The organism is Paraburkholderia sp. SIMBA_054 (genome assembly GCF_046534875.1).
Lineage (GTDB): Bacteria > Pseudomonadota > Gammaproteobacteria > Burkholderiales > Burkholderiaceae > Paraburkholderia > Paraburkholderia hospita.
This window is the reverse complement of the sequence record NZ_JAWRXV010000063.1, coordinates 1-56,981: the sequence shown is the minus strand read 5'-3', so window position 1 is coordinate 56,981 and position 56,981 is coordinate 1. Positions and strand designations below refer to the sequence as shown.

The 56,981-nt window shown below is 60.1% G+C and carries 56 protein-coding genes and 7 pseudogenes; 47 read left to right on the top strand and 16 right to left on the bottom strand.

Annotation, left to right across the window (positions count from 1 at the left end; translation table 11 throughout):
• Positions 1–447: 447 nt before the first annotated feature.
• Positions 448–1,071, top strand: a complete 624-nt coding sequence (locus SB822_RS44665) for a TetR/AcrR family transcriptional regulator (protein WP_410857651.1) — start codon at positions 448–450, stop codon at positions 1,069–1,071.
• Positions 1,072–1,474: 403 nt separating this feature from the next.
• Here SB822_RS44665 and SB822_RS44660 read toward each other — a convergent pair whose 3' ends face one another.
• Positions 1,475–4,195, bottom strand: a complete 2,721-nt coding sequence (locus tag SB822_RS44660; RefSeq protein WP_410857650.1) for a winged helix-turn-helix domain-containing protein — start codon at positions 4,193–4,195, stop codon at positions 1,475–1,477.
• Between the two features lie 817 nt (positions 4,196–5,012).
• On the opposite strand from SB822_RS44660, the pseudogene SB822_RS44655 reads away from it, so the two are divergent.
• The 19 genes and pseudogenes from SB822_RS44655 to SB822_RS44565 form a co-directional block, all read left to right on the top strand.
• Positions 5,013–5,195: pseudogene (locus SB822_RS44655) on the top strand (alginate export family protein); the annotation flags it as partial.
• Positions 5,196–5,221: 26 nt separating this feature from the next.
• Positions 5,222–5,632: a BON domain-containing protein gene (locus SB822_RS44650; protein ID WP_410857649.1), complete on the top strand. Its 411-nt coding sequence runs from the start codon at positions 5,222–5,224 to the stop codon at positions 5,630–5,632.
• A 720-nt stretch (positions 5,633–6,352) separates the two neighbouring features.
• On the top strand, positions 6,353–6,853 hold the full coding sequence (locus tag SB822_RS44645; RefSeq protein WP_410857648.1) for a cupin domain-containing protein: 501 nt from the start codon (positions 6,353–6,355) through the stop codon (positions 6,851–6,853).
• 8 nt (positions 6,854–6,861) lie between these two features.
• Positions 6,862–7,145 (top strand): annotated as a pseudogene (locus SB822_RS44640) (DUF1427 family protein).
• A 940-nt stretch (positions 7,146–8,085) separates the two neighbouring features.
• On the top strand, positions 8,086–8,727 hold the full coding sequence (locus SB822_RS44635) for an HD domain-containing protein (RefSeq protein WP_410857647.1): 642 nt from the start codon (positions 8,086–8,088) through the stop codon (positions 8,725–8,727).
• 69 nt (positions 8,728–8,796) lie between these two features.
• Entirely contained in the window at positions 8,797–9,450 is a 654-nt protein-coding gene (locus tag SB822_RS44630; protein ID WP_410857646.1) for a hydrolase, read from the top strand.
• A 144-nt stretch (positions 9,451–9,594) separates the two neighbouring features.
• Positions 9,595–10,458, top strand: coding sequence for an alpha/beta fold hydrolase (locus SB822_RS44625; RefSeq protein WP_410857645.1), 864 nt, complete (start codon positions 9,595–9,597; stop codon positions 10,456–10,458).
• On the top strand, positions 10,455–10,961 hold the full coding sequence (locus tag SB822_RS44620) for a VOC family protein (protein ID WP_410857644.1): 507 nt from the start codon (positions 10,455–10,457) through the stop codon (positions 10,959–10,961). Before SB822_RS44625 ends, SB822_RS44620 begins: the two co-directional genes overlap by 4 nt.
• A 195-nt stretch (positions 10,962–11,156) precedes the next feature.
• Positions 11,157–12,029: an alpha/beta fold hydrolase gene (locus SB822_RS44615; protein WP_410857643.1), complete on the top strand. Its 873-nt coding sequence runs from the start codon at positions 11,157–11,159 to the stop codon at positions 12,027–12,029.
• A 247-nt stretch (positions 12,030–12,276) separates the two neighbouring features.
• Positions 12,277–12,567 (top strand): XapX domain-containing protein, encoded by a 291-nt coding sequence (locus tag SB822_RS44610; protein WP_410857642.1) that lies wholly within the window; start codon positions 12,277–12,279, stop codon positions 12,565–12,567.
• Complete coding sequence (locus tag SB822_RS44605) at positions 12,564–14,447, top strand: amidohydrolase (RefSeq protein WP_410857641.1); 1,884 nt, start codon at positions 12,564–12,566, stop codon at positions 14,445–14,447. The genes SB822_RS44610 and SB822_RS44605 overlap by 4 nt, the downstream gene beginning before the upstream one ends.
• A gap of 121 nt (positions 14,448–14,568) precedes the next feature.
• Positions 14,569–14,754: pseudogene (locus tag SB822_RS44600) on the top strand (pirin family protein); the annotation flags it as partial.
• Positions 14,755–14,828: 74 nt separating this feature from the next.
• A complete protein-coding gene (locus tag SB822_RS44595) occupies positions 14,829–15,275 on the top strand; it encodes a DoxX family protein (protein WP_410857640.1) in 447 nt (148 codons plus the stop codon).
• Between the two features lie 24 nt (positions 15,276–15,299).
• On the top strand, positions 15,300–16,199 hold the full coding sequence (locus SB822_RS44590) for a glyoxalase (protein ID WP_410857639.1): 900 nt from the start codon (positions 15,300–15,302) through the stop codon (positions 16,197–16,199).
• A 107-nt stretch (positions 16,200–16,306) separates the two neighbouring features.
• The gene (locus SB822_RS44585; protein WP_410857638.1) at positions 16,307–17,044 is read left to right on the top strand and encodes a YoaK family protein; all 738 of its coding nucleotides are present in this window, start codon (positions 16,307–16,309) and stop codon (positions 17,042–17,044) included.
• A 134-nt stretch (positions 17,045–17,178) separates the two neighbouring features.
• A complete protein-coding gene (locus SB822_RS44580; RefSeq protein ID WP_410857637.1) occupies positions 17,179–18,633 on the top strand; it encodes an alginate export family protein in 1,455 nt (484 codons plus the stop codon).
• Between the two features lie 599 nt (positions 18,634–19,232).
• Complete coding sequence (locus tag SB822_RS44575; RefSeq protein ID WP_410857636.1) at positions 19,233–19,676, top strand: DUF3331 domain-containing protein; 444 nt, start codon at positions 19,233–19,235, stop codon at positions 19,674–19,676.
• Positions 19,677–20,042: 366 nt separating this feature from the next.
• Positions 20,043–22,805: a putative bifunctional diguanylate cyclase/phosphodiesterase gene (locus tag SB822_RS44570; protein WP_410857635.1), complete on the top strand. Its 2,763-nt coding sequence runs from the start codon at positions 20,043–20,045 to the stop codon at positions 22,803–22,805.
• A 162-nt stretch (positions 22,806–22,967) separates the two neighbouring features.
• Positions 22,968–23,163, top strand: a pseudogene (locus tag SB822_RS44565) (IS110 family transposase); the annotation flags it as partial.
• Positions 23,164–23,321: 158 nt separating this feature from the next.
• On the opposite strand, the gene SB822_RS44560 reads toward SB822_RS44565, so the two are convergent.
• The 3 genes from SB822_RS44560 to SB822_RS44550 form a co-directional block, all read right to left on the bottom strand.
• Entirely contained in the window at positions 23,322–24,431 is a 1,110-nt protein-coding gene (locus SB822_RS44560) for a porin (protein ID WP_410857634.1), read from the bottom strand.
• A gap of 117 nt (positions 24,432–24,548) precedes the next feature.
• Positions 24,549–24,872, bottom strand: a complete 324-nt coding sequence (locus SB822_RS44555) for a putative quinol monooxygenase (protein ID WP_410857633.1) — start codon at positions 24,870–24,872, stop codon at positions 24,549–24,551.
• A 49-nt stretch (positions 24,873–24,921) separates the two neighbouring features.
• On the bottom strand, positions 24,922–25,548 hold the full coding sequence (locus SB822_RS44550; protein WP_410857632.1) for a flavodoxin family protein: 627 nt from the start codon (positions 25,546–25,548) through the stop codon (positions 24,922–24,924).
• A 222-nt stretch (positions 25,549–25,770) separates the two neighbouring features.
• On the opposite strand from SB822_RS44550, the gene SB822_RS44545 reads away from it, so the two are divergent.
• The 11 genes from SB822_RS44545 to SB822_RS44495 all read left to right on the top strand — a co-directional run bounded on the left by SB822_RS44545 (position 25,771) and on the right by SB822_RS44495 (position 34,967).
• Positions 25,771–25,935 carry a hypothetical protein gene (locus SB822_RS44545; RefSeq protein WP_410857631.1) on the top strand — a complete coding sequence of 55 codons (165 nt, stop codon included), beginning with the start codon at positions 25,771–25,773 and terminating at the stop codon, positions 25,933–25,935.
• 302 nt (positions 25,936–26,237) lie between these two features.
• On the top strand, positions 26,238–27,935 hold the full coding sequence (locus SB822_RS44540) for an extracellular solute-binding protein (protein ID WP_410857630.1): 1,698 nt from the start codon (positions 26,238–26,240) through the stop codon (positions 27,933–27,935).
• 185 nt (positions 27,936–28,120) lie between these two features.
• Positions 28,121–28,906, top strand: a complete 786-nt coding sequence (locus SB822_RS44535; RefSeq protein WP_410857629.1) for an SDR family NAD(P)-dependent oxidoreductase — start codon at positions 28,121–28,123, stop codon at positions 28,904–28,906.
• A gap of 22 nt (positions 28,907–28,928) precedes the next feature.
• Positions 28,929–29,933 (top strand): Gfo/Idh/MocA family protein, encoded by a 1,005-nt coding sequence (locus tag SB822_RS44530; protein WP_410857628.1) that lies wholly within the window; start codon positions 28,929–28,931, stop codon positions 29,931–29,933.
• A gap of 96 nt (positions 29,934–30,029) precedes the next feature.
• Positions 30,030–30,788 carry an SDR family NAD(P)-dependent oxidoreductase gene (locus SB822_RS44525; protein ID WP_410857627.1) on the top strand — a complete coding sequence of 253 codons (759 nt, stop codon included), beginning with the start codon at positions 30,030–30,032 and terminating at the stop codon, positions 30,786–30,788.
• 7 nt (positions 30,789–30,795) lie between these two features.
• Positions 30,796–31,104 (top strand): putative quinol monooxygenase, encoded by a 309-nt coding sequence (locus SB822_RS44520; RefSeq protein WP_410857626.1) that lies wholly within the window; start codon positions 30,796–30,798, stop codon positions 31,102–31,104.
• Between the two features lie 31 nt (positions 31,105–31,135).
• Positions 31,136–31,603 carry a carboxymuconolactone decarboxylase family protein gene (locus SB822_RS44515; protein ID WP_410857625.1) on the top strand — a complete coding sequence of 156 codons (468 nt, stop codon included), beginning with the start codon at positions 31,136–31,138 and terminating at the stop codon, positions 31,601–31,603.
• A gap of 93 nt (positions 31,604–31,696) precedes the next feature.
• Positions 31,697–32,578 (top strand): intradiol ring-cleavage dioxygenase, encoded by an 882-nt coding sequence (locus SB822_RS44510; RefSeq protein WP_410857624.1) that lies wholly within the window; start codon positions 31,697–31,699, stop codon positions 32,576–32,578.
• Positions 32,579–32,602: 24 nt separating this feature from the next.
• A complete protein-coding gene (locus SB822_RS44505) occupies positions 32,603–33,670 on the top strand; it encodes a maleylacetate reductase (RefSeq protein WP_410857623.1) in 1,068 nt (355 codons plus the stop codon).
• A gap of 56 nt (positions 33,671–33,726) precedes the next feature.
• Positions 33,727–34,632 (top strand): NAD(P)-dependent oxidoreductase, encoded by a 906-nt coding sequence (locus SB822_RS44500; protein WP_410857622.1) that lies wholly within the window; start codon positions 33,727–33,729, stop codon positions 34,630–34,632.
• 44 nt (positions 34,633–34,676) lie between these two features.
• Positions 34,677–34,967 (top strand): YciI family protein, encoded by a 291-nt coding sequence (locus tag SB822_RS44495; protein ID WP_410857621.1) that lies wholly within the window; start codon positions 34,677–34,679, stop codon positions 34,965–34,967.
• Between the two features lie 29 nt (positions 34,968–34,996).
• On the opposite strand, the pseudogene SB822_RS44490 reads toward SB822_RS44495, so the two are convergent.
• Positions 34,997–35,267: pseudogene (locus tag SB822_RS44490) on the bottom strand (ISKra4 family transposase); the annotation flags it as partial.
• A 563-nt stretch (positions 35,268–35,830) separates the two neighbouring features.
• On the opposite strand from SB822_RS44490, the gene SB822_RS44485 reads away from it, so the two are divergent.
• The 7 genes from SB822_RS44485 (at position 35,831) to SB822_RS44455 (ending at position 40,500) form a co-directional block, all read left to right on the top strand.
• Positions 35,831–37,369, top strand: coding sequence for an IS3 family transposase (locus SB822_RS44485; RefSeq protein WP_410857620.1), 1,539 nt, complete (start codon positions 35,831–35,833; stop codon positions 37,367–37,369).
• A gap of 36 nt (positions 37,370–37,405) precedes the next feature.
• Positions 37,406–38,140, top strand: coding sequence for a hypothetical protein (locus tag SB822_RS44480; protein WP_410857619.1), 735 nt, complete (start codon positions 37,406–37,408; stop codon positions 38,138–38,140).
• A gap of 182 nt (positions 38,141–38,322) precedes the next feature.
• On the top strand, positions 38,323–38,787 hold the full coding sequence (locus SB822_RS44475; RefSeq protein WP_410857618.1) for a hypothetical protein: 465 nt from the start codon (positions 38,323–38,325) through the stop codon (positions 38,785–38,787).
• Positions 38,784–39,077 (top strand): type II toxin-antitoxin system RelE/ParE family toxin, encoded by a 294-nt coding sequence (locus tag SB822_RS44470; RefSeq protein WP_410857617.1) that lies wholly within the window; start codon positions 38,784–38,786, stop codon positions 39,075–39,077. The genes SB822_RS44475 and SB822_RS44470 overlap by 4 nt, the downstream gene beginning before the upstream one ends.
• Before the next feature lie 510 nt (positions 39,078–39,587).
• Positions 39,588–39,803 carry a hypothetical protein gene (locus tag SB822_RS44465; protein ID WP_410857616.1) on the top strand — a complete coding sequence of 72 codons (216 nt, stop codon included), beginning with the start codon at positions 39,588–39,590 and terminating at the stop codon, positions 39,801–39,803.
• A gap of 55 nt (positions 39,804–39,858) precedes the next feature.
• Entirely contained in the window at positions 39,859–40,104 is a 246-nt protein-coding gene (locus tag SB822_RS44460; protein WP_410857615.1) for a hypothetical protein, read from the top strand.
• A gap of 153 nt (positions 40,105–40,257) precedes the next feature.
• The gene (locus tag SB822_RS44455) at positions 40,258–40,500 is read left to right on the top strand and encodes a hypothetical protein (RefSeq protein ID WP_410857614.1); all 243 of its coding nucleotides are present in this window, start codon (positions 40,258–40,260) and stop codon (positions 40,498–40,500) included.
• Positions 40,501–40,985: 485 nt separating this feature from the next.
• Here the strand turns inward: SB822_RS44455 and SB822_RS44450 are convergent.
• Positions 40,986–41,146: pseudogene (locus SB822_RS44450) on the bottom strand (nucleoside-diphosphate kinase); the annotation flags it as partial.
• A 68-nt stretch (positions 41,147–41,214) separates the two neighbouring features.
• On the opposite strand from SB822_RS44450, the pseudogene SB822_RS44445 reads away from it, so the two are divergent.
• Positions 41,215–41,283 (top strand): annotated as a pseudogene (locus tag SB822_RS44445) (nucleoside diphosphate kinase); the annotation flags it as partial.
• A gap of 95 nt (positions 41,284–41,378) precedes the next feature.
• Here the strand turns inward: SB822_RS44445 and SB822_RS44440 are convergent.
• From SB822_RS44440 to SB822_RS44430, 3 genes are all read right to left on the bottom strand, one after another.
• Positions 41,379–41,690: a high-potential iron-sulfur protein gene (locus SB822_RS44440; RefSeq protein ID WP_410857613.1), complete on the bottom strand. Its 312-nt coding sequence runs from the start codon at positions 41,688–41,690 to the stop codon at positions 41,379–41,381.
• Between the two features lie 375 nt (positions 41,691–42,065).
• The gene (locus SB822_RS44435) at positions 42,066–44,027 is read right to left on the bottom strand and encodes an aconitate hydratase (protein WP_410857612.1); all 1,962 of its coding nucleotides are present in this window, start codon (positions 44,025–44,027) and stop codon (positions 42,066–42,068) included.
• Positions 44,024–44,401: an amino acid permease C-terminal domain-containing protein gene (locus tag SB822_RS44430; RefSeq protein ID WP_410857611.1), complete on the bottom strand. Its 378-nt coding sequence runs from the start codon at positions 44,399–44,401 to the stop codon at positions 44,024–44,026. Before SB822_RS44430 ends, SB822_RS44435 begins: the two co-directional genes overlap by 4 nt.
• A 7-nt stretch (positions 44,402–44,408) precedes the next feature.
• On the opposite strand from SB822_RS44430, the gene SB822_RS44425 reads away from it, so the two are divergent.
• Positions 44,409–44,819, top strand: a complete 411-nt coding sequence (locus tag SB822_RS44425; protein ID WP_410857610.1) for a hypothetical protein — start codon at positions 44,409–44,411, stop codon at positions 44,817–44,819.
• A gap of 838 nt (positions 44,820–45,657) precedes the next feature.
• Here the strand turns inward: SB822_RS44425 and SB822_RS44420 are convergent.
• Positions 45,658–45,906: a hypothetical protein gene (locus SB822_RS44420; protein ID WP_410857609.1), complete on the bottom strand. Its 249-nt coding sequence runs from the start codon at positions 45,904–45,906 to the stop codon at positions 45,658–45,660.
• Positions 45,907–46,009: 103 nt separating this feature from the next.
• Here SB822_RS44420 and SB822_RS44415 point away from each other — a divergent pair, with 103 nt between their 5' ends.
• Positions 46,010–46,297, top strand: coding sequence for a hypothetical protein (locus tag SB822_RS44415; RefSeq protein WP_410857608.1), 288 nt, complete (start codon positions 46,010–46,012; stop codon positions 46,295–46,297).
• 309 nt (positions 46,298–46,606) lie between these two features.
• Here SB822_RS44415 and SB822_RS44410 read toward each other — a convergent pair whose 3' ends face one another.
• Both SB822_RS44410 and SB822_RS44405 read right to left on the bottom strand, forming a co-directional pair.
• Positions 46,607–47,227, bottom strand: coding sequence for a hypothetical protein (locus SB822_RS44410; protein WP_410857607.1), 621 nt, complete (start codon positions 47,225–47,227; stop codon positions 46,607–46,609).
• Positions 47,228–47,374: 147 nt separating this feature from the next.
• A complete protein-coding gene (locus SB822_RS44405; RefSeq protein ID WP_410857606.1) occupies positions 47,375–47,971 on the bottom strand; it encodes a DUF3022 domain-containing protein in 597 nt (198 codons plus the stop codon).
• A gap of 77 nt (positions 47,972–48,048) precedes the next feature.
• Here SB822_RS44405 and SB822_RS44400 point away from each other — a divergent pair, with 77 nt between their 5' ends.
• On the top strand, positions 48,049–48,198 hold the full coding sequence (locus tag SB822_RS44400) for a hypothetical protein (RefSeq protein ID WP_410857605.1): 150 nt from the start codon (positions 48,049–48,051) through the stop codon (positions 48,196–48,198).
• 532 nt (positions 48,199–48,730) lie between these two features.
• Here SB822_RS44400 and SB822_RS44395 read toward each other — a convergent pair.
• On the bottom strand, positions 48,731–48,928 hold the full coding sequence (locus tag SB822_RS44395; protein WP_410857604.1) for a DUF2934 domain-containing protein: 198 nt from the start codon (positions 48,926–48,928) through the stop codon (positions 48,731–48,733).
• A gap of 313 nt (positions 48,929–49,241) precedes the next feature.
• Between SB822_RS44395 and SB822_RS44390 the strand changes: the two genes are divergently transcribed.
• Complete coding sequence (locus SB822_RS44390) at positions 49,242–49,427, top strand: DUF3008 family protein (RefSeq protein WP_410857603.1); 186 nt, start codon at positions 49,242–49,244, stop codon at positions 49,425–49,427.
• A gap of 411 nt (positions 49,428–49,838) precedes the next feature.
• On the opposite strand, the gene SB822_RS44385 is transcribed toward SB822_RS44390, so the two are convergent.
• On the bottom strand, positions 49,839–50,363 hold the full coding sequence (locus SB822_RS44385) for a hypothetical protein (protein ID WP_410857654.1): 525 nt from the start codon (positions 50,361–50,363) through the stop codon (positions 49,839–49,841).
• 248 nt (positions 50,364–50,611) lie between these two features.
• Positions 50,612–51,964, bottom strand: coding sequence for a nicotinate phosphoribosyltransferase (locus SB822_RS44380; protein WP_410857653.1), 1,353 nt, complete (start codon positions 51,962–51,964; stop codon positions 50,612–50,614).
• A gap of 618 nt (positions 51,965–52,582) precedes the next feature.
• Between SB822_RS44380 and SB822_RS44375 the strand changes: the two genes are divergently transcribed.
• The gene (locus SB822_RS44375) at positions 52,583–53,080 is read left to right on the top strand and encodes an Hsp20/alpha crystallin family protein (RefSeq protein ID WP_410857602.1); all 498 of its coding nucleotides are present in this window, start codon (positions 52,583–52,585) and stop codon (positions 53,078–53,080) included.
• Between the two features lie 87 nt (positions 53,081–53,167).
• Positions 53,168–55,183, top strand: a complete 2,016-nt coding sequence (gene ftsH, locus SB822_RS44370; protein ID WP_410857601.1) for an ATP-dependent zinc metalloprotease FtsH — start codon at positions 53,168–53,170, stop codon at positions 55,181–55,183.
• A 237-nt stretch (positions 55,184–55,420) separates the two neighbouring features.
• Here the strand turns inward: ftsH and SB822_RS44365 are convergent, their stop codons facing one another.
• Positions 55,421–55,612, bottom strand: a complete 192-nt coding sequence (locus SB822_RS44365; protein WP_410857600.1) for a hypothetical protein — start codon at positions 55,610–55,612, stop codon at positions 55,421–55,423.
• Between the two features lie 116 nt (positions 55,613–55,728).
• Here SB822_RS44365 and SB822_RS44360 point away from each other — a divergent pair, with 116 nt between their 5' ends.
• Together SB822_RS44360 and SB822_RS44355 are read left to right on the top strand one after the other, a co-directional pair.
• A complete protein-coding gene (locus SB822_RS44360; protein WP_410857599.1) occupies positions 55,729–55,950 on the top strand; it encodes a hypothetical protein in 222 nt (73 codons plus the stop codon).
• 435 nt (positions 55,951–56,385) lie between these two features.
• Positions 56,386–56,981 (top strand): chemotaxis protein CheB (locus tag SB822_RS44355; RefSeq protein WP_410857598.1); only part of this gene is annotated, 596 nt, incomplete at its 3' end.

The following is a 56,981-nucleotide window of genomic DNA, read 5'->3' as shown; positions in this document are numbered from 1 at the left end:
TGGGGACTCGTGACCAGCAGGTCGGAAGGGTGACATTGTAAACGTGCCTTGATAGGCGTCCTGACGCGTAAAAACCATGAATTCGAGCGGGAACGATCGCTGTCCGGGAGGGGGGCGCCTCGACAAACGGTGACGGCAGATTCGTTAGAGCGGGTCGACCGCTAACGCGGAACCGCATGCGTGAGCAGCCGTCGTCGATAGCGGCGCGAGAAGCTTGGCTTAGCGTACGGACAGGTGTCTAAACGACTGCTGATAGTCCCTCTCATGCCCGCGCATCCAACGAGTGCATTTCGGGCAGTCGACGAATGTTTTGGCCTCGTTCGGTCGAGGCCATGTGGAAATTTGAGTACGTCTTTTACGGCGCCGAGAAAGTGTCAGCTCTAACCGGGATGACTAACCTTTTTAGGGACCGATTAGTCCATAAACGTTTGCGCTGAGGGCACGCCTATGGCAACAGAACAAGATTTCGACGAAGACCTGGTACTGGAAAAGGTAATGCTTCTCTTATGGAGCAGGGGCTATGATTCGACGTCGCGCGCTGACATTCAGGATGCAACGGGGATGACATGGTCTAGGCTCAACAGGCTGTTCGGAGGCAAAGAAGAGATGTTTCGCACGGTACTCGATCGCTATATTCAGAAGAATCTTGCTTTTCATGCCGATGCTTTGGCTCAGCCGACTCCACGGCTGATTGTACGAGCCATTATGCTCGGTCTCGTCGACCTGAATGCGGACAGTAACGCACCCTCTGGCTGCCTTATGGCATTATCGGCACTTGCTTGTGTGGGAAGTACGGGCCCATTGAAAGCAAATCTCCTGGAAATCCGTAACGGTTTGGAGCGGAGTCTGCGACAGCGTCTGGAATCCGTGACGGATGCAGGACCGCTTCCCGAAGGCATGACCGCTCATGATGCGGCGGCTTTTCTCTGGACTATGATCCAAGGCATCGCAGTAGAGGCAAAAGGCGGCGCGACGCCGCGTCGTCTGCGTGACATCATAGACGCAGTGCTTGCGACCTGGCCCGATAATTTCCGTGACGCAAAGCAACACGCGGAGGGGGCGGGCTACTAGCTACCTGTTACAGCGCTCGCGACCTGATCCACAGTTTCGACGACGAAAAAGACAGCGGCCAAAACGGATACCCGACGACGAACCATTGGGCACGTGTCGGAACCGTCGTCGGTCCTCTGAAGGAGCGCCAGCCCGTCATTCTGGGCGTAAGGCGCTCGACAAATTTGCGGTCTGACAGACGACATCCTCTCCGTCTTGCAGAAAAGCCCGCGTTGCGACACTATGTCGCGAGACGGGTTGCGGCATGAGAGGTGCTTGCGCCGCCTGCGTTACTGCCCGTAGGAAGGCGGCTGCGACCAACTGCAGGACATGCTGCTGCGCGGCCGACCCGGTTCAAACCACCACGAACCTTTCCTGCAAAAACGCTTGCTGAATCATATGCCGACGGATGCTGAAAAGGTCGTTAGCGAATGCGAAACTGACGTTTGCTGGCGCGCAGGGACGCATTATAACGACGACTTGATCTGCGGTTCAGTCGAGACAATTTGCGACTGCTCATGGAATCAGTTCCGCGCAAGTCAACAGAGCTGTTGTCACGGACTTTCTCAAACTCAATCGTAAGTTTGACCAGTTGCGGGTAGAACCAACGTTCTCCTGTCACGTCACACCGGCGCTGCGCTTCTGCGAGAACCTCCGTCGCCTCGCTCGTCCGACCATAGCCGTTTAGACAACGTGCATATTGCGCAAGGAGCATGGTCAATGGCATCAGATAGCCGGTCTGGCGCAGGGAGTCGATAGCACAACGGAACCCGGGCAATCGCAAGGCGTCCGGGTGCATCGCCGACTCCAGGTATTCCTTGTATGCCTCCGAACATGCGAGCCAAATTACCAAGCCTGAGCGCCTCGCGCAGTCTTCTAGCAATGCAATGCCTCTCTGAGCAACTTCGAAGGAACACGTCAACAGCGCTATCGGGACGAGCCCTTCCGCAAGCACCTCACAGATCAATATGTCATGTTTGCAGTTTAGCGCTTCGTTCAAAGCACGCTGGGCGAGCTGCAGCGCAGTTTCATAATCGCCTTGGGCCCACATTACCCGAGCGAGCGATGCGCGTGCGGCGACGCTATGATCGAAACCCGATTCTGCAATGAGACAAGGTTCGGCGCGGTACTTATACCCATGCAACATCTCCTCGAACTGCTTCCTCGCGGCGTCCGGCTCGCCAATGTCATGTAGTGCAACCGCGACCATACCTCTCCCAACATTGCGAAAGTCTGGATAGTCCACAACCTCCGCGAGCGTGCGGAAGCGCTGTGCATGCCACAGAGCGAGCCGAGCTTCACCCCTGTAGTGGCTAACGATCCAAAGCCCCCAAAGTGCAAACAACTGGAATTCGCGATCTTGTTCCATCAACGCCCGAGAAAGTATAAGGCGCCATGTGTTATACGCCGCTTCGCCCGGGCCAGCGGCAAATACACGCGCCGCCGCGTAAATCGCCTGAATATGCAAGCGCGTTTGCGATGAAACCGCATCGATTTCCGGCTCAAGTATTGCGTCAAGGGCGACGCGAGCTCTTTCGGAGCATTCATCGATTAGCGACATATTGAAAAGGTGTGGCAGGGCAACAGCCGACAAGGTAATACCAAGGGCGCGATCGCCGTCCGGCGAAAATGCCCAGTCGAGCGCGGCGCGCAAATTGCCGAGTTCCAGCTGAAAGTCAACGAGCACTGATCTCAACGATCGCGCGGACGGTGGCAACGACGGTGTGTGACTGAAGAACCACTGAAAATAAAGCGCGTGTGAGAGCGCTGCCACCCTGTGTTCGCCGAAGTCCTCGAGCTGCTGCAGTGCGTATGCGCGCGTTATAGCGAGCAGCCGATAGCGGGGTGATGCTCCGGTACACACCCGGACCACAAGCGATTTCGCCACAAGGCTGCCCAGTGCATCGAGCACTTGAGCCCTCGATAGTGCACTTCCGCTGACGACGTAATGCGCGGCGTCGAAAGAGAAACCATCAGTGAATACGCCGAGCCAACGCAAAAGTTTGCGCTCGGGTTCCATGAGCAGGCGATTGCTCCAATCGAGAGTTGCTTTCAGCGTCTGGTGGCGCGGAAGCGCTGTTCGAAGACCGCCAGTCAGCATTCGGAAGTGATCATCGAGGTGCTCCGTAAGCACCTCCAGACCCAAAACGGCCGCGCGTGCGGCGGCCAATTCGATAGCAAGCGGAATGCCGTCCAGTCGCCGGCATACCGAACCGATCAGCCGAACGCTGCGTTCGTTAAGCGAGAAGCGAGGATCAGCTGCGCAGGCTCGAGCGGTAAATAGCTGGACGGCACTTGCACCGAGTATTTCGTCACGGCTACCCTCTTCATCTGGTACGTCGAGCGGCTGGACGTAATAGACCAGTTCGCCAGGCACTCGTAGTGCCTCTCGGCTTGTCGCTAGCACGCTAAGCGCCGGACTCGCCGCGCTCGCGGCGCTCGCCATTTCTGCCGCTACTTCGATCACATGCTCGCAGTTATCCAAGACCAACAGGATCCTCCGTCCAGTCAGGCCTGCCGCGATATCAGCGACAGAAGTGCGTCCGGCACATGCGGGCATGCCGAGGCAGTTCGCGAGTGCATTCATGGCGAAACGCGGGTCGGAAGCCGAGTCGAGCGCCACAAAGATGACGCCATCCGGAAAGCGCGCTCCGACGCGCGACGCAACGTCGGAAGCAATACAGGTCTTGCCGATGCCGCCGGCGCCGACGAGCGTAACCGTTTTCGCCGCGCCTAGTGCACCGATGACTTCAGCGATTGACTCTTCGCGCCCAAAGATCTTTTCCAAGCGCGCGGGCGCCGAAGACTTTGACCGCAATGTCAAGTCGGCCGCGCCACCCTTTGCCGTTGCTGAACCGCATCCGCTGATGAGACGGTAGCCGCGTCCCGGCACCGTCCGGATCAGGTCCCGGTCGCCCGCCAACACCCTACGTAACGCGGCGACATGGACATGGAGGTTGTTTTCCTCGACCACGGAGTTCGGCCATACACGCCGCATGATTTCAGCTTTTGACACCGTGGCGCCGTTTGCCTCGATCAGCACCTGCAGTATGTCAAATGCCCGGCTGCCGATACGCAGCGATTTGCCGTTCGAGCGGATCTCGCGATCGTCGATAGAGACCAGGAGCTGACCAACATAAAGCATCTCATACCTCTCTACCCTGGAGCGCGGGCAGGGTTGGATCGAATAGTGGAGCAATCAGTCCACAACCGACATGCTAACACGGTCGATCCACGTATGCAGAATAGATAGCCCTCCGATCTGCGTCAAGTCGAGGATAGTTCCAAGACTTCTGCGAGGTGGCTCGGTTTGGCTCATGCCGCTCGTCGACTGAGCGGGTGCCGTGGTAGGACCTTTCGCTGAGGCCTGGCATCTGGGGCATGAAAAGAGCGTTATCCGACTGAAGTATCGAGCTTTCACGGCATCCTATTTGCCAGCGATTGCCGTCGCCGGGCCAAAGCACAAATACGAACTGCACGAACATGTTCAATGCGTGACGCTGCATCGCGCCAGCCGGCGCATACCGACGAATGCTACCTAATGACTTCCCGCCTTGGGGACGACCTGTGTACAGCAGACCCAATGCTGGTTTAAGGCGGGCTTGCTTCGAGAACATCGTCTGCGACCTGAGGCCGATCAACCCGCGTGCGGGTTATGGGGGCTGCAAGCGCAAACCTGTCAGCAAGATCCAGATCGCAGTGGACACGTCGGGTCAGTTGCAGGCCCTGCACTCACACCTGTCTATGAACAGCGGCGTGGGCATGTGGCAGAGCTTGCGCGTCAAGTACAGGAAAATCACAGGGCAAACCGTTAAGGTGGCGTATGCGGATCGGTATACACAGGCGAGGACACTGCGCAAGCCGCACGCATTGAAGGCATTGACCTGCAGGCTATCAAACTGCGGGAGAAAAAAAGGGGTTTCGCCTTGCTGCCCCGCCGGTTGGTGGTCGAGCGCAGCTTTGGGCATCGCGGACATGGCCGCCGGTGGACGGGCATGTATGTACAAGTGCGCGCCGATTGGACCATGGCGTCAAATCTGGTCGGCTCTGTCGAAACAGTGTAGTGCTAGGTCGGTGATTCAATTCGCAATGCGGGCGGCAGAAATGCGGACTATGTGGGCGTCGAACTGAACAATGGATGGTAAGCACATCGGAAGCGGCGCGGCATGACATGATGTCACGTGTCGCCAGTTATCTCTGGATGGAGAATAACGATGAACGCAAAGATCGCAATGACAGAGGCTTGGGCAGTCGCCGTGCTGACGCTATCGGCGAGCATCTTGGCGCAGACCGCGGGCGCGCTGAATGGCGCAAGCGCAGCGGCACCTGCCGACAGCACGCAAACCGCTACAGCACGAAAGCAGATGATCGCCGGCTGGAAAAGGACGTTCATCATGCCCTCGGCACGACGAAGCATCTGACCAGCATCGGTATCCGAGTTCACGCTGATGCCGGTGTTGTCACGCTGACGGGAACGGTACCCAACCGCGTCGCGGTGGACAGAGCGGCGAGCGCCGCAAAAGGTGTTCCGGGCGTCACGCAGGTCAGAAACAATCTGATGATCCAGAACAAGGGTCGATAGGCGCCTGATGAATGCCAGATAGCGAAACGCTTCGTAGCAGAGGAATATGATAGGCACGCCCGCGGAAGAAGGCATTGGGCGACCGCGGTGCTGGACTCTGTCACCCGTTTCACATGCACCGGATTCCGCAACGCACACAGCGTGCCGGAAGGAGCAACGGTTTCGTCTGTCGTTTGCGAGAAGAAGGCGCAGCTGGGGTCGATGCGGAGCCTCGGCCGATGCGCATTTCGGATGTCGAGCGGCTGCCATCGGAAATGTGAGCGTATGCTGGAGCGACGCCACTACCTCCAGTATAAATGTGCGTTGCATTCGCTCCGGCGAAGGAAACGTTCGATCTGGCTTGTGAAGAAGTCGGTAAGAGACGCGAGTGACGCCTTTGCGCGCAATGTCCTAGAATTGCACGAGAATATGAACCTGGCACATATTTTCTCGTGGGAGGACGCGATGAGCGTGCTTATCCACGAGCGCACGGTGGCAAACGGTGTAGTCCTTCACAATGTATGGCTTCAGAACCATCGGGAGTTCCTGCCAGTGATGGGAGCAGTGGCGCGGAAAATATCGGAACCTCAGACCGTGCACGCCGGCGTACGTGACGGCGTCGCCCTCGTATATGTGCGCAACGGTGTGACTCTGGCGTTTCTTCAACATCCGCCGCGTCGGGCTGACGGGTCCACGGTCAGTTGGAAAAATTCGATAAATGTTTAGACAGGAGACGACATCGTGACTCGAAAAAAGTTTGTGATCTCGCTCGTCGCGGCAATCCTCAGCTCTGCGGGATGGGCGCAATCAACGCCATCGGAACAGCAACTGCCCGACTACGCCAAGACACCGAAAGAACTGGCCGCTATAGCTCCGACGGGCGGTGCGGGCGGATCGGGAAACCCCAAGGTGCGAGTCGTCAACATCCTGGGAGACCCATCCAAGCCAGGGATTTATAGCCAACTCTTGCGAGTCGGCCCTCACGCTCAGATAGCCGCGCATCATCACGCAGGCGACCGGATTGGCACCGTGCTCAAGGGTACCTGGCATCTGGGCTACGGGTCCAAGTTCGATAGGATCAAGCTTCATACGCTGCCACCCGGTTCTGTGTACACCGAACCGACGGGTGGACCGCACTTCGCCATGACCGAAGATGAGGAAGTCATTGTGCTGATTACCGGTACGGGTCCGACGGACACGGTTTACGAGAACCCGGCCGACGATCCGACTGCAAATAAGTAAGCGCGCTAATCCAGCTGTATCTGATATCGCTCGGAGCCGGCATCCTCGCAGGGATCACTTATTCGATGCTTGGTGTGCGCTCGCCTGCGCCGCTGGCGGTCGCGCTGATAGGCTTGCTCGGCATTGTTGGTCGGTGAGCAGGTGCATCCCCGCTCAAACGCGCCATCTCAGGCGAACCGGTGACGGCCCCGAGTTCTGTTCCGAGCGTGTGACGAAGATCACCGGCAATGCACCGAAGGTTGTCCACGGGCGCCAGGAAGGCAATGACGGGTCCGTCGAGCAACAGAGGTGACTGCCGGGGCAGCCGCTTGCAAAAGGCAGAAAGCGACAGGACACCAGACGAGTACAGAAAAACCCATTAGTCTATTGGAGACTGAGCGGTCCATACTAACTCGAAGCAATGGGTGCGTGCGGTGAGATGTCGTGAAGGCATCTCACCGTTGCGGTCATCGACCTCACAGGAAAATGGCGCACTGTCGAATTGCGTTCATTCCTAAAGCGTGTGGATAGTCGTTGTTTGTCCACGACGAAGTGATGGGTGAGCGCTGTTTCATAGGCACTGTCAACGTGAGATGTGGACGGTAGCGTAGCGGAACAAATTGGATTGCTGCCAGAGGGCTCGTGAACCGGGCGCCTCGGCGTGCGAAGGCGTTTTCGGTCTGGCAAGAAAAGCGTCCTGGGCATTTTTTTTGCCGAGCCACAAAGCGCACCCTAGACATCCGCTTCCGCCTTGAGTCACGCTGCGCGACCTTCATATAGCCGCTTGCGGACCACTGATGTCGTGCTTCGCTTAAGTTCCGAGCGATCAGATTCGCGAGCGCGAATTGTCAATCTTTTTTGACTGTGCACTACATCCATCGCTTGTCGGGAGGGCGAGGGGCCAATTCTGATTCATTGCTCCTGGCGCCGTAACTGTCGCGGAAACACACACGTTCAGAACGTTTCAGATGCTTTCACGCCCTTTAAGAGGCGAGCCTAGTATTGTTGATGTCGATGGGCGAGCGCGTAAGTTTCGACCTACGGAAATGGGCGACAAGGTATCGATGAAACTAGAAGTGGATTTGACATCGCTCATTGGGGAAAAAGGTTATCTCGTTTTTTAACGGAAGAAACCAACATGAACGAAAACCGCACGTTCGCTCTTGCTTTCCCCGGCTCAGTGTTTTGACTTTCCAATGCGGGAAGATGAAAGCCGGACAGTTACTGCGGTCCAAGCCCTGGAGGGATCACCGATGAGCGGAAGCGTCGCAGGTATCCGGATCCCGGACAGCGAGATGTCGCGGGCCGCGGCAATGTTTGCGGTCGCTGCCGAGCCTGAGATTCTTTATCGCCACTCGGTGCGCGTTTTTCTCTTCGCCGCCCTTATTGGACAGCGTCGACGACTCTCGTACGATCCTGACTTGCTGTATGTAACCGCTCTGTTTCACGATATTGGATTGACGAGATCATATCGAAACTCGCAGCGACGTTTCGAAGTGGACGGCGCGGACGCTGTCCATTCGTTTCTCTCCGAATACGGCACGCACGGAAGCGATATTGCCGAGGCATGGCGCGCGATAGCGCTGCATACAACATTCGGTATTCAAGCCGCAATGCCGGCCCTCACGGCGCTCGTTACAGCAGGTGTCGAAACCGATCTCCTCGGCTTGCATTTCGACGAGGTCGACCGCACGGAGCGCGATTCAGTACTGCGGGCGTTTCCACGCGGTGCAAGTTTCAAGGAGCTGATTATCGAGGTGTTCGCGCAAGGAATGAAGCACCGCCCGGCGACAACCTTCGGAACAGTAAATGCCGACGTGCTCGACCGTTGCGATCCGGACTATCGACGAAAGAACTTCTGCGGCCTGATTCTAGGATCCGCTTGGGATGATTGACGGAAGGCCGACATGATTTCGGCAAATCAGGGAAATTCCATTTTAACCGGCACCCCACAGGAGGCCATCATGCCAACAGCCAAGGCTCAGCCCAGCAAACTGCTGCTCGATCCCAGCAACCACACGGTGATCATGATCGATCACCAGTCGCAAATGGCGTTCGCGACGAAATCGATTGACGCGGTATCGTTGCGCAACAATGCCGCGCTCGTCGCGAAAGCCGCGAAGGAGTTCAAGGTTTCGACGATTCTGACCACCGTCGCCGAAAAATCCTTTTCGGGTCCGATTTTCGACGAAATCAGCTCGGTCTTCCCCGACGAGCAGGTGATCGACCGGACGACAATGAACACCTGGGAAGACCCTCGCATCGCGGAGCGCGTCAATGCGATCGGAAAGGGACGGCTTGCACTGGCGGGACTGTGGACGTCTGTGTGCATTGTCGGCCCGGCATTATCCGCAATCGATCAGGGGTTCGAAGTCTATGTGATATCGGACGCCTGTGGCGACGTGTCCATCGAAGCTCACGAACGTGCCATGGAGCGGATGATCCAGGCAGGGGCGCGACCCATGACGTCGCTGCAATATCTGCTGGAGCTGCAACGCGACTGGGCGCGCGCGGACACGTACGACCAAACGGTCGCAACATCGATTTCTCACGGGGGCGCATACGGTCTCGGCCTGATCTACGCGAAGACGATGTTTGGCGCGAGCGAAGGGCACTGATTTTTGCAAATATCTGCTGAATCGAAGCACTGATTCGACGCTACTCGTGTCGACGCCCGCCGTTTGATCACAGCGGGCGCGGCTATCACCGATGGACCTCTTCGCGAGGGACCCCGGCACCATTTGATCAAGGAGCGAGTGACCATGGAAAAAATCACAAGCAGGCGTGCCAAAGCAAATGGCCTGATGCTGCACTATGTGACGGCAGGTAATGCCGAACGTCCTGCTGTACTGTGCCTTCACGGCTGGCCGCAGAACCATAGGGAGTTCCTTCCGATCGTCAACGCCCTGGACAATGAGTACCGTTTTATCGTGCCGGACCTTCGGGGATACGCCGACAGCGACAAGCCGTTCTCCGGTTACGAGCCGATGACGATCGCCCAGGACATGCTCGACCTTCTGAAGTTGGAAGGTGTCGACCGGTTTCATATCCTCAGCCACGATCTCGGAGGCCCGCCGTCGGTGGCGCTTGCGTATATGGCCGGAAAGCGCCCAATTTCGCTTGCTACTATCGAGACACCATTTTTTGGTCTGGACTTCCCTGGGTATGTCGACCCCCGGGTGCCGTACTGGCATCTGAGCATGCATATGAACATGGATATCACTCAGTTTCTGATCCAGGGCAGGGAAGGAGAATACCTACGCCATTTTTTCCGGGATTTTGCATATAACCCTCAGGCTATTCCGGAAGAGGAAGTAGCGCAATACGTGCAGCAGATGAGGCAGCCCGGCAATCTGCGTGCAAGCCTGAATCACTACGGCTACATCCCTCAAATGGCGGAGCAGACAGCGGAACTGGTCAAAAAGAAGCTGCAGGTTCCGATGCTGGCGTACGGCGGAGTCCGTTCGTTCGGCTCGCACTGCTTCAACTGCGCGAATGCCATTTCGGTCAACGCGAGCGGTGGCGTGATCGAAGCATGCGGGCACTGGGTATTCGAGGAGAAGACAGAATTTATCTGCGATGAACTGAGAACATTCTGGGGCCGCACGCAACGGGAGGCGGCATGAACTCAGCCTCGGCAACAGCTGCAGCCCACCCGGGACTGTTCTCGATCAGGAGCGTGGACCATACCGGAATAACCGTTTCATCGCTACAGGAGTCGCTCGATTTCTGGACAAATGTTCTCGGATTCGAGCATCTATATACGTGGCAGTTCGAGAACAGTCCATTTGTCGAAAACCTCGTCGGTGTGGCAGGTGCCTCCCTCGATCTGGCGATGGTGAAGGGGTACGGCCATCAGATCGAATTGCTGGAGTATCACTCCCCAGCCGATCGCAGGATCCTGAAACCGCGATCCTGCGATGTGGGTTCCGTTCATGTCGCGATGTATGTCGATGATCTCGACGCAGTAGTCAAACGGCTCGACGAAGCGAACTGGACGGCCGTCGGACCGGCACAGCAAATCGAAGGCGGAGCGCGGGACGGCTGGAAGCTCGTCTATGTCCGCGACCCGGACGGCGTTACGCTCGAGTTTCTCCAGCCCGCGACGCATTCGGTGACGAGCGACTAACCAGTCGTTGGGAATTCGGGCGCACTCCCGTCCATTGAGGGCAAAGCCCTAAACGCAGTAGGGACCCGAGCCATTAATGGCCCTCGGATCCCCCCAGAAAAACACCGTTTGGCAAGCCATTGCTGACCGAACATCCACCGTCCGTCAACTTGAAGCAAAAGTGCTCTGCGTCCGCTATTTCATAGGAAAAAAACCATGGCCACGCTGACAGGAATGCAGTTGTTCCCGTCCGATTTTACGACTCAAGAGATTCTGACTAACGGAACGACATTGTCTGTCCGCGTAGGAGGAAAAGGTCCCGCTGCGATGCTGTTGCACGGCTATGCGGAGACGGGCGACATGTGGGTGCCGCTGGCGGCCGATCTTGCACCGGACCATCGGGTGATTGTGCCCGACTTGCGTGGACTAGGTCTGTCTGCGAAACCTGCTGTCGGCTACGACAAAAAGACTCAGGCGGCGGATATGGCGGGCGTACTTGACTCCCTCGGGGTCGAACAGATTGATCTCGTTGCACACGATATCGGCAACATGGTCGCCTTCCAGTTTGCCACCCAGTATCCGGAGCGGGTCAGGCGGCTGATGTTGATCGATGCGCCGATTCCGGGAATCGGCCCATGGGACGATATTTTGAGGAGCCCAATGCTATGGCACTTCCGTTTCGGCGGGCCTGACATGGAGCGGCTTGTAGCAGGTCGCGAGCGCATCTATCTGGACCGCTTCTGGAATGAGTTCTCGGCCGACCCAGGCAGGTTCGATGAGAGCGCAAGGGCGCACTACTCAGCACTCTACGCGTTACCTGGCGCAATGCGCGCTGGCTTCGCACAATTCGCGGCCTTCGATCAGGATGCAGCCGACAACCGGGCGTGGCTCGCGAGTGGCGCGCGGTTGCGGATGCCGGTGCTGGCGGCCGGAGGCGAGAAGTCCTTTGGCACGACAATGGCCGCCGTGATGCGGTCGGCCGCCGATGACGTGCGAGAGAGCGTTATACCGGACTCCGGCCACTGGGTGATGGAAGAGAATCCAGGGGCTACCAGGGCGTTGGTCCGTGGATTTCTTTCGGGTGACTGACGCGGAGTTGGCGAGGCACTCTTTCGACCTTCCCCGGTGGTCTGCCCGAGGGTGAGCCGGAGTCAGATTTACGCGTCGGGTTGCGGTGGGACTTCGAAGTGATTTTTTGTATCGGCGAGGCAACGCAGGAGGGCGCAATCAGTTCCATTCACCCGCCAAAAAGAGTGGCGACCTCTTGTCGCCGTTTCACATGACCCCGCGTTTGCGATTCGTTCGCATGGCGCGTGAACTACAGGAATAAGATGCGATGAAACTCTATCTTTTCTCCTTGCTTGCTGGCGTGCTGGTTGGCGTGATCTACAGCGTCATCAACGTACGTTCACCAGCTCCGCCACTTGTCGCCCTCGTCGGCCTGCTCGGCATTCTCGGCGGCGAACAGATCATTCCTGTCGCGAAACAGATGCTCTCCGGCAGCGGCTTTCACACCGCATGGAACGAGTCGAAGTGCACGCAGCACATGTTCGGGTCGCTGCCTGGACGCCAGACGGGCAGCACGTCGCGCACCGCCGCTGCCAATTCATCGGAGAAACGCTCATGAGCACTCACGTCGGTTCGCCCGATCTGATCCTGCATCACGGGCGCTTTACCACGCTCGACAAGAGCCAGCCCGAAGCGACGGCAGTCGCGATAAGTGAAGGCGTGTTCAGCGCCGTGGGCAGCGACGCCGAAATCCTGTCGCTTGCAGGCGATGCGACGAAGATGATCGACCTACAGGGCCGCCGTGTCTTGCCTGGGTTGATCGACAATCATCTGCACATTATTCGAGGCGGCCTCAACTTCAATATGGAACTGCGGTGGGACGGCGTTCCGTCGCTCGCTGTCGCAATGGGGATGCTCAAGCGCCAGGTGTCCATTACGCCGCCACCGCAGTGGGTGCGCGTGGTCGGCGGCTTCACCGAGCGTCAGTTCGCCGAGAAGCGCCTTCCGACAATTGAAGAACTCAATGCAGTCGCGCCCGATACGCCTGTCTTCATCCTGCATCTGTACGACCGTGCAATGCTCAATGCGGCTGCGTTGCGTGTGGTCGGCTATACGAAGGACACGCCGGAGCCGCCCGGAGGCGAAATCGTGCGAGATCGGGCAGGCAATCCGACAGGCCTGCTGCTCGCGAAGCCCAATGCCGGGATCCTGTATGCGACACTCGCAAAAGGGCCGAAGCTGCCGCTCGAATATCAGATCAATTCGACGCGCCACTTCATGCGCGAACTGAACCGGCTCGGCGTGACGGGCGCGATCGATGCAGGCGGCGGCTTTCAGAACTACCCAGAAGACTATGAAGTCATCCAGAAGCTGTCGGACGAAGGGCAACTGACAATTCGCCTTGCGTACAACCTCTTCACGCAGAAGCCCAAAGGCGAAAAGGAAGACTTTCTCAACTGGACACGCACGTCGAAATACAAGCAGGGCAACGATTACTTCCGGCATAACGGCGCGGGCGAAATGCTCGTGTTCTCGGCGGCGGACTTCGAGGATTTTCGCCAGCCGCGCCCCGATATGGGCCCAGAGATGGAAGGCGACCTCGAAGATGTCGTCCGTGTGCTCGCGGAAAACCGCTGGCCGTGGCGCATGCATGCGACCTATGACGAGACCATCAGCCGCGCGCTCGATGTCTTCGAAAAGGTCAACCGCGATATTCCGCTCGCCGGACTGAACTGGTTCTTCGATCACGCGGAGACGATCAGCGAACGTTCGATCGACCGGATCGCAGCGCTCGGCGGCGGCATTGCCGTGCAGCATCGGATGGCGTATCAGGGCGAGTACTTCGTGGAGCGTTATGGTGCAGCGGCAGCCGAGGCGACGCCACCCATCGCGCGCATGCTCGAGAAAGGAGTGAAGACATCGGCGGGCACCGACGCAACGCGTGTCGCGTCGTACAACCCGTGGGTCGCGCTGTCGTGGCTCGTCACGGGCAAGACACTCGCGGGTCTGCGGATCTATCCGCAACGCAATTGTCTGGACCGTGAGACGGCGCTGCGCATGTGGACCGAGAACGTCACATGGTTCTCGAATGAAGAAGGCAAAAAAGGCCGCATCCAGCAAGGGCAACTGGCCGACCTGATCGTGCCGGACCGCGACTATCTGAGTTGCCCCGAGTCCGATATCGCCGATACGACTGCCGTGCTGACCGTGGTCGGCGGCAGGATCGTTTATGCGGCCGGTCCGTTTGCGGATCACGATGCGCCGATTCCGCCGGCGATGCCAGACTGGTCGCCCGTGCGCGCATACGGTGGCTATGCAGGATGGGGCGCGGCGCAAGGCGGGCCATTGCAGCGCAGCCAGAACGCGCTGGCCTGCGGTTGTGCGAGCGCTTGTGGCGTGCATGGTCACGCGCATGCACGAGCCTGGTCGAAGAGCGTGCCGGCGTCCGACCTCAAGAGCTTCTGGGGCGCGCTGGGCTGCTCGTGCTGGGCCGTTTGAAGGTTGGACATTCTGATATCGGCATGATGGCGCGCTCGCATGGGCGACGCGCGCGCGCCATCGGTATCAAACGATTTCCAGCAAGCCGGGCTTCGACCATGACTACGTTCCCACCTAGAGAATTTTCACACCACGCGAGAGCGATATCGGCAATATTGTCGTGCGGCGAGTGCTGCTGGCGCGAGTCGAGCGTTTCGTCACCTTCCTCGACAGCATGGGGGTTGCCGTATCGCCTGCCGGCGGCGGCAGCGCCGACGTTCGCTCGCATCCGCCGGCGACCGTCACCCAGACGTTCGAAGGCTCGATGTTCGGACAACGCGCCCGCATCCGAACCGCGCTCGTTCTGGGGCGCGCTCGGCTGCGCGTGCGGGGTGGTCTGACATGAGCACGGGCGCACAAGGGAATCCACGCTGGATTGCCTCGATTCTCGCGCAGCCCTGGCTGCTGATGCTGATGCGCTCGGCGCTCGTGTCCGCCTATGTGATCGGCGGTCTGGCCAAGCTCGCGAATTTTCATGACGCGGTGCTCGAAGAGGCACATTTCGGGTTGCATCCAGGATGGCTGTGGGCGGCGCTCGCAATCGTCGTCGAACTGGGAGGCTCGGCGTGCGTTCTCGCGAACCGCTTCGTGTGGCTGGGCGCGGGCGCGCTGGGCGCATTGACGGCCGTGGCGATGTTCGTCGCGAACGACTTCTGGAACCTGACGGGCGACGCGCACTTCTTTGCGTTGAACGCCTTCTTCGAACACCTTGGACTTATCGCTGCGCTTGTCATGGCGACATGCCTCGCGGGCGTCAAACGCGCTTCCGGCCATTGCGGTGTTCAATAAAGACCTTAAAGGACCTTCAACATCATGCGTAACCTCTGTTCTTTGATTGTGACGACGCTTGCTGTCGTCGGTCTTGCTGCATCGTCCGCTGCATCCGCCAAACCGGCGGCGGCTCCGCGGCTTTCCGTCGGGCCGCAATACGACACGACGCACGTCTACGTCGCGCCGGATGACTTCGACAAGTTCACCAGCAGCTTCGTCGCGACCTTCGGCGGTCACAAGTCACAGCAAGGCGTGTTTCAGGTGACACCCACGCCGAGCCAGACGATGTCGCAACTCGTCTTCACACCCGTCGGCACGATCTCCGTGTTCGGCTTCAAGACGCCTGTTCCGTATCCGTTCGGCAACGAGCGCACGGGCTATCTCGTGACGGACATGGACGCTGCCGTGAAGTCGGCGAAAGCACACGGCGCGGACGTCATGGTGGCGACGTTCCCGGACCCGATCGGGCGCGATGCGATCGTCTCGTGGCCTGGCGGCGTCAATATGCAGCTCTACTGGCACACGCAGGCGCCGAACTACGATCCGCTGCAGACGGTGCCGGAGAACCGCGTCTACGTATCGCCGGAGCGCGCCGATGCGTTGATCCGGAATTTCTTGGGCTTTTCGCACGGCAAGGTGGTCTCGGACGATCGCAAGGCACCGGGCGTCGAGATTGGCCGGCCAAACGACACGTATCGTCGCGTGCGGATCGAGTCGGGCTTCGGCCGAATGACGGTGCTGGCGACGGACGGCCACTTGCCGTATCCGTACGGCCACGAGATGACGGGTTATGAAGTGGCGAATCTCGGCGACACGCTACAGAAGGCGAAGGCGGCAGGTGTCACGGTGCTGGTGCCGCCGTTCACATCGGACAAGCGTGAAGCGGCCGTCGTGCAGTTCCCCGGTGGCTACATCGCCGAGATCCATGCAGCGGCGCAATGAGGAATGCGAGCACGCGGCCTGCGATGGGTGATGCGCGCGTGCGCTCCCAGGCGCGCGCGCGCCGATGCCATTTGCTCCGATGTCATCCCTGGGAGTGGAGATGATCGATGAAATCTGAAGACAGCGTGCTCGCCGCCATCGCGGGCTATGTCGATACGCTCAGCTTCGTCGCGCTGTTCGGCCTGTTCACTGCGCACGTCACGGGGAACTTCGTGCTCATCGGCGCGGAGGCGGCAGGCTTCGGGCAGGGCGCGTTCATGAAGCTGATGGCGTTCCCGGCATTCGTTGCGGGCGTGGTCATCAGCAGCCTGCTCGTGAAGCGCCTGGGACCGGCGGCGCCCAACCGTGCCGAGTGTCTTCTTTATGCGGTTCAGGCGACGCTGATGCTGGCCTTTTGCCTTGCGGGTGTCGGCGTATCGCCCGTCGTTCATTCAGGCAGCACACCCGTCATCGTCTGCGGGATGGTCGGCGCGGCGGCGATGGGTGTACAGAACGCGCACGGTCGGCTCGTCGCGCGCCCCGGCGTGCCGAACACCGTAATGACGGGTAACGTCACGCAGGCCGTGCTCGATGCGATCGACGTGCTTTCGCCGCGTGCGCCATCCGATGCACAGGCGGTCGCGCTAACGCGTCTGGGCAAGATGCTGCCCACCATCGTCGCGTTCGCTGCGGGCGCGATCGCGGGTGCGCTCGCGTATCGGCATGTTGGGTTCTGGGCACTGCTGCTGCCGTTCGTCGTGCTCGTGTGGCTCGCGCTCAATGCCCGCGGTGGTCAGAGGGAGATGGCGGCTCCCACAACGGCTTCGCCAACCGGTTCCACAACCGCGACAGACGCAAGGAAATAGTGGAGGCGGGCAGTCGGACTGGGTGATCGCCGCAGTTTGCCTGTTTCGTCGAATTGAAGGCTTCGGACAGATACGGACGAGTGTCGCGGAGGAAGTATTGCACTTGTTTCACGACTCTCTGAGACGGAGGCAATATGACGCGTGTGTGTTCCACGCCGTTCGCAGGCGCGTATGCTGCGGCGGATCTTGCCCTTTTCATCGCCGGCCTGGTGGCGGGCGGCAGTGCGCGAGCGACGGAAGATACGGCATCCGCCGGCACGGCAACCGCCGAGTGCACCGCGAAGCGGCCCGCGGTGCTGTTCAATCGCTGGCAGGAGGACTGGTCGGTGCTCGCGGACAGGTGCGTGCCCCGGCAACCGCTCGATAGCCTCAAATACATTCCGCTGGGTGGCGATCCGCATTCGTATCTGTCGCTGGGAGCGAATCTGCGCGAGCGCCTGGAGGTCAACGATGCGCCGCTCTTCGGCATCGGCACGGGGCATTCCGATACCTACGTGATACAGCGCGCACAGGTCAGTGCCGATGCGCGTATTGGCCCGTACCTCCAGTTCTTTGCACAACTCGAAGATGCGAGACCGTTCGGCAAGGATACGGTGACTCCCGTCGACAAGAATCCGCTCGACCTCGAACAGGCGTTCGTCGCGTGGGTCAGTCCACTGGGGCCCGGCACCGTGAAATTCCGCATCGGCCGCCAGGAGATGGCGTTCGACCTGCAACGGTTCATCTCCGTTCGCGACGGTCCGAACGTGCGACAGGCGTACGACGCGATCTGGGCGGATTACGAGTATCAGAAATGGCGCTTCATCGGCTACCTGACGCAGCCTGTGCAGTACCGCGACGTGACGACGTTCGATGATTTCTCCAACCGGCACCTGACGTTCAGCGGCGTGCGCTTCGAGCGGCAGGGCGTCGGACCCGGCGACCTCTCAGGTTATTACTCAAGGTATAACCGTTCGAATGCGCACTTCCTGGATGCGACGGGCGACGAGCATCGCGACGTCTTCGACCTTCGCTACTCAGGCAAGGTGGGCCGCGCCGACTGGGATGTGGAGTCGATGTACCAGTCGGGGCACGTCGGCACCAAGACGATCAGCGCGTGGGCGGTGGGCTCGCTGGCAGGCTACACGCTGGACTTGCCGTGGACCCCACGCGTGGGCGTGCAGGTCGATGCGGCTTCGGGCGACCGGCATCCCGGAGATGGGCGTGTCGAGACGTTCAATCCGCTGTTTCCGAACGGGTACTACTTCACGCTTGCGGGCTACACGGGCTATGCAAATCTCATCCACGTCAAGCCGTCGATCACGTTGAAGCCGACAAGCAAGCTCGCGCTGCTCGGCGCGCTCGGGTTCCAGTGGCGCGAGACGACAGCGGACGCCGTGTATCAGCAGGGCAGTGCCGTGGTGCCCGGGACGGCCGGACACGGCAGCCGGTGGACGGGCATGTATGTGCAAGTGCGCGCCGACTGGACCATAGCGGCGAACCTGATCGGTTCCGTCGAAGCGGTGCACTTCCAGGTCGGCGATTCAATTCGCAATGCGGGCGGCAGCAATGCGGACTATGTGGGTATCGAACTGAAATACGGGTGGTGAGCACATCGGAAGCGCGGTTGGGAACAGCGCTGCGACGTTACGGCATTTTAAATGCCCGGCGAAGTTGCGTCGTGAAGCCGCGTGTCGCTAGTTTTCGCTAGATCGGATGGGTGAATTCAAAGATCGCAATGACAGGGGCGTGCATGATTTCGGTGCTGAGCTGTCGCCGACCGTCTGGGCGTTGGTTGCGGGCGCTCCGAATCGCGCAAGGCTGCGACACATGGCGACAGCATGCAAACCCTCGCGGTCACGAATGCAGACGACCGCCGTTTGAGACAGGACGTACATCATCCGCTCGGCACGGCGGAGCAACCGACCAGCATCGGCATCGCTTTCACGCTGACCTCGCGTCGTCATGCTTCCGGGTACGCTGGCCCAGCGTCGCGGCGGATAGAGCGGCTACCGTTGCACGAGGCGTCTCCGGCGTCACGGATGTTAGGAATAACTGACAATTCAGGGCATGGGCGACGGGCGCGATAAGAATGCTGCGTCGATGGCAAGCCGACCTCGGCAATGCGAGATGACCAGCTTGAGCTGCAATCCAAGGGCGCCATTTATGACGCTCCACGGATACTGAAAACCCTTCTTGGCAGAGGAATATGATGGACGCTCTTGTAGAAGACGAAATTGGGCGACGCGCCTTGCTCGATATCCTGACATCCGTTGCGCACACGCCGGATTCGAAGACAGGCATAGAGCGCCGGAAGAAAAGACGGTTCTACCTGAAGAAACGTCGCTTGCGAGAAGATAGCGTCAGTGCAGTCGATCCGCAGCCTCGGCCGACGCACATTTCCGTTATCGAACGGTTGTCGTCTGAAACGGTGAGCGTATGCTGGAGCGACGCCCGAATGGGTCATTACTCAGATCAGGTGTGGCGACTGGGCCGCGCACGCGCCGATTCGTTCTGTTTATTGACGGGCAGGCAGATCCGTTATGGCGACAGCATCTTTCGCCCGCGGGCAGAGCGGGGCTATCTGATGACTGATCACAGCCGCATGATTCTCGCTTGGGCCGTCGACGAAGTAGGACTGCGCCGCGGATAAAAACGCTAGCGCATAAGCGCGCCGCGATACCGGTCTGGACTAGTTGGTCCCTCTGGGCGCACGACCATTTATCCAGCAGTCGATCCGAAGCAGTGCTGACCGGCTTGGATCGCGCCCCAGAAATGCTTCGTGCATGTGAGCATCATTTCGTCCGCTACGGCCCTTGGGGAAAATACGGATAAATCGAGCATTTCGAATACCCGTAATAGTGTTGCGGACGCGCGATGCCATAGGCAACATCGTCCTTCGAACTTCTGACGAGGTAGGGCATCGATCCATCGCTGTCAATGCGAAGCGTGCTCGCAATCTTGAGGTTTCCGACCGCGCGCCTCCGACTTTGGGAGCGCGGCCATTTCAGCACTTGCAATGAACGTAGAAACCCCGCATGGACCGGAGGCGAAGATGAGTCGACGGCGCCGTAGATTTGGCGTCGTCGCCGCACTGACGATTCTGTCAATCTGCCTGACCCTTGGCGTAATTTCTAACGCAACTTCGACTCGTGGAGTGGCAGACAATCGCCTGCGCAAAGCTCTCACCGTGACGTCTGAGTTGGAGACGCTACTGGCACTGCACATGGCCGCGAACACTGACTTTCTCCGAGGAGTCGGAGCGGCAGGCTACAACTCGCGGGCTTGGCCGATAGCGCGCGCCGCTGCTGTCGCAGGCGTTTATGACAGGCTGGAAGACGATTTTGCCGCGTCACAAGAAGCGATGAGGAAACTGAAAGAGTTGAGACGCCTCAGTGCCATGTGGCCGCCGGAGTTAGACGCCGCAGCCCGAAGTATCGCTATGGCTGGCAATGGTGTACCGCCCGACCCGTATCTGCTGCAACGAGCGAACGAAACATTGAGTTCCATCATGACGGCGCTGACATCGCTTCGAAGCCAGGAGCGGAACGATATCGCGCAAATGCAGTTCACCGCGCAGTCGCAGCTTGTCAGGCAGAAGATTTCACTGGCCGTTTCGGTCGCATCCGGGGCACTCCTGCTTTTCACCGCTCTCTTCATGAGCCATCGCGCAGCACTCGCCAGATCGGGGGCCAGGATCGTTGCTTATGAATCGGAACGCCGGTTCAAGGACTATTTTGAACATCACCCTGTCGCGATGCTCATTTTCGACGTCAATACCTACGTGATTTTGACGGCAAACGCTGCTGCGCAACGTCAATACGGCACATCATTCGAACAGCTTATCAGTACACGGATGGACCTGCTTCGTCCCGCGGAAGACGCCGAAATCTTCCGGCGAGATTTGCGGGGATACATCGAGTCTGGACTGCGTGGCGGCTCTGGTGGTTTGCGTCGCCATAAGCGTGATGACGGCACTATTATCTACGTTGATGTTGCCTTCCATCTGCTGGACTATGCGGGATGCAAGGCATGCTTTATTTCCGCACGCGATGTAACCGGACACGAGCGTGCTAAGGAAGAATTGCGTGTACGTAGCAGCGCCTTGGAGGCGTCTAGGAACGCGGTACTAATCTCATGCAAACGGGCCGACCAGAACGTCATCATCTATGCCAACGCGGAATTTGAGCGGATTACCGGCTTCGCGGTAGCGGATGTCATCGGGGCCGAGCACTGGTCGGTGCTCGGATGCAATGTGTCCTCCGCCGAGGCCCGGTCGATACAGTCGATGATGCGTTCAGACGGCGAGGGGGCTGTCCTGCTGCAAAGCCACCGGCGCGACGGGACTTCTTACTGGAGCCGGCTGGCAGTTGCACCCGTCCTCAATGAACAGGGGCGGCCGACGCACTGCGTAACGGTTTTCAATGACGTATCGGAAACTATCCGATATCAGGATCAGTTGAGAATGCAGGCGCACGAGGATCCGCTTACTCAGCTTCCCAACAGGCTTGGGCTGACATCCAGAATGGCACACATGTTCGGCCGCGCCGGCGACGATGGAGAGCGGATCGCGCTCATCTTCTTTGATCTTGACAACTTCAAGGAGATCAACGACACGCTCGGCCATTCTGCTGGTGACGTGGTGTTGCGTGAGGTTGCCCGTCGACTGTCGACCTACCTACCGCGCGGCGCATTTGTCGCGAGGTTTGCAGGAGACGAGTTCGTCGCCATCGTGCACGGCCGATGGGACATCGATTGCTTCCTCGCCTTTGCGAAAGAGATGCAAGGCTTGTTAAATGATGACGTCGTCTTCGACGACAAGGTCATCGGACCGCAGGCGTGCGTTGGCATTGCCATGTTTCCCGATCACGCAAGGGATCCGGAAACCCTGTTGAAGTATGCGGATTCGGCAATGTATCGAGCGAAGTCTTTGGGACCCAACAGCATTCAGATCTTCGATGAAGCGATCGAGTTTGAGAGAAGCGAGCGCGCAGCATTGGCGCAGGATCTGCGTCAGGCGCTGACGGCCGGCGCGTTTTCCCTGGTCTACCAGCCACGCCTGTCGTTGCCAATCGGTAAGGTGAATGGGTTTGAAGCTCTCCTCCGATGGAATGACGCCGCACGAGGACCAATTAGTCCTACGGTGTTTGTGCCAATTGCGGAAGAGAACGGCCTCATCGTACAGATCGGCGAGTGGGTGCTCGATCAGGCTTGTCGGCAGACGAAGATATGGGCGCGCCAGCACCCCGACATTGTCGTTTCCGTTAACGTATCCCCCGTCCAGTTCGCGCGTGCAGACTTCCTTTCTGCAGTTGCGGCTATCCTGGAGCGCACCGGCGTTAATCCTCGCAATATCGAACTCGAAATCACGGAAGGTGTGCTGATGACGCCGCGTTCCTTGGCGACGCTTCGCGCGCTTCGTGACAAGCGAGTTTCTATCGCCATCGATGATTTCGGTTCCGGCTATTCCAGCCTCGGTTACGTTCGCAGTTTCATGGCGGACCGGTTGAAGCTCGACATGTCATTCGTGCAAGGCATCGGCAAGTCACGTGCGGACGAGGTCATCGTCAAAGCTGTGCTAGCCATGGGCCGAACTCTTGGCATGCACGTCGTAGCGGAAGGCGTCGAGACACACGAACAACTTCAGTTCTTGATTGATAGCGGCTGCGAGGAAATTCAAGGTTATTGGTTCGCCCGCCCGACGGACCCGACCTCGGCAAGTTTATACCTCGAGCGAGGACATTCATACGGTCGCTCACGACTCTCACCGCGGACGGGGTGACGAAACATCGACTTCCTGTTGCAGTAGAAAAGCGGTGTCCGCGTATTTGGAGGAAGCTGGACGCCAGCTGCGGTGAAGTGGAAAAGGACAGAAGGGGGGTACTTCGTAGTGCTTTCGAGAGCACGTGTCCATCGCTGAAGAAATCAGCCGCGCCCGACCATCGAGGGATTTGTAAAAGCCCGTACGGCACAGGCGAACCAGATCCGCGGACTGTTCAGTGAGTTTGGGCTCGTCGCTCCACAGGGCATCACCCACATCGCCCGTCGCGTGCCAAATTTGGTTGAAGATGCTGCTGACGACCTGACCCGGATCGTTGCGGTTGCTGATTCAATGTTTGACGGAGCTTCTGAAGGAGCTTGGTTGACAGGTCCGCGATCTGGAGGCACAGATCCAATACCAGCTCGGTTATGAAGCTGCCGGCTGCGCGCGCGTGCGGGCAATGACCCGGCGCAGCTCGAGGTTCGCGAGCTGAACGGCTTACCGCCGCTGCGCCTGATCTGCCCAAAGCGAGAACGCTCAGAAGCGGGTCTGGAGGCCTACTCTGACGAGCGCCTGATTCTGGCTCGAGGAGCCGCCATTGGCCTGCAGCAGGCCATTTATCCATGCCTGGGCGTCGTTGTCGCCGCTGGCACGCTGATAGATGGCTTCCGCGTAGGCGGTCGTGCGCTTCGAGAAGTTGTACTGGATCGCAGTCGTGATCTGGTGTGCGTGGTTGTGTTGCAGTTCGGCATTGCCGCGCATGAACTGATAGTCGATACCGTAGGTCCACGGACCGGCCGGCTGCCAGTATCCGCCGACCTTGTAGACATCGACGGCGCCGCCCGATTGCGTGTTGCGCGTGTTCGTGTACAGCAGCATGGCGAGCAGTTGACGAAACTCATAATGCGCGCCGACGCCGTAGTTCCTGATGCTCCCATAGCCACCGTCGAGTTCGGGATAGCGCACGTCGACGTAGGCGGCGCCCATTGCGAAAGGGCCGCGCACGTAGCTGGCGCCGAAGCTCATGGTCGAGTCTTTGGCTAGCGAACCGGGCGCGCCGCCAAATCCATACATTGCGCCCGCCTGCAGACCCGCCAGTCTGGGTGTCTCGTACCGGACTGCATTCGACACCCGCGTCGCACCCGCCATGCGGTCGAAGTCGAACGCACCCGTGGGATTCTCCGGCACACCGAGCGCGGAGAAGGGGCCTTGCCGGAATCCGTACAGGCCGCCGTAAAGGAATGCGCCGTCGAACCGGTTCAACGTCAGCGTGGAGAACATGAAGTCGTACTGCGTCCCGAACGTGACGGTTCCCCAATGGCTGTTTTCGATCCCCACCAGTGCCGTGCGGTTGAATATGTCGCCGGCTTGCGGGATGGTCTGTCCCGTCCCGAGATCGAATTGCGAGGTCAGTTCGAACAGTGCCGAGTTCCCGCCGCCCAGATCCTCGCGCCCTTTGATGGTAAGCAGATTCGGCGCCAGTATGCCGCTGTCGAACAGCACGCTCTTCGCGCCATTCTGATTGCTGATGTAATCGACACCGCCGTCCATATGGCCGGTGATCGACAGTGACGACTGCGCGTGGGCGAAAGGCATCACGGCGCAGAGCGCGAGTCCGGCAAGTCGCCTGGAAACCGGTTTGTTCATGATGAGCAAGGGTTGCAAGAGACCGTGGTTAACGCATGCGGTGGCGTGCCTCGATTCAAGGCCGCCGCCGCTATTCGAGCAGACCGGCGGGCAAAATCCGCCGCCAACCGTCAGGCATCAGTTGGCTTTGCGCTCGTAGCCTTTGATGGGTTCGAGCCACTCGATGTGCCGCTCCGACTTCAGCATGCTCGCGAGCTTGCCTTCGTAGTCGACGCGATAGTCTTTCTTCAGGTGATAGTCGACAAAGTACTCGGCGCTGCATGCCCACGTTTCGTAGAGTACCAGGGTATCGGGATCTTCCGTCGAACGGTGAAGATAAGTGTTCACGAAATCCGGCTCATGCGACATCGCGTCGAGCACCTTCACGAGACTCGAATAGAGTTCGTCGCGTGCTTCAGGCTTGCCGGGCAGACGAACGATGAACGAAATGGTTTCAGACATGACATTGCTCCTGAGTTTGAATGAAGGGGTTTGATCGAAGGAGGGGTGTTCAGGCGGCGGCTTCCGCGGCGTTCAGCACGGCGCGTCCCGCAGCCAGTTGTGCGGCCACTTGCGCCACACGCGCCCCGAGGAATTGGGCGGTGCGCAGATCGGCCTCGGGCGGCGTCACTTCGGCGCTTTCGTCGGCATTCGATTGCGCGGCGGCGCCAAGAAAGAAACCATGACGGTTTAACGTGTCTTCCGTCGACTTCGAATGATTGTGTCCCGGCGGAAGACCGAGATTGACCCAGTGCATCCGGTGTTGTGCGGCAAAAATCGCCATCTGCTGAAGCGTGGCCAGTTTGTCGCCGGAACGCGATGCCGCGTTGGTAAAACCGGCCGCGACCTTGTCGGCCCATTTGCTGCCCTTGGCGAACACGTTGCGAGACGTCGCGTCCATGAACTTCTTGAACTCGGCGGATGCGCTTCCCATATAGGTCGGCGCACCGAAAACGATGCCGTCCACCTGTTCGAGCACGCTCCAGTAGCTGTCGATATCTTCAACGCTGATCAGCAGGCTTTCGACGCCATCGACGCTGTCCGCGCCGCGCACGACGGCTTCCGCGACTTTCCGCGTGTGGCCATAGCCGCTGTGGTAGACGACTGCAATACGCGTTCCCTTGAATCCCTTCGACATGGTCTGCTCCGTGTTGGATGTTACCGCGGTTGACGATGAGATGTATTATGGACCAAAAGGTTTCGAATGTCGTTCGAACGCATTGGCGATGACGTTCGATTGCATCGAACGAGGCCGACATTCTTTTTCACTCACAGACGGAATCGCGCTCGATCTGGGTTTAGAACCGTCTGGCCTAGAACATCCTCATGAACTGTCGGCCGCAATGAGATCGAGCGCTGTTTGCGCGCCGGCTACAAGTCCGTCAAGGATGCCGGGCCGCTGCTGGCAGGCATGACGAGCCGTGACGCAGCCGCATTCCTGTCGGTGTTCATTCATTGGCTGGCCGTGCAGGCGAGAGGGGCGCGACGCGTCGCCAGCTTCGTCAACTGGTCGCTGCTGTGCTGAGGAGCTGACCCGACGAGGCACCCGGCGCGAAGCGCGCGGGTGAGCGTGCGGGGGGCGCGTGACGGGTCACGTGGATGGCCCGCAGGCAACAGAAGCGACGCGCGTCGCGCGAAGGGACTGACCTGTATCCCGCGTGCGTCCCCGACACCTCCCTCGTCGTCATGTAGCGCGCCCCGGCGGGCATCGATGCTACTACAGGAAAACCCGGTTGCGTATTAGACACCGAGCGGTCCATAATATTCCGACGCCGTGAGAGCGAGTTCCGTCTCGCGCAACACACTCATGGCGGCGGGAGTAGTGCTATGGAAGCCAGGGAAATACTCAACATTCTTGATTTCATCCATGGGTCTCGAAGTGCCCTTCAGGACACGGTTCGAAGACTGGAGCCAGATGCCGACTGGGCGATCATCGTGCACCTCATGCGCGCACGCATACTGAACCATTCGGTTTCGATCACGGAGTTGATTCGCAAGAGCGGTCTTCCTTACGGAACGGCGAGCCGACGCATTCAACGGATGATTGAAGATGGCTTGATCGAAAAGCACGTCATCGGTCCCGGCGAGCGGCGCTACGAGCTGTTTCCGAGTTCGCTGCTTTGGGAGCATTGCGGTCAGTTCGTGCAACGGATCAAGGTGCTTTTTGCGCAGACGCTCGGCATGCGCACGGACGCACAACGAGACGAAGAGTATTTTTTTGGCGAGCGGCGCGAAAACATGGCGGGCCTGCTTCCGCCGCGAACGCTTTTCGACGGACTGTCATCCAGACGCGCGCAGCCCGGGCTGCGTTTTCTGTTTCATCAAGATAACTACTTTTCCTCGCTGCGTAACCTGTGGGTGGACATTCGTTCAAGCGCCGGAAGGAATGCTGACTTCGAGCTTGCCGAGCTTTCCGAACTGTACGAGGCGGTGCTGGCCAACGCGGCGCGAGAGGTTTCGGACTTCGATGTCGTCGCGCTGAATTTGCCGTGGGTGCCCGAGTTCGTGAGCAAGGAGCTGGTGCTGCCTGCTGCGCGCTATCGGCCAACGTCGGATGCGCGCCGCTTTCATCCGGCCATCTGGGACTGTTCGTCATGGGCGGGCCAGCAGGCGGGCGTGCCACTTTACATCACAGTCGAAGCGCTCGCAGTAAGAGCAGATCTCTTCGAACAAAATCGTCTTCGTGCGCCGAGGACCCCGGCCGAGGTGCTCGCGAGCGCAAGCGCGCTTCAGAAGGCCGGCGGCATCTCGGGCGTTTCCTGGAATGGAGCACGCGGAAGTCCGATCGCCAGCGCGTTCATGTTCTTTCTCAATGACCACGGTGGCGCAGTGGCCTCCGCCGCGGACAGGGATGAATGCGGATTCGACATTGTCGAAGAGCAGTGCAGGTGGAGTGCGCTGCTCGAATCGGATTCGGCGCGTTCGACACTCGAATTCATGCAGCAGTTGCTCGAAGTATCGGCTCCGGACGTTCTGTCGTTCAACGGCGACCGTACGATGGACGAGTTCATGAGTGGACGCTGCGCGATGGCTTACGTCTGGTCGATGCGCGCCGCGCGCTTCGAGTTCGATCTTCGGTCGACAGTAAAGGGCAAAGTTCGATATCTGGCTCGTCCGAACCGTCATGGAGCGAGACAGACGGTACCGGTCGGCGGCTTCCTTCTTGCGGTCCCGAGCAACCTGCCACGGGAGCGTATGGTCCTGGCCGCGCAGGCGATCGACTGGATGGCCTCATCGGGCGCGCGGACCAGTCTCGCGCAGAACGGCTTGCCGCTGGTGCCAGAGTCGGGCGTCGGCAGCGATTCGGAGTTCGATGCGGCGTCTCCGGTCGTGAGCTTCGTGAAGGAACTCGCGCAAAACCGTCTGCTCGATACATCGATGCGCCCCTGGCTGCCGGTCTATCACGCCATCGAAGACGTGCTGGGAGAAGACATCCACGACGCATTGAGCGGATTAACCTCGCCTTCTCTGGCGTTGTCCCGCGCAAACCGACGCATACAGGCGCTGCTCGACCGCATGATTTAACGCATATCCGCTTTGGATATCCAGTCCCTTGTCCGGATGAGGACAGACTCATAGACTGGTTTCCAATCTGCTCACCGGTCCTGATCCAACCAGCTTCCCGGGCGGCGTCGATTCGCTCGCCGGAAGGACCGTTGTTGCCCGCGGCCATCGAAGTTCGATTCAAAAGAGAGTCAAAGGAGACTTGAATGAAAGCGTTGCAGGATCGCATCGTAGTAGTAACAGGCGGGGCGCAAGGCCTCGGTGAAGGCATCGTTCGCAGGGTTGCGGCGGATGGGGCGAGCGTGGTTATCGCGGATCTCAGGTATGAACAGGCCAATGCGCTGGCGAGTTCCTTGTCGGAAGCGGGCGTTCCTGCAATGGCGGTGAAAGCCGACGTCTCAAAGCGCGAGGACGTGCGGCATCTAGTCGAATCGGTCGTGGCGAAGTTCGGCCGCATCGACGTCATGTTCAACAACGCGGGATTCAACAAGCCGCTGCCTTTTTTTGAGGTCGACGAAGACAACTTCACGTCGATTTATCGCGTGAACGCTCTGGGCGTGATGGTATGCATGCAGGAAGTCGGGAAGCAGATGATCGCGCAGAAGACGGGGGGCAAGATCATCAATACGGCTTCGATCGCGGGTCGCCAAGGGTACGCCGAATTCGCGCCTTACTGCGCCAGCAAGGCGGCCGTGATATCCCTGACGCAGGCCGCGGCGCGCGAGCTGGCCCGCCATAAGGTGACGGTTAACGCGATCGCGCCCGGCGTCGTCGTTACTCCGCTCTGGGAGGGCCTGGAAAAGGACATGATCGACAAGGGCGTGATCAAGGAACGCGGCGAGTTCATCGAATCCTTTTCATCGAACATTCTCCTCGGCCGTCCGGCGCATCCGAAGGATCTCGCCGGCATCGCATCGTTCCTCGCAGGTCCGGACTCGGATTACATCACGGGGCAAGTGATCATGTGCGACGGCGGCATGGTGCTCGTCTGAGATGTGTCGGGAGAGAGATGAAATGGCGCAGGTATTGAAAGTCGCGATGGTGGGACTGGGCTGGTGGGGCCGGAAGATGACCTCATTACTGCAGGAGCGCAGCGAAGCGCTCAGGGTCGTGCGTGCTGTCGAGCCTCGAATCGACGGCGCGAGAACGTTCGCCGCCGACTACGGCATCTCGCTGAGCGAGACGCTGGCCGATGCGCTGAACGATCCTTTGGTCGAAGCGGTGATCCTCGCGACGCCTCATTCGGCGCATGAGAGTCAGATCGAGGCGGCCGTGAAGGCGAAGAAGCATGTGTTCTGTGAGAAGCCGCTTGCGCTGACGCGTGAGGGCGCGCACAGAGCGGTGACATTGTGCCGTGAAGCCGGACTGGTGCTGGGCATGGGACATGAGAGGCGATTCGAGCCGCCCGTATCCGCGATGATCGATGCCTGTGCGTCAGGCGCGCTTGGACGGTTGCTGCAGATCGAGGCCAACTTCAGCCACGACAAGTTCCTCGGTCTCGATCCTGACAACTGGCGCTTGCAGCCGGAACATGCGCCGGCTGCCGGGATGACCGCAACGGGCATCCATCTGACGGATCTGGCGGTAAAACTCATGGGTCCCGCGAAAGAGGTGCTGGTGACATGTGAACAACTCGCGTCTGGCCTTCCTTCAGGTGACACCCTGAGCGCGCTGTGCCGGTTCCGTGACGGCGGAACCGCCTACATCAGCGCAAGTCTTGCGACGCCGTTCGTGTCGCGATTCGCGGTCTTCGGTACGAAAGGATGGATCGATATCCGCGATCGCGCGCACGTCGAGGCGCCCGACGGCTGGATCGTCACGCAAGGTCGCGCGGGAGAAGCGATAACGATCAGCGAGGTGCCGCGCGCCGAACCGGTGCTCACGAACCTCGAAGCATTCGCCCGCGCGGTGCGTGGAGGCGCATACCCCATCACGGGCGAGGAAATGGTCGACAACATTGCCTTGCTCGAAGCGATCATTCGAGGCGCGAAGTCAAGGCGTTTGGAGAACGTGAAGTAGAGAAGGAGCCGAGTCAGCGCAAAGAGGCGTACTGCATAACTATAGGAGTACTAGTTAGCTGGATCGGTACCAATCAAATTACCAACAGGAGAACGTATGACGGGACCTGAGGGACGTCTTTTTGTCGTAACGGGAGGCGCAAAAGGAATCGGTCGCGCGGTGGTCGAGCGCCTCGTCGAAGAGAAGGCGGAGGTGGTGCTTTGCGACGTAGATCCGGCCGGCGAAGCGGTCGCCGCGGAACTGGGCCGGGCGCGCGCGAAGGTGCACTTCCGCCAGGTCGATCTGACCCACGCTCACGCCGCAGAAGATTTGGCGGGCACGGTGCAGCAGCGCTTCGGGCGCGTGAGCGGTCTGGTGAACAACGCCGGTATCGCGCTGCCCCATGATGCGCTCGGTTGCACCGAAGCAATCTGGCAAAGGACGATGGACATCAATCTCAAGGCAGTGTTTCTTCTGTCGCAGCAATTCGGCAAGCAGATGACGCGTGACGGTGGCGGATCGATCGTTAACATCGCTTCGATCGCTGGCCTGGGTGTCGTCCGTCCCGAGCGACATGTCGCGTATGGCATCAGCAAGGCGGCGGTCGGACACATGAGCAGCCTGCTGGGCGTCGAGTGGGCGACGTCGAACGTACGTGTGAATGCAGTGGCGCCGGGCTATACGCAGACCGCCTTGCTTAAGGAAATCGAGTTGAAGGACCCCGCGATGGTCGCTGTCTGGCTCAACGACACGCCGATGAAGCGCCTGATGCAGCCCACCGAAATCGCCGCCGCGGTCGTGTTCCTGCTGTCGGACGACGCGAGTGGCGTGACGGGACAGGTAATTGCCGTCGATGGCGGCTATTCGAAAGGATGAAGACGGCATGTTGACCCTGATTGCCCATTTGCACGCCAGGCCCGCCATGCGGGAGGACTTGCTGAAAGTGCTGCATTCGTTTGTTACGCCCACTCGTGGGGAAGCGGACTGCATTGCCTATCACCTGCACGCCGACGCGGACGATCCGAACCACTTTGTGTTCTACGAGGTATGGACGAGTCGTGAAAGCCTCGAGAAGCACCTCGCCATGCCGTATCTCAGCAGCTTCTGGGAGCGGCGCCTCGACTATCTGGAAACTGATGTGCAGTTGATCTCACTGGAAATGCTCAGTGCTTTTGAGTCCAATGCGCAATAACGATTCACCCGACCAATCAAGGAGACATGTGATGCCCCGACTCGAACAGGCGACGCGCGCCGGAACGCCGTACTACAACATCATGGACCACCGGAAAGATATCTCCCGAAAGTGGATGGAGATGGACGAGTTCCTCCGGTTCGGCGGCAAGCTCGACGCCGACCTGAAGGAAGAGGTTCGCCGCGCGGTCGCGCAGCAAAGCGGATGCAGGTTCTGCGCTTCGCTGGGTGAGCCGCAGTCGCATTACGACGACGTGCGCATCAGCGCTGCCGTGCGATTCGGCAAAAGCGTTGCCGCCAGTCCCACCGGCGTCTCCGATGCGGTGTTCGACGACATGCGTGAGCATTTCAGCGAAGAGGAGATCGTGGAACTGTCGTGCTGGATTTCGTTCATGTACGGCGCGGAGATGTTCGGCGCGCTGATGAACCTCGATCCCGCTTCCGACCAGATCAAGAAGATGTACGCGACCTGGCTCACGCAGGGAAAGCAGAAGCGATAGCGCGGGACGCAACAGGAATGGAAACGGGCGGGCGGCGCCAGACACGCCATGCTCGCCCGGCAGAAACAGCGGGCGGATACAGAGGGACAGAACGTGCGTGATATCAACGAATATTCGATTACCGAGGCGGTCGTGTCGTCGATGACGCGATGTGCGGATGCAAGACTGCAGACGATACTGACCTCGCTCGTGCAACATCTTCACGCGTTCGCGCGCGACGTCCGGTTGACGGAGGATGAGTGGTCCAAGGCCATCGCCTTTCTGACTCAGGTCGGTGACATCACCGACGAAAGGCGACAGGAGTTCATTCTTCTGTCCGACACACTCGGGCTCTCGACGCTGGTCATGTCGCAGAGCACCGGCAAGCCCGCGAGTTGTACGGAGTCGACGGTGTTCGGGCCGTTCTTCGTCGACGGAGCGCCGATCTATCACAACGGCGACGACATCTCGAACGGCGCGCGCGGCGCGCCCTGCTATGTGAAGGGACAGGTCAGGGGTGCCGATGGCGAGGCCGTGGGGAACGCCTGGATCGATGTGTGGCAATCCGATGAGGATGGTTTTTATGACGTTCAACGCCTCGACGACAGCCACGCATCGTCTCATCGTGCCCGCGGCCGGTTGCGAACCGACGCCGAAGGCTTCTTCAACTTCAGGACGATTCTCGCCGAAGCCTATCCCATCCCTCACGATGGTCCCGTGGGTCGGATGCTGGCCGCGACGGGGCGGCACCCATGGCGGCCGGCGCATCTGCACTTCAGGATCGAGGCGCCCGGCTTTGAAACGTTGATCACGCAGGTCTTCCGTGAAGGAGACAGATATCTGGACTCCGACGTGGTCTTCGGCGTCCGATCGACGCTGGTCGCGGATTGGATTCGGCACGACCCGGGCATTGCGCCGGACGGACGCAGGATCGAGGTCCCGTGGTACACGCTCGACTATGACTTCATCCTGAACCGAGCGCAGATTCTCGCCTGATTCACTTGTGTCCGAGGCCCATGCATGAATACTCTTGATTTCACCTATCAGGCCCGTCCGGGACGCATCGTGTTCGGTGCAGGCAGTCTGCGGCATCTCGAACGCGAGCTCATCAACCTGAACGCCGAACGCGCGCTGGTGATCTGCAGCGCGGAGCAGCGCGCGACGGGTGCGGACATCGCCGGTCGGCTCGGCGCACGCGCAGCCGGCCTGTTCGATCGCGCGATGATGCATGTCCCGCTCGAACTCGTGAGGGAGGCCCGTTCGGTTGCGACTGCGTCGAAGGCCGATTGCGTGATCGTGGTAGGCGGCGGATCCGCCATGGGTCTGGGCAAGGCGATCGCGCTCGAATCGACGATGCCCATCCTCGCCGTTCCGACGACCTACGCGGGCAGCGAGATGACGCCCATCTTCGGCATAACGGAGGCGGGCCTGAAACGGACTGGCACCGATCTGCGCGTCCTGCCGAAATGCGTGATCTACGATCCGCTTCTCACGACGACGCTGCCGGTCGGTCTGTCGGTCACGAGCGGCATCAACGCGATTGCACACGCGGCCGAAGGGCTCTACGCGCAGGATGCGAATCCGGTGACGAGTCTGATGGCGGAGGAGGGCATCGCCTCCCTGGCCCGCGCCATTCCGAAGCTCGTTTCCACGCCGGATGACATCGAATTCCGCTCGCTCGCGCTCTATGGCGCCTGGCTGTGTGGTTCGGTTCTGGGAAGCGTGGGCATGTCCCTCCATCACAAGCTCTGTCACACCCTTGGCGGCAGCTTCGACCTTCCGCACGCGCAGACCCACACGATCGTGCTCCCGCACGCGCTCGCCTACAACCGCGTCGCCGCGCCCGAAGCGATGAAGCGCATCGCACGCGCCGTCGATGCGAGCGACGCGGCGCTCGGCGTGTACGAGCTGGCAAGACAAACCGGCGCGCCGATGAGTCTGAAGGAAATCGGCATGCGGGCGCAAGACGTGGATCGCGCTGCGGAGATCACCTGCGCATCTCCGTACTGGAATCCGCGGCCGATCGAGACGAGCGCTATTCGGGCTCTGATCTGGAACGCGTTCGAAGGCGCTCCGCCGTGTGCGTGACGCCGATGCGCGAGCCGCCTCTCTCTGAACAACCTGGCTGAATGAAGGAGAAATGCATGACGATCGAAAACGGGCTACACGGGCACAAGGTGGGCTGGATCGGCCTCGGAAAAATGGGTGTGCCGATGACGCTCAATCTACTGAAGGCCGGAACCGGGTTGCATGTGTTCGACCTGAACCGCGACGCCGTCGCTTCGCTGGAGAAGCAGGGCGCGCATGCCGCAGCGAGCGTGCGGGAGATGGCCGAGCGTTGTGACGTGGTCTTCTCCGTCATACCCGATGACGCGGCGTTCGCGCACATTACCCTGGGCGATGACGGGCTGATCGCCGCCGCACGAAAGGGCATGCTCTACGTCGACATGAGCACGGTCTCTCCCGGGATCTCCACGCGGGTTCGCTCGACAGCTTCCGCGCGCGGCGTCGATTACATCGCCGCGCCCGTATCGGGTAGCACGGCGCTTGCCGGGCAAGGCAAGCTCACCGTGTTCGCGTCGGGTCCGCGAGGCGCCTACGAACGGATCGAGCGCCTGCTCGATGTGATCGCGTCGAAGCGCTTCTTCGTCGGAAGTGAAGAGCAGGCGCGCTATCTCAAGCTGGCTATCAACCATATGGTCGGCTCCGCCGCGGTCACGCTGGCGGAAGCGCTCACGCTCGGAAGCAGCGGCGGGCTGGAGTGGAACGCGATGCTCGATGTGATCGGGCAGAGCGTCGTTTCATCGCCATTGATCGAATACAAGCTGGAGTCGTTGAAGCGGCGCGACTTCGAGCCCGCCTTTTCCACGCGTCAGATGCTGAAGGACATGACGCTGGTCGTGAACGCTGCGAACGCGAACGGTATCGACCTGGAGACGGCGCGCATCGTGCAGGCCAGATACGCGGAGCATGCCGGCTCATCGGGTGCGGAGGAGGATTTCTTTTCGGTGCTTCGCCTGATCGAAGCGAAGTCGCACCAAGCCTTTTGAAACGTGTCGATGACACATGCAATCCACAAGGAGAATCAGGAGCTATGCACATTACCGTCTACTGTCTCGATCACGAAGGCATGGTCGAGAAGCGGCGTGAACATTACGACGCCCACAAGACCTATCTCGCGACGTCGCCGGTCAGGACACTCATATCCGGGCCGTTGCTCGCATTGGATGGCGAAACGATGATCGGCAGCTTCTTTCTTTACGAGAGCGAAGACGTCGATACGGTCGTGCGGTTCAATCGGGACGATCCTTTCAATCGGGCGGGAATCTGGCGGACTGTCGAGGTGCGTCCATTCCTGAAGCGCGTGGATAATCGATATTCTTGAGGTAAGCCGACGGGTGAACCGCTCTTCGAACGAGGCGGTGTTCGCTGTGTGGGAGCGTTAAAAACCTTGGGGTTGTAACTGCTGCGATGCCAACCCGAGCTTCTCCAGGAACTCGGCAGCTTCGCGCGACAATGGTTGCCTTGGTGGCTCATATCTCGCAAGTCTTTGAACAAGGTGACCGTTGATGACAGCACGTCGGACCTGGGCAAGCAGATGAGCCCCGATGGGAGACCAGCGCATCTGTTGACGCTTGCACATGTGCTGATTGAGCACCTGATTGACTGCAGACTCGGCCTTGAAGATAGACGCCGCGCGAAGACGCCGGTGCAGCCGAAGCATACATGGTGGAACTTATGTCATCAATAGTGAAAGCCAAGAGTGACATTCAAGAAGATATCACGACAGTATCTGAATGGTTTAGACGCCAGGTTGACTATGTGTCGCACGCCAGAAGCCTAAACGACCTCTAATCGATATCTCAGTTGAATGCTTCGAGCGCGTAAAAGGCGCTAAATTGAATATTACCAAAAGCGCCGATGATCTATCGCTCGTCGGAAAATTAAAAGCAGGGATGTATTTCGCTCCTATAGCGATGCTATTGCGACATTATATTATCGGCAGAGGTTTGTAATCTTCGTCAACTGCCAGATAAAGCGCGGACGAGTAATCGACGTGGTCACTGTTGGCTGGCCACATCGACGCAGATCAACACACGCTGAAGTACTGATATGGTCCCGCCCGGATTTGAGCCGAAAGCAGGCTCTTGACATAAAAACCGCTGGCTATACCGTATCTGTGGGAGCTATTTAGTAATGTCCGATTTGGGGGTGCGGCGGAATTCTTGGACTATCAGGAGCTAGTCCATGTATTCGTACGAAGACCGCATCCGAGCAGTGAAGCTCTACTTGAGGCTTGGAAAGCGCCTTACCGCGACCGTTCGTCAATTAGGCTATCCCACAACGAAATCTCTCGAACGTTGGTATCACGCGTACGAGCGATTCCTGGATTTGCCGAGGGAACGTATTTGCTTGAGGCCGCGCTACTCGGTAGAACAAAAAAAGGCGGCCACGGACCACTACATGAGCCACGGCCAGTGTCTGGCAGCAACGACAAAGGCCTTGGGATATCCGGGACGCGGGACGCTCGTCGCCTGGCTCGACGAGCTGCAGCCTGAACGAAGGAAACGCGCTCTCGGGAAGACTTCGGGTATTCGGTACGCACCAGAGCTCAGGCAGACCGCGGTCATCGATCTGTGCACTCGACGGGAAAGCGCTGAGGAAGTTGCCAAAAAGATTGGCGTGAGCCGCCCGACGTTGTACAACTGGAGAAATCGGTTACTCGGTCAGGAGGCTGTTTCAACCATGACACGCCGCAACGATCCGCCGCAGACCTCCGAGCAGGCGACGCTGGAGCAGCAGGTCGAATCACTCCGACGAGACATCCGGAAGCTCCAGATCGAACACGACATCCTGAAGAAGGCCAATGAAATATTAAAAAAAGGCCTGGGCGTCGACCCGCAACTCCTGACGAATCGGGAGAAGACGGAGCTGGTTGATGCCCTGAAACAGACTTACACGCTGCCGGAGCTTCTTGCTGAATTGGGGCTCGCCCGTAGCTCCTACTTCTATCACCGGGCGCGGATACAGACTGCCGACAAGTATGCTGGTGTACGCCTTGCCATTGCAGATATATTTGAACTGAACCACCGCTGCTACGGATATCGCCGGGTGCGTGCGGCACTTGGCAGGCAGAAAGTCTTCGTCTCGGAGAAAGTCGTTCGGCCCTTGATGAAGCAGGAACAGCTAAGCGCGGCCACGACGAGGCGACGTCGATACGGCTCCTACGCTGGAGAAATCGGTCCTGCTCCGGATAACCTTATCAACCGGGATTTCCAGGCCGCAGCACCGAATGAAAAGTGGCTCACGGACATCACGGAGTTCCAGATTCCTGCCGGCAAAGTCTATCTGTCGCCGATCATTGACTGCTTCGATGGGCTTGTGATCAGTTGGTCGATCGGTACGCGACCAGACGCCGAGCTTGTGAATACGATGCTAGATGCTGCCATCGAAGCAATAGGCAGTAGCAACAGCCGACCTGTCGTCCATTCAGATCGCGGTGCGCATTATCGCTGGCCAGGCTGGCTTACCCGAATACGGGAGGCCAATCTGATTCGTTCAATGTCGCGCAAGGGCTGCTCGCCCGATAACGCGGCGTGCGAAGGCTTCTTTGGACGGCTGAAAACGGAACTGTTTTACTCTCGGGACTGGCAGGCCATCAGCACCGACCAGTTCATTGAGGTCGTTGACTCGTACATTCGCTGGTACAACGAGAAACGGATCAAGATCTCGCTTGGCGCACTCAGTCCGATTGAATACCGGGAGAGTCTCGGGCTGACAACATAACCCAGTCCAAGAATTCCGCCGCACCCCCAAACTTCATTGCGGACGAATCTGAGATCCATTGAGAAGCAGGCTGCGGAACTTGCCTCGCTCCAGGGTGAACGTCGTGTTCGGCTGAAGCTGGAGGATGTGCTAGCCGCTCAGAGTAAGAAGACCCTGGACACGGCATTCCAGCGAGTGAGCGCTGCTCTCGGCGCTGATGTCGCGCGTTTGGAAAGCGCCAAACACGCGGCAGAAGCTTCGGTGCGAAAGTTCGAAGACAAGGAACGCCAGAAACTGGTTCTGAGGTACTACACCGATCAATTGCGAAGCCTGTCGAACCTCTTGAACGTGCCGCCAGAGGAACAGATTCGCGGGGAGAAGTCGGGTTCGCGAGCCCATACCGGCGGCAGCTCACGCCCGCGTTCTCTGCTGGCTGTTCATCTCGCGTTACTCGCCACAAATGCGGAATGGGGCGAAGCAGTCCAGTTTCCCTTTATCGTGGACACGCCGCAGCAATCGGGACAGGACGACGAGAATCTGGGCAAGATGATTTCGATACTGGGACGTTCGGCGAAAGATGACCACCAGGTGATTCTCGCGGCGGAACGGTTGCCCGTCGATGTTGACCTTGGTGAGTTCGTTATCGTCAACCTTGAAAAGAAGCGCGGCGTTCTCGACAGAAACTCCTTCGGATCCGTCTGGGATCGCCTTATTTTAGGACACCGCTCGCGGTGTTGCGGGAGCAGCTGCGTCCGCGAGTATCGCCCTGACGATCGACGCCAGCGGGCTTAAGCCTTTCATAAAACGCTGGCGGAAAATATCCGGTGACTCAGCGTCGGTAACAGAGCCAACATCGCAGAAATCAGGGTGGGCGTTATGTCCAGTCGATATGCTCGCCACTTGCTATCTGGCTACCAGTCAGTAATTAGTTGGCGTACACTATAATTATTGATTGGAAACCAAGAGGTGACGCCGTGACAAGCTCGCTCGACACCATCGACCAGGGGACGCTCGAAAAGCTCGTGGAGGCGAACAGCGTGCGCAGCGCGAAGGTGATCGCGCAGGCGGGCGGGTGGGGCGTCGTGATCCAGTATGGCAGGACCGAGCGTGTGCTCGCGGTGCGACGCGGCAACGTGCGCATCTGGCTAAAGCTCGACACCCTCGTCGCGTTCCTGCGGCGCATCGGCATCGCACGCTTTCAGGTGGACGCGACCGGCTACGATGCGGCCGCCAGGCCGCAGCGGCATCGCGTCGATGCGTCCGAGCGCATGCGCCAAGCGCACGAAGCCGCCGCCTACGACAAGTGGTTCCGTGAACAGGTGCAGGAGTCGCTCGACGATCCGCGCCCGAACGTGCCGCATGCGCAGGTGCAAAAGGAGATGGCAGGGAAGAAGGCCGCGCTGCGCAAGCAGCTCACGCGGGCCGGGGCTAAATCTTGATTGTGGAATGGCGCGCGCTCGCGCGTGAAGAACGTATCAGCCTGTTCGATTACATCGCCGCCGACAACCCAAGCGCCGCGCTCGAACTGGACGACCGGATAGAACGACAGACGGACGCGCTGTCCGACCACCCGGAGTTATACAAGGCCGGCCGCGTGCGTGGCACCCGTGAAATGGTCCTGACGCCCAACTATGTGCTGGTCTACCGGATCAGGAAGCAAGCCAACGTGATTGAAATTGTGCGCATCATCGGTGCGCGGCAGAACTACCCGAAGGGGAAGCGGAAATGACGATGCTCAATCGCCCGGCACTGAAGCGCTGGGCGCGCAACTCGCAAAGCGCATCGGGTTGACAGACGCGCAGCGCTGTTGAAGAGTTACAAAGGGCGCGCTGGCTATGTCAGCAGGAACGGCAGGCCGGGGGTGATCGAGCGCAGTGCGTGGTTGGCGAACTACGCTAGAGAAAATTCCTAGACGTGCCGACTTCAAGCTTTCATTGACCGAGCCGTTATCTTTATAGCAGGTGACGCGGCTCCACCGATCGCGGGGAAAGCAAGGACCACAGCGATTTTTCGTTAGAATCGCGGCATCGTGGGGGGAGAGGCCAAGCGTCAAAATGAATCGACGGGAGCGGCAATTGGTCACCGAGCTCGACGTATGCACCGGCAAGCCTATCAGACTAGACGACAGCTGCCTTGTGGGCTCGCGCCGCACGGCGCTGTCCAAAGCTGGACTGCAGAGGGGATTGACCAAGGAAAAGCCGCCCTGTAATGACTGATAGCATTCAACTACGGAGGACGTATGGCGTTCAAAGAATCGAAGGGAGATAAGACCGTCGAGGCTTGCGTTATGCCCGCTCCTGGCGGCATGTTTAAAGGCTACATTCGCGTCCAGACAAAGCGCCACGGAACCATCGTCGGCCAGACCACGGGCCGCGGTTGCGGCCGGCCGATGCCCACGGAAGCCGAAGCTCTAGCCCTCGCCGAGGCTGAAGCGAAGAGGGTTCTCGGGCAGTAGGTCGATGGGCGCCAGGGCATGCTACGATCCTCGAATACCCGCTCAGGAGACAGCCATGGACGCCCCGAACAGAAGAAAAATTGTGCGCGGTCATCAGATTGTCGTGATGCTAGTCGCGGCTAAGGCCGAGGCCTCGATCATGGTCCAACCTCCACCGGGAAGGCCGGGAGGCCTTCATCCGCCGAAACACCTGAGCATCGAACCGCTTCTTAACGGCGGTCTTTCCGAGACTGAGGCCCTGGAGTACATCCTGGACATCGTGTCTCTCGGCGTCGAAGGTCACGAGGCCGGTAACAGGTAAGTTCACGAGATTCCTTGAGAGCTGCAGTACGCAGGGGTGTCTTTGACTTTCATGCATTTTTCCGTTGGAGCTTCCGGCGCGATTCTTGCGCCGAATTGATGATCGATTGCAATTTAACCTCGCGGCGTTTCTTTTTGTTACTGGGAGGCGACCATGCAAACGGAAGATGCTACCCCGTACGGGGGATGCGTGATCCGGCCGGTCATTACGATCACAGAAGGTGGACGCTATACTGCTGCCGCCATGGTCACGGATCGGGAGGGCGAGATCCGCACGCTTGGCGTCGAGGGCGATTTTGCCGGAGAGCAGGAAGCCCGGGATCAGGCGATGGAACTGGCCATTGCGTGGATCCATCGACGCAACGTCGTATCGGACCACTACGTGCGCCGGGGATAACACGCGGACGCCGTCCGGTTTTCGGCGAGCCGGAACGGCGCCATTATTCAGGCTTCTGTGACCGCGAAGTCCGGCATTCTGTTCGCCCATGCGTAAGCACCGTCCCGAGGGGAGGACAACATGTTCAACCACTGCAAGGCGCATGCGTTTTCTGCGCGCCCGATACCGCCAGGCGCAACGTAAACGGCCTACCCGACGATGCTGGATCGACACATAGCTCACCCTCGTCATGGACGCTTTGCGCACAACGCCGCCACCGTCGTCAGAAAGAGCGGCACTGGCGCGGGTTTGAGCAATATGTGGGCCCCGCCTGCGTCGGCATCGAAAATACATGGTGCTCCCCGCGAAGCTCCACTGATATGGCCAAATTTATTACGCTGCGCATCGGCCGATCGGTGTCCCGGGGGCGACATGAAACGATACCAATCTACCGTTTGCAAGACATTTGACGGTAATCCAAATTTGCCTACTGGCCTACGAGGCGACTACCTGGATAGGCGCGAGTAGACATTGATTTCCGGAAGAAGAACGCGATTTCGATGCGTGCCGTTTCCGCTGCGTCCGAGCCATGGACTGCGTTCGCGTCGATGCTGTCGGCGAAGTCGGCACGGATCGTACCCTTGTCAGCCTTCTTCGGGTCCGTCGCGTTCCTATGCCGCGTTGCCCGCGCTAAAGTCTTCAATTGATCATATATTTTATGGAGTTCCAGTTCTTATGGCGATAGAACGTACCCTGTCGATTATCAAGCCGGACGCAGTGGCCAGGAACGTGATCGGCCAGATCCGATGAGACCGAACTGCACAATCGAAGCAACGTAATGAACGGACGCCACGTAATCGCCGTGGAATACGCATGCAATGCGTCACGAACCAACTGACTCAGGCTTTTTTCACATATGCGCTACACCATCCCTTGGCGTTGACCAGCTTGCCGCCATAGATCGTGCAGGGACCCATGGCATCACCTGGCTTGCCCTGGAAAAGCTGACAGTTGGCGCACGTCTGACCCGCCTGGTATTTCGGAAATTTCGCCTTGTCTACCCGAGCGGCGTCCGTTTTGTAACCGAGCCCCAGGGCGGTGGGATCGCTTTCCGGGAGTACAGGGGCATCTGCATGTGACTCGTTGTGAAGCATCGCACCCGAGGCGAGCGATGCCGTGAAAATCATGAAACGACGACGGGAGGTTTGCATTGAAAGACTCCTTTTTTCGTGACTCCGGGGACTGCCAAATCAGTGCTTTCGCCACCATGATGTACCATGATGGCCGGCGATCCTGCGCAACCGCCAGTTCTCATCGCACGCCTTTCTTGGAGACCACCAGTTCTGGATAAAAGCACGCATCCAGAACCCATGGCAGTGCGATCAGGCGGGTCACGCCAAGGACCTGCCAGACCGCGACGATTCTCAGACAATGCGACGCCGCCCGCACCTTGAGGCGGTAAGGTACAGCGTCAGGGCCGCCGTACCGTGCCGACACCACCTGTACGGCGGGATCGTCCGGAGATAGCCGGATCCGCGCGTCGGTTGCTGATGTACACATTCCGAACCCCGGATTGGGCGAAGCAATCAAGCGTGCTGGGAGCCGACGCAGCGGGACAGTCGTTCTTTCATCCAGTTCACCAGTCCTCCGCGCAACACGTATTCAACCTGTCGCGGCGACATGAAGTGATGCACTTCAAGCGTCCTGTCCCGGGTCACGTTCACGATCGTCAGGTGGTCACCTTCGGCGAGCGCACGCCGAACATCATCGAGCCGCAGGACATCCGCCGTATGGATATCGTCATAGTCTTCGGGACGGCTGAAGACCAGGGGCAGCACGCCGAAATTGACCAGATTCTGCGCATGGATGCGGGCAAAGCTCTTCGCCACGACCGCGCGCAATTCGAGAAAGCGCGGCGCCAGCGCAGCATGTTCACGGCTCGAACCTTGCCCGTAATTGGACCCACCGACAACGATGTGGCCGGCCACCTGCCTGGCGCGGGCGGCGTAGGTCGGATCGATCCGTTCAAAGGCAAATCCGGCAATCGCTGGAATGTTGCTGCGAAACGGCAGCACCTGCGCGCCGGCCGGCATGATTTCATCAGTCGACACGTTGTCCTCGACCTTGAGCAGCACCGGCGCCTCGATCACGTCCGGCAGCGGCTCAAGGGCGGGTAACGAGGCGATATTCGGCCCTTTTACAAGGGCCACGCCCGATGCCATTTCGGGTGGCAAGGGCGGCACAAACATGTCGTGGTGGACGATCGGGTCGTCGGGGTCCACGATGCGTGGCCACGGCATGCCGAGCGTACGCGGATCGGTGATGACACCGGTGATCGCGGAAGCGGTCGCCGTCTCGGGACTGACGAGACACACCCGGTCCTCGCGCGTGCCGGAGCGTCCGGGAAAATTGCGCGGCACGGTGCGCAGCGACAAGCCGTTTGTGGCGGGCGCCTGACCCATGCCGATACAGCTGTTGCAGCCGGCCTGATGCAATCGTGCGCCGGCATGGAGCAGGCTCGCAACGTGCCCGTCACGCACCAGCGTTTCGAGTTGTGCGCGGGAGGTGGGATTGACATCGAACGACACACGCTCGTGGGCAGGCCGGTTGCGAACCATCGTCGCTGCGACGGCGAAGTCGCGGTAGCCGGGATTGGCCGATGAACCAATGTACGCCTGATAGATCGGCTCGCCCGCGACTTCCCGCACCGGGCACACGTTGTCCGGGCTCGACGGCATCGCGATCAGCGGCTCCAGGCCGGCAAGATCGATTTCATCGTGAATATCGTAGGTCGCGCCCGGATCGGCGAGCACTTCAGCCCAGTCCGCTTCACGATTCCATGCGCGCAGGAAACGCCGAACCTCTTCGCCGGAGGGAAACACCGTGGTGGTTGCACCCAGTTCAGCACCCATGTTGGCGAGCACATGCCGGTCCATTGCACTGAGCGTATCCAGCCCCGGACCGTAGTATTCGATGATCCGGCCGACACCGCCGTCCACACCGTGGCGACGCAGCATCTCGAGAATCACGTCCTTGACGCTGACCCAGTCGGGCAGATGGCCTGTGAGCCTTACACCCCAGATCTGCGGCATGCGCGTGAAGAACGGTTCGCCGGCGATGGCCAGGGCCACCTCGAGACCACCCGCGCCAATCGCCAGCATACCGATGGCGCCACCGGCGGGTGTGTGACTGTCGGAGCCGAGCAGCGTCTTGCCCGGCTTGCCGAAGTTTTCCTGATGACACGGATGGCTCACACCATTGCCGGGTCGCGAATACCACAGGCCGAAACGCTGGGCGGCACTGCGCAGGAAGAGGTGATCGTCGGGATTTCTGTAGTCTTCCTGAAACAGATTGTGGTCGACGTACTGCACGCTCACCTCGGTCCTTGCCCGATCGAGTCCCATGGCCTCCAGCTCCAGCATCACCACCGTACCGGTGGCATCCTGGGTCAGCGTCTGATCAATCGAAATGCCAATCTCCTCGCCCGGTTTCATGCCACCGTGGACCAGGTGAGACTGGATCAGCTTCTGTGCGACATTCAGGGTCATGGTCGAACTCCGGATTCAATTCGCAACCGGCACTGGAGAGGGCGGTACGGTGCGCCTGTCCAGACCGATACCTGCTCGGTGCGCGAAAATGCCCGGGACATCCGCGCTGATTCGCCGCGTAGGGTGCTACAGCGAATGCTGTATGAAAAATAGATGACGATGCCGTTTGCCATCCAGCTGACGAGGCGCAGCCAGGTGTCGCCTGGCAACCCGAACATCAGCCGCCCCACCGTCGCGAGCGCGCCCAGCGGCGCAACGGCGTAGACTGCGGGCGTTCTGAATGCGCGTTCGAGGTCCGGCTGCGTGCGTCGCAGCGTCAGCACCCCGATGCCCATCCGCGCTTTCGCACCCCCGTCGATCACGACGGCGATCATCGACCTCGTGGGCCAACGCATCGGCGCGCTGTTCGCCTTCGCGATCGTCTGCATCAGCTGGGACCTGATTCTCGAATACTGCATCGGTGCCACGATCATCGCGATCGCCTGGTCGGGCTACCTCGTCAGTCTCGTGCGCAGTTTTGGCACGACCATTCCGGACCAGTTCGCGCGAACCCCATTCGCCTTCGATCCGGGGACAGCGTGGAGGCACACCGGCGCGATTCTGCCGACCATATTTCATCGTCCCGCTCATCAGATCCTGCTCGTCACCGGGATTCGCGAATCGGCACGTGTCAATAGCATCATTGCTGTGGTCAAGGCGCTACTCCCTCTGGCGGTCGGTGCAGCGAAGGCAGGCAATCGCGTGATTAATCTTTACAAGGCGATGCAAGTTATACATGGACGCGACAGGTGATGCATGCGACGACGGGGAGTTCGCCCTCCTCGCTGTCGGGCGTCTGATCCGGTTCCGGTTCGGGCATGCCGGTGTCGGGGACGTCGTCCGGTACGCCGGGATTGGGGGCGTCGGGGATAACGCGCTGATCAGGGATTGGCGGGTCCGATGACATCAAGCCTCCGGTATCGCTGACCCGGCGGCAGTCGCGCCGGTGTGTCGCCTTTGCGGAGCAGCATTAGCCGTTCCAGGACCAGGCCCGCAAGACGGTCGGCAGGCATCATGCAGCCGTGCTTCCAACGTCCCACAGGATCGCCAATCATCACCTCGGCGCATGCCAGCGGCCCTCCGCGCTTATGGTTTCGCATGGCTGTTGTATTTTGTCGTCTGTCCTTCGCGTCGCAGATGCGGGGCATGACCTACCGCTTGAGCGCCTCGAACGCCTCGCGGTCACGAAAGAAATTCGTCACGCCGATCAGCATGTCCCTGAGCGTTCGGAGCGGCGGGTGCCCCCACGACAGTTGAATCGCCGCCGCGAGTCTGTGCCCGCTTCGGATCACAGCGCGACGCCAGATTATTCGTTTGGAAAATTCTTCGCGCACGCGCGAGTGGTGCGTGCCTCGCTGACGATGACGTCGACACTGAAATGCACATTGAGCGCAGTCTTGCCTGCTTTGACAACGAAAACGAGGCCATCGAGTCCGCGGGCCAATCGGCCATTGCATGGGTCAATGAGCGCGACGGCGGCGTCGCCGGCAGGCGGGCTGCCGTGCCCTTCGCACAATGAACCCTGCGGGTCATGGTTTCCTTGCCGCTCGGTTTCCTTTGAGCCAGACCTTCTGGACGAAACAGCCGCTTGTCATCGATGACGGCGCGTTTGCGCAGGCATGTCCTGGTACAGAGGATGCGAATGGAAATGCATCAAGGCTGGAAATTTGGGAGAGCGACCGATGAAGACGAACGCGAAGACTTTTTTGGCGGGCGCCCTGATCGCGCTGGCGACGCTGGGCGCCGCAGGCTGCAAACGGGCCGACAACAGCAGCGGCGACACCGGCAGCAGCGGGGCAATGGGGTTGTCTGGGGCTGCTGCGGGCGGTCCGGCGAACATGGCACCCGCTTCGGGTGCGAGTCAGTAGAGGGGCGGCGTGCGCAGGTGCGACAGCCGGCACGAGGTAGTCAAGAAAGGAGATTTTCCGCATACGGAGGTGGGTATGGAACCGCTCATTCGTTACCAGATGAACATTTGCGGGGGCGATTTCCAGCACGTGCAGGACTGCTTCAGTACGTGGAAGCATGAACGGCTTGTCTATCGCGACCAGACAATGTTCGAGGGAAAGCAGGAGGTGCGTCGCCTGTCCGGATGCGTGATGGACAATGGCGAAGCTGCGCAGAACGTGCTGGCGCAGCGCTGCGCTCCGGACGACCCGTACGCGCTGGCCGTGGAGGTCAACGATGGAGAACGCGACGTCTGGCTTGTCATGGCGGCCTACAGCGGGTAGCAAGGGGCTTGCCAGGAGACACAAGGCACACCGCGCCGGGAGGCAAGGTTCCGCAACAATTCCCGACGGGTGTGTCAACCTGCACGGTGAAAGTCCCTCTGCAATTGCGGACGCGCTAACGAGACGTAGTATCCGGCTTCCGGATTACCGGATGCAGCGCGAATGCCCCAGGCGCTGGCGCGTGATTGTGGCCCGCCATCGGACCGGCCACCATCGGCCCGCACCCGGTGGTGGGCAGCGCGTTTATGGCGAGCCAAGTTCTGACCTGATGGGCGATGCCATGAACGCCGCCGGCAACGGAGCCTCGCGTCAGAACGGACGTTCCGGCGGCGACGGATCTCCGAGTGACGGAAGGTCAGGTTCATGTTCAACGCCGACCCCCCTTCCAAACCACGGCACGTCCGCACGCAGGTGTTTGACGTAGGCTTTCCAGCCCGGCTCGTTGTCGGCGAAGAGGTCATGCTCAACGAGATGGGCGAGCGACCGTCGGTTCAGACTCACGTCGAGCAATTCTTTGGGCCATAGAAAATAGGCGCCTGCAGCTCGCGTCACAAATTCCAGCGGCGTCATCTCCGGCTCAACCTCCTGCAAGATGGAAAAGGTCATCAGTGATTCTTCCTGCCGGACGGCTTCGCCAATGGTGTTGTAACGGTGGGCGCATTTCATGACGCAGGCAATCGCCTCAATCACGTCGCCCAGATGAAGTAGCAACGCTCTGCGTTCCATGCCATCAGTGGCGCCAATGGCAGCACCCGCTGTCTGTCCTTCGAGGTCGGCGGGTAGAATCCGCTTCGCAATACAGCGGTAGAACCGCGTGTAGACCCCGCGGTCCTGCTCGCCGATTCCGACGAACTGGTCGAGCTGGTCGGGGGTCATGCATTCGTCGGCTGCGCTTCGGATCAACGCGTCGCGGTCGATGTTATCTGGCATTGACAGTCTCCATCTGATAACCTGGCGGGTCGCCACCGCAGGGGCCGCCGGCCGAGGCTGTATCGCCGTTTACCCAAACCGGCGTCGGTTTTCAGGGTTCCACCTGAATGGTGGTGCCGGTCGCCTCCCTGATGATCGGGCTATTGCTCATTCACAACCGTCCAGACGAGCCCTCGCAAATTCAGGATGGGCTGTGGTTCTGGAAGAACGCAAAGACAACCCGGCGCGCGTGCTGGTCACCGTTATGAGGTGTATCTGTCGCGATCGATATCTGCCGGTCCCGGCCTGCCGCAATGTTGCAGCGAACCCCGATCTTGGCGGCAGATCCGGTTGAAAGCGCAGCCGGACGCCAGCTAGAGCGCCTGGTATGGTGGCTCCGGCATATCGAACAGGGCCTCTTCCCACGTTCATCTCGATCGCACAATCGCCCTGCAACACGGGTGGATTCTGCTGCTCGGTAAAGCGCGCTCTGACTGAAGCGCATAGCCGGTCACGGAAAGTCCTGCGCTTCGCGGTCTCCATCGCTGCGTAGCGGCGGATCTGCTGATCTGAGAATCTGATCGTGACGACGCAACGCGCGTCGAGCGACGTATCTCGGTGCGACTCCACCACCCACGAGACGTGAAAGAAAAAGATTGATCCCTCATCATAGTTGGTCACGGAGGCGGGTTTCAGGGATTCGAAAAGTTGCGCAAGCCCCAGTCCGATTTCCTCGATCCGTTGTGGCAAATCTATCTGCTTCATCGCTGCTCTTTGATCGGGCCAGGTTGCGTGTTTGAGCCTGTCGCCTGCGGTCTGACCAGGTTGGCTGGTCGGTTGACATGGGCTTCACCAGCACGGTCAACGTGGATATCAGCGATCGTCGCCATATTGATGCCACGGTGATTCAGCGCGTCAGAAAAAACGTCGTACCCATTGTCGAGTGCCAGGCGCTGTTCCTCGATGTCGAGACCCTGAATCTCGTCCAGTAGACCCGGCTCAAAAGAGACCGGTGGCGGGGCGCGGCGACCATTGTCAACAATGAAAAGTCCATGAACGGAATACGTGGCCGCCTCGAAGTACTGGGCGAACTGCTCTGCCAGTCCCTCAGGACCAGACCACCTTTGCCGAAGGGACGCGGGCGACGCAGGCAGGCTCGCGCGTCATTGATTCAGCTACGGTAGTCATAATGCCTGCTGCTTTCCTCCCGGCCTTGGCGCTGGCTGGTTCTGGTTGCGCATCAAGCGTTCCCGGCGCGCTCCCTGCGGCAAAACGCGCACAACGCCCTGCACGACGTCCCACGTAACGGGTATCCGGAAAGACCCGTTCGCCCCTGGCGCCGTCATTCATTGCGGACATGAGCGGCGGTGCAGTTCGCAGTCCTCTCAACCTCTTCACGCAATGTTGGCGCCGTGGTCAGGGCGGCACCTCGCGGCCCCCCTCGCATTGGTCCGCTGCGGTGGCAGACGCGGGCGCGACGGGAGCGGGATCCATCCGGCGCGTGGCTCACGTTCATCCTTGGCACTAACGCAGACAGGTGGGTTCATCCCGAACCAGGTCCACCGGGACGCTGGTTTGAGCAGGCTTCTGCTGTGATATCTCCTGTTCCTGGGCGCGCGCCATGCGCCAGTACTCGTCCTCGCAACCCTCCAGGCTGCCATCCAGTTTCCAGAGTTCGTATGCCCGCGCGCGAATTCTCGTAGCCAATGTTGCGTCGACCATTGTGCTCTCCAGTCAAGAAAAGGCATCAAGAAAAGGCTCTCAGATTGCACGCGGTTTTCGGCGGGCTGCGGTGACCTGCACCAACAGGACACCTGAGTAATTTCCAGCTGCTGCCTTCGTTTTAATCAGACGTATTCATGCGCTTCAGCGTGGCGGCTCAAAAAGTTGCTGGTCCGGTCGTCTGTCACTACCGATGCAAATTCTGTACCGCATGTCGCTTCGGGCGAATTCGGGTACATCGGTTGCTGTTAAGGTCGTGCAGTCGCTCCATTACCCAGTTCGGCGCGCACGTCCAAATTTCCAGGAGGATCAAATGCCCGCGAAATCGAAAGCGCAACAGATGGCTGCCGGCGTGGCACTGGCCGCAAAGAAGGGCGAGAAGCCCGAATCAGAACTGAAGGGTGCGGCGAAGTCGATGTATGAGTCGATGACCGAAAAACAGCTTGAAGAACTCGCATCGACCAGCCAGAAAGACAAGCCCACCCATAAGTCCGAATAAAAAGATTGGCTGGACCGCACGGGCACAAGCGGGCACAAGCGGATCAAGGGCGCACGATCTGCATCCCGGTTGTGGTACTTTATGAGCCGGCAGTCCGCCGCAGTGGCTAGTCACCTTCGGGAAGACGAGAAGGCGCTGGCCCCGGCGGATGGCGGGAAGGGCCGCAGCTGTTTTCAGGTGAGCCGTGCAGAAGTCTCGCCCATCGCATGCGGATGGCGCACTGCGTTCCCGTTCGGATTCCCGCCAGGCGCGTCGCTGCGCCGCGTACCTGTAGTGGTCCGGCATGATCCGGTTCCCGAATGATCACCGCCTGTAAGCGCCCGGGATCATTAAGCTGACCTCGGGCGTAGCGTGTCACTATCGAACCACGGCGCCGAACAGGCCGTTACCGGTCCTCGTGAGCACAACAGCTCATGCGGACCTCCGGGGTTCCTTCCCGCGGTCCTCCCGCCTTTCCAGCCGCAGGTAGGTGTCGGCCGTTACCAGGCCGAACACGAGGTGGGCGATGAGACTTATCCAGCCTCGGGCGTCTGCAAACCATGGAAACCAGCGCGTCATGACGTAGAAGTTGACCAGGTATACGGCGAGACCGAACACAGCACCCACCAGTGAGGCCATTCCAACGCTTGAATCGAAGCTGAACGGGGCCATGATCACGACCAGAATGAGCGCGAACACGATTGACAGGACAAAATGGACGACCAGCGCTGCCGTCACGATGCCAGGGTCGAACGTGGCAGGCTGCGCCAACGTACCTTGTCCCAGGGCGATTGCCGCGATCATGCGCGGCGGTCCCCATGGACTCTGTCCCATGGCCCATGCGGCGAGCAGCTCGAGTACCAGAAACACGGCACCTGCCACACAGCCACCGATGACGGCGGCACGCCAGTCCGGCGTGCGGCGTGTGAAATGATGAGAATGCATGTGAAGTTCCATCATTGACCTCCTTGAAAAGCGGTTTTGCTTCCCCGCCCGATTGACAGTCGGAGAACGGTCGCAAAATTGCACAGCGAGGTTGGTTGCGTCAGGCCGGCCGTCTCGCCCCTATCCGGTTGCCTGCCAATGGCACACCGGCCGGCGTTGCGTTACCTGCATGTCCCGATTTTCAGCGACGCGATCTGATGCGCGCGCAAGATCCGTTCCCAGGGCTGCTGCCATCGGCCCGGATCGATCCCGCTGTTCCGCTAGATGCGGCATCGTGTCGGCGTATCCACCTTCCGTGTCAGTTCACGCAGCGCTTCAGCAATGATGACGGGATACGGCGTTCTGTGGCTCAGCACGCGTAGCGCCTCCGGCAGCGTTTCGATCTGCGCGCGGCAATACGCGCGACCCTGATCGAGCGATACCGGCGGCCGGATGCGCTGCCCCGCCGTGAGGACCGGTTCGAGCAGCGCGATGCCGTCCCGTTGATCCGTTGCGATGGTGAGCACGTCGTGCAGCAGGTGGCCGCCTTTATCGACGTACCGGTACACCTGCTTTCGGCCAGGCCACGTGGCCTTGTGCTCAGAGCGTTTGCGACGCGCCCGTCCGGCATATTCCTGCAGCTTGTAGACGCAGTCCAGATACGGTGCATCAGCCGATGTGCCCACGTGTGTGCCGATGCCATAAGCGTCGATCGGTGCGCCGCGCTGTTGCAATGCGTCCAGCCGGTATTCATCCAGGTTCCCGCTTGCGAAGATCTGCGTCTGTTGCAGTCCACCCGCATCAAGAATGGCGCGCACACGCCGCGCGTGTTCGTCGAGGTCGCCGCTATCGATCCGCACGCCGCGAATCTCGACCCCGTCGGCCTTCAGCCGGTGGGCGAGTTCGACGACCTTGCTGGCAGCGGCCCGGGTGTCATATGTGTCGATGAGCAGCGTGTTGCTGGCCTGCGCACGGGCGAACGCCTCGAACGCATCCACTTCATCGTCATGCGCCTGCACGAAAGAATGTGCCATGGTGCCGAACAACGGGATGCCGAACCGCGCGTTCGCCGACACCGTCGCGGTACCGGCAAATCCTGCCAGATAGCTGGCGCGTGCTGACAGCAGCGCTGCTTCTGCCCCGTGCGCCCGCCGCAGACCAAAATCGATGACAGGCTTGCCTGCGGCGGCCTGCACGCAACGTGCAGCCTTGCTGGCAACGAGTGTCTGGTAATGAAGCAGGTTGAGCAGCCGGCTTTCCACCAGTTGGGCCTCCCGCAGCGGCGCGGCGACCTGAAGCAGCGGCTCGTTCGGAAAACAGACCGAGCCTTCCGGCAAGGCGGCGACGTCCCCCGTAAAGCGCAGATCCGCAAGCGAGGCGATGAATTCCGGGGTGAATCGTCCACTCCGGTGCAGCCAGGCGAGATCCTCGTCGCGCAGACGTAGCCCCGTCAGATAGTCGATGGCCTGTTCCAGTCCCGCTGCGACAAGAAAATTGCGCTGCGGCGGTAGCGACCGGACAAACAGTTCGAACACGGCAAGCCCGTTCATGCCGCGCTCGAAATACACCTGTAGCATCGTGAGTTCATACAGGTCGGTAAGAAGCGTGCCGTTGATGAACGGCGTCCCAGGCATATCGTTGGTCGACATCTGTTGCCTCCTGGCGCGCTGCGCACGCGCCTGGCTCTTTCGCATACCCTCGCGGGCCTGGCAGGCGGTTTCAGGATCGTCGTCGTAGGTCCTCGCCGCTCCAGGCGCCTAACGCTCGAATACATAGGTGCCGGGTGCGTCGCAAAGCACCGCTCCGGCGGTCATCGCGCGCGGCGCGATCCTGTCGCCGGAATGCGCCATGAGCCAGTGCTGCCAGCGCGGCCACCACGAACCATCGTGCACGGGAGCCTGCGCAAGCCACTCGAATGACCATCCAGGACGTGCCCAGCATAAGCCGAGCCTGCGCTCCCACCCGGCTACACAATGGGCACCTCGCCGCCGGAACGCTTCCTCACCGGAAGTGAACTTTTGCGACTGTTAGACGTTAGCCCGCCAGGTCATTGCGCTGGGCGCAGCACGGCGCTCATCGTCGTGCGTAGGTACGCGGGCTGCTCGACGACTCAGTGACGGTTGCCGCGCCGCAGTCGCGGCGCGTCAGGCCGTCGCGTTGGATTACATGCTGCATGGGCATTTTTCGGCAGATCACGGACGACGGACTGCTCGCCGCTGGACGTCGCTCGCCTGCCTGCAAAGGAGGAAACAATGGACCTCAGGAATCTGGTTCGGTGGAACCGCAACCGTAATGCGCCAGTCGTGCGTCAACGCGAAGATGAGCATCCTGTGTTCGCGCTGCATCGCGAAATGAACCGTCTTTTCGATGATTTCTTCCGCAGCTTCGATCTGCCCTCGCGCTTCGGGGCATCATCGTTTGGCTCGTCTTTCGGCGGGCCGGACATCGAACTGACCGAAAGCGAGAAGGAAATCCAGATCGTGGCCGAACTGCCGGGACTGGAGCAGAAGGACGTGGACATATCAGTCAATAACGACATCCTCACCATTCGCGGCGAGAAGAAGGGATCGTCGACGGGCGCGGTGTACAGCGAGCGATGGCAGGGCACCTTCGAGCGCTCGGTGCAATTGAGCCCGGATGCCGACCCCGACAAGATCACGGCCGATTTTCGCAGTGGCGTGCTGACCGTGACCGTGGCGAAACGGCCCGACGCGCAGAATCGCGTGCGGCGCATTCCTGTTAACGGCTGAGTTCCGCGGCAAGTGCCGGCTCGCCTTGCTGATGATGTGCGGGTGGGGTCGGCCTCCCACGGTTGGCCACTGAGGTGCAGGATCGCGATGAGCACGGATCCGGCGACGTCTTCGAAGTCCCATTCGCCCGTATCGCGGCGCCCGCCCGCTTTGCGGCCCGGGCGGCAACGGGGTACGGCAGATCCGGCTCCCTCCCCGGATCGCAAGCGGTCGCGGCGCGAATTTCAGGCCCATCTCTGGTTTTGGACCGCCATCCTCATCGCGATCTTCGCGCTGCGCGGCTGGTGGACGACGCACCAGACCGTCCAGCCGGTACCGTACAGCGAGTTCCGTACGATGGTCCGCGAGCACAAGGTCGCTTCCGTCGAGGTCGATGGCTCGCAGTTCATCGGAAAACTCAGAACGCCTTTGCCGAACGGCCGCTCCGTCATCTCGAGCACGGCGGTACCGGAGAGCATCGCCCGTGAGTTCGAGGCCGGGGGCGCCTCGTTCACGGGTGCGGAACCGGACGGGTTCGCGTCGACGCTGTTCTCGTGGCTTTTGCCGACACTTGCACTCATCGCTTTCTGGGCGTTCGTCTTTCGCCGGTTCGCCGGTCGCCTCGTTACGGGCGGCGGACTCCTGGCGATCGGGCAGTCACGGGCCAAGGTATACGTCGAGACCGACGTGAAAACGACGATCGCCGATGTGGCAGGCGCGGACGAAGTCAAGGAAGAGCTTGCGGAAATCATCGCCTTCCTGAAAGACCCTGACGGCTATGGCCGCCTCGGTGCCCGTGTACTGAAGGGGGTGTTGCTTGTCGGCCCGCCCGGCACGGGAAAGACGCTGCTCGCGCGAGCCGTTGCGGGCGAAGCCGGCGTTCCGTTCTTTTCGATCTCCGGTGCCGAATTCGTTGAAATGTTCGTCGGCGTAGGTGCGGCGCGCGTGCGCGACCTGTTCCAGCAAGCGCGCAGCAAGGCGCCTGCCATCGTATTCATCGACGAACTCGACGCGCTGGGCCGGGCGCGCGGCGCGTATGGCGTGGGAGGACACGACGAAAAGGAACAGACATTGAACCAGCTTCTTGCCGAACTCGACGGTTTTGATCCTCGCCTCGGCGTAGTGCTGCTTGCGGCGACCAACCGACCTGAGATTCTCGACCCGGCGTTGTTGCGGGCTGGCCGGTTCGATCGGCAAGTACTCGTCGACCGCCCCGACAAGGAGCAGCGCGCGCAGATCATCGGGCTGCACCTGAAGCGGGTCAGGACGGCTCTGGACGTCTCGGCGCAGCGGATCGCGGCGCTGACGCCGGGCTTGACGGGCGCGGACCTGGCGAACGTCATGAATGAGGCCGCGCTGCTCGCGACGCGGCGCCAGGCCGAGCGCGTCGAGGAAAGCGATGTGACGGAGGCGATCGAGCGCGTGGTTGCGGGACTCGTACGAAAGAGCCGTGTATTGTCGTCCGTGGAGCGCGAAACCGTCGCCTATCACGAGATGGACCACGCTCTGGTCGCGCTGACCGTGGGCGGCGACGAGCGGGTCCATAAGGTATCGATCATTCCCCGTGGCGTTGGCGCGCTCGGCTATACGATGCAGCGACCGACCGATGACCGGTTTTTGATGAGGCGCGAAGAACTCGAAGACAGGATGGCCGTGCTTCTGGGTGGTCGGGCCGCGGAACAGCTTGTTTTCAACCGCATCTCGACAGGGGCGGCGGATGACCTGCAGAGGACTACTGATATCGCCCGGGCAATGGTGACGCGCTACGGAATGGCCGAGCGGCTGGGGCCGGTGACGTTTGAACACGACGCGCATTCGTTCCTTGCCGGGCCGAATGCCCCGGCGTTCGAGCAGCCCCAACGCGCTTATAGCGAGGCGACCGCGGAGCGCATCGACGAGGAAGTACACCGTCTCGTGCAGGCTGCGCTGGAACGCGCGCTGGGTATCCTGAGGAATCGTCGCACCGTGCTTCGGTGCGCTGCGGCGGCCTTGCTTGAGAACGAAACGTTGAGCGAGGACGATCTCACGCACTTCGCGCAGGAGGCCGAAGCCGAAGCGGGCAAACGCGGAACCGAAAGTCCCGTGCATGAGGCAGATGCCGAACAATGGGAGTCGCGTCGTTGACGCTGGACCGACTTGTTTGCTGATCCGGTCAGTCGTCACGTCTGCAGAAAACAGGCGGTATACGGCAGCCATCAACCAGCCTGGCCAAACACGGGCGCTTGGCGCCGACGGGGATTTCGCCGAAGCGGCCGAAGCCGAGGGCTCATCAAGGTACGCGATTTCCTGTCACAAGCCTATTGGTTATAAAGGCGCGCCAGATCATTTCGATTTGCCCAGTAACGTCTGACTTTCATTGCGCTAATCTGAGCGGCCCTTCGCGATCTGGACGGTGCATGATCGCGGCGGTATTGACCAGTTGAACGTCGCCTCCACCACCACTCCCTCAAGCTCAGCCTGATAAGGCGCGAGCGCTGCCAGAATCAGTCCGAGATCATTGGTCAGGCGCTTGCAGTACAGCACCCGATCCTGGTCGTCGATCACGGCGATCACGACGTTGTTCGAGTGCAGATCAATCCGCTAAACTTCATTGAACGGGTCGGTTGAGCGTTGCATCCCAACTCTAGACCCTGGCCGCCCCCTTCTGTGGGCGGCCAGGAGGCCTTTCAATGATTATCAATTTGCGGCGCGGAATCGTCCTGCTGGAAGCCAGGATTGGCGGGCATGAATACAGCAGCGTCTACGGGACGGAGGCGCTGGAGCACTTTGCTGATACGGTCCGGGAAAAGGCAACGTTGGCGGGACCTAATCGACGTCGAAGATTCCGGCCCTGCGTCCCTGTCAACAGGCCGATGGCAATCAGGGGGCGTGCCCGCGAGGAGCAGGCGTGATGTTGCGGGCAATATAAGAATGGGCTTCGTGGAACGATGTAGAAATCCGATCCGAGATGTGGCCATCTGGACGAAGGTTCTATTTTTAGTTTGCCGGTGTAGCGATGTGCTTGCAGCGGATCGCGTCCGACTGCGCGCTTGCCCGAACGGGTTATCGCCGGGAACGCCGCTTGCACTACTAGCACACTACGCTGTGTATTGCGAGACGCCATGGTCAACGGTCGCCGAGCCGTCGCTGGACCTCGCTTAGCCGCCAGCAGGCATTCGGCGTACGTGGTCGCACGGTGTCACGCTGTGTGGCGTTCCATACTATTGGCTCGCGCGAACACCGAACTGATAAATCGAGGGCATCTCCCTTAAGCTATGACCACTGAGACATCACCGGATTCGCCTGCTGGCCACCCTGCCCGTGGGCCTTCAACGCTTGACTTCCCGGTGGTCGGAATCGGCGCATCCGCGGGCGGCATCCAGGCGCTTTTGCATTTCTTTGAGCAGATGCCGCGCGACGCGAACATGGCGTTCGTCATCGTGCTTCACCTGTCTCCGAAATACGAGAGCCGCGTCGACGAAGTGATCCAGCGCGTCACCGCGATGCCGGTCACGCAGGTACTCGAGCAAACAAGGATTGAAAAGAACCACGTCTACCTGATCTCGCCGTCCAACGAACTGTCGATGGCGGATGGTTATCTGCGGGTGACACGGGCCGAACGCCAGGGTCGTCCGCCAGTGGCGATCGACCGGTTTTTCCGTAGCCTCGCCGACGTGCATGGCGCGCGCGCCATGAGCATCATCCTTTCAGGCACGGGCAGCGACGGGACGGTGGGGATTGGCCGTATCAAGGAGTGCGGCGGTATTGCGCTCGCCCAGACTCCTGACGACGCCGAGTATCCTGAGATGCCGCAAAGCGCGATTGCGAGTGGACAGATCGACATCGCGTTACCGGTGGTCGATCTCCCGCAAAAGCTGGTCGAGCTATGGGCAAACGCGCGGGTCATCAAACTCCCCGTTGCAGACGAGCAGCCGGATGGCAC

Coding starts and splice junctions, on each gene's coding strand:
- SB822_RS44665 (WP_410857651.1), top strand. CDS start 448: ATGGCAACAGAACAAGATTTCGACGAAGACCTGGTACTGGAAAAGGTA.
- SB822_RS44660 (WP_410857650.1), bottom strand. CDS start 4,195: ATGCTTTATGTTGGTCAGCTCCTGGTCTCTATCGACGATCGCGAGATC.
- SB822_RS44650 (WP_410857649.1), top strand. CDS start 5,222: ATGATGTCACGTGTCGCCAGTTATCTCTGGATGGAGAATAACGATGAA.
- SB822_RS44635 (WP_410857647.1), top strand. CDS start 8,086: ATGAGCGGAAGCGTCGCAGGTATCCGGATCCCGGACAGCGAGATGTCG.
- SB822_RS44630 (WP_410857646.1), top strand. CDS start 8,797: ATGCCAACAGCCAAGGCTCAGCCCAGCAAACTGCTGCTCGATCCCAGC.
- SB822_RS44625 (WP_410857645.1), top strand. CDS start 9,595: ATGGAAAAAATCACAAGCAGGCGTGCCAAAGCAAATGGCCTGATGCTG.
- SB822_RS44620 (WP_410857644.1), top strand. CDS start 10,455: ATGAACTCAGCCTCGGCAACAGCTGCAGCCCACCCGGGACTGTTCTCG.
- SB822_RS44615 (WP_410857643.1), top strand. CDS start 11,157: ATGGCCACGCTGACAGGAATGCAGTTGTTCCCGTCCGATTTTACGACT.
- SB822_RS44610 (WP_410857642.1), top strand. CDS start 12,277: ATGAAACTCTATCTTTTCTCCTTGCTTGCTGGCGTGCTGGTTGGCGTG.
- SB822_RS44605 (WP_410857641.1), top strand. CDS start 12,564: ATGAGCACTCACGTCGGTTCGCCCGATCTGATCCTGCATCACGGGCGC.
- SB822_RS44595 (WP_410857640.1), top strand. CDS start 14,829: ATGAGCACGGGCGCACAAGGGAATCCACGCTGGATTGCCTCGATTCTC.
- SB822_RS44590 (WP_410857639.1), top strand. CDS start 15,300: ATGCGTAACCTCTGTTCTTTGATTGTGACGACGCTTGCTGTCGTCGGT.
- SB822_RS44585 (WP_410857638.1), top strand. CDS start 16,307: ATGAAATCTGAAGACAGCGTGCTCGCCGCCATCGCGGGCTATGTCGAT.
- SB822_RS44580 (WP_410857637.1), top strand. CDS start 17,179: ATGACGCGTGTGTGTTCCACGCCGTTCGCAGGCGCGTATGCTGCGGCG.
- SB822_RS44575 (WP_410857636.1), top strand. CDS start 19,233: ATGATGGACGCTCTTGTAGAAGACGAAATTGGGCGACGCGCCTTGCTC.
- SB822_RS44570 (WP_410857635.1), top strand. CDS start 20,043: ATGAACGTAGAAACCCCGCATGGACCGGAGGCGAAGATGAGTCGACGG.
- SB822_RS44560 (WP_410857634.1), bottom strand. CDS start 24,431: ATGAACAAACCGGTTTCCAGGCGACTTGCCGGACTCGCGCTCTGCGCC.
- SB822_RS44555 (WP_410857633.1), bottom strand. CDS start 24,872: ATGTCTGAAACCATTTCGTTCATCGTTCGTCTGCCCGGCAAGCCTGAA.
- SB822_RS44550 (WP_410857632.1), bottom strand. CDS start 25,548: ATGTCGAAGGGATTCAAGGGAACGCGTATTGCAGTCGTCTACCACAGC.
- SB822_RS44540 (WP_410857630.1), top strand. CDS start 26,238: ATGGAAGCCAGGGAAATACTCAACATTCTTGATTTCATCCATGGGTCT.
- SB822_RS44535 (WP_410857629.1), top strand. CDS start 28,121: ATGAAAGCGTTGCAGGATCGCATCGTAGTAGTAACAGGCGGGGCGCAA.
- SB822_RS44530 (WP_410857628.1), top strand. CDS start 28,929: ATGGCGCAGGTATTGAAAGTCGCGATGGTGGGACTGGGCTGGTGGGGC.
- SB822_RS44525 (WP_410857627.1), top strand. CDS start 30,030: ATGACGGGACCTGAGGGACGTCTTTTTGTCGTAACGGGAGGCGCAAAA.
- SB822_RS44520 (WP_410857626.1), top strand. CDS start 30,796: ATGTTGACCCTGATTGCCCATTTGCACGCCAGGCCCGCCATGCGGGAG.
- SB822_RS44515 (WP_410857625.1), top strand. CDS start 31,136: ATGCCCCGACTCGAACAGGCGACGCGCGCCGGAACGCCGTACTACAAC.
- SB822_RS44505 (WP_410857623.1), top strand. CDS start 32,603: ATGAATACTCTTGATTTCACCTATCAGGCCCGTCCGGGACGCATCGTG.
- SB822_RS44500 (WP_410857622.1), top strand. CDS start 33,727: ATGACGATCGAAAACGGGCTACACGGGCACAAGGTGGGCTGGATCGGC.
- SB822_RS44495 (WP_410857621.1), top strand. CDS start 34,677: ATGCACATTACCGTCTACTGTCTCGATCACGAAGGCATGGTCGAGAAG.
- SB822_RS44485 (WP_410857620.1), top strand. CDS start 35,831: ATGTATTCGTACGAAGACCGCATCCGAGCAGTGAAGCTCTACTTGAGG.
- SB822_RS44465 (WP_410857616.1), top strand. CDS start 39,588: ATGGCGTTCAAAGAATCGAAGGGAGATAAGACCGTCGAGGCTTGCGTT.
- SB822_RS44460 (WP_410857615.1), top strand. CDS start 39,859: ATGGACGCCCCGAACAGAAGAAAAATTGTGCGCGGTCATCAGATTGTC.
- SB822_RS44455 (WP_410857614.1), top strand. CDS start 40,258: ATGCAAACGGAAGATGCTACCCCGTACGGGGGATGCGTGATCCGGCCG.
- SB822_RS44440 (WP_410857613.1), bottom strand. CDS start 41,690: ATGCAAACCTCCCGTCGTCGTTTCATGATTTTCACGGCATCGCTCGCC.
- SB822_RS44435 (WP_410857612.1), bottom strand. CDS start 44,027: ATGACCCTGAATGTCGCACAGAAGCTGATCCAGTCTCACCTGGTCCAC.
- SB822_RS44430 (WP_410857611.1), bottom strand. CDS start 44,401: ATGATCGCCGTCGTGATCGACGGGGGTGCGAAAGCGCGGATGGGCATC.
- SB822_RS44420 (WP_410857609.1), bottom strand. CDS start 45,906: ATGTTCGCCGGACCGCCCGCAGCAGCCCCAGACAACCCCATTGCCCCG.
- SB822_RS44415 (WP_410857608.1), top strand. CDS start 46,010: ATGGAACCGCTCATTCGTTACCAGATGAACATTTGCGGGGGCGATTTC.
- SB822_RS44410 (WP_410857607.1), bottom strand. CDS start 47,227: ATGCCAGATAACATCGACCGCGACGCGTTGATCCGAAGCGCAGCCGAC.
- SB822_RS44405 (WP_410857606.1), bottom strand. CDS start 47,971: ATGAAGCAGATAGATTTGCCACAACGGATCGAGGAAATCGGACTGGGG.
- SB822_RS44400 (WP_410857605.1), top strand. CDS start 48,049: ATGGGCTTCACCAGCACGGTCAACGTGGATATCAGCGATCGTCGCCAT.
- SB822_RS44395 (WP_410857604.1), bottom strand. CDS start 48,928: ATGGTCGACGCAACATTGGCTACGAGAATTCGCGCGCGGGCATACGAA.
- SB822_RS44390 (WP_410857603.1), top strand. CDS start 49,242: ATGCCCGCGAAATCGAAAGCGCAACAGATGGCTGCCGGCGTGGCACTG.
- SB822_RS44385 (WP_410857654.1), bottom strand. CDS start 50,363: ATGGAACTTCACATGCATTCTCATCATTTCACACGCCGCACGCCGGAC.
- SB822_RS44380 (WP_410857653.1), bottom strand. CDS start 51,964: ATGCCTGGGACGCCGTTCATCAACGGCACGCTTCTTACCGACCTGTAT.
- SB822_RS44375 (WP_410857602.1), top strand. CDS start 52,583: ATGGACCTCAGGAATCTGGTTCGGTGGAACCGCAACCGTAATGCGCCA.
- ftsH (WP_410857601.1), top strand. CDS start 53,168: ATGAGCACGGATCCGGCGACGTCTTCGAAGTCCCATTCGCCCGTATCG.
- SB822_RS44360 (WP_410857599.1), top strand. CDS start 55,729: ATGATTATCAATTTGCGGCGCGGAATCGTCCTGCTGGAAGCCAGGATT.